This is a genomic window from Burkholderia sp. ZZQ-2 (assembly GCF_050768715.1).
GTDB lineage: Bacteria > Pseudomonadota > Gammaproteobacteria > Burkholderiales > Burkholderiaceae > Burkholderia > Burkholderia cepacia.
The window spans coordinates 1-55,632 of the sequence record NZ_LDVA01000296.1; the positions used below are offsets into that span (position 1 = coordinate 1).

The window sequence follows — 55,632 nt, forward strand, 5'->3', positions numbered from 1 at the left end:
CGAACCGGAGCACTCCATGAGCGTCATCCTCACCTGGGTCATCAACGCGCTCGCGCTGCTGATCATCACGTACCTCGTGCCGTCGATCCACATCAAGAGCTTCGGCACGGCGCTGATCATCGCGGTCGTGCTCGGCCTGATCAACACGGTGATCCGCCCGGTGCTGATCCTGCTGACGCTGCCCGTCACGATCGTCACGCTCGGGGTGTTCATCCTCGTCGTGAACGCGTTGTGCTTCTGGTTCGCGTCGTCGCTGCTGAAGGGCTTCGAGGTGTCGGGGTTCTGGTCCGCGTTCTTCGGTTCGATCCTGTACAGCATCGTGTCGTGGCTGCTGTCCGCACTGATCTTCGGTCAGCGCGACATCGGCTGAGGCCTGAGCCTGTTCCCACCGAATCATGAAACCGATCGAACTCTCGTTTGAATTCTTCCCGCCGAAGACGGCGGAAGGCGTCGAGAAGCTGCGCGCCACGCGTGCGCAACTGATGCCGCTGAAGCCGAAATTCGTCTCCGTGACGTTCGGCGCCGGCGGCTCGACGCAGCAGGGCACGCTCGATACCGTGCTCGACATGCAGAAGGACGGCCTCGAGGCCGCGCCGCACCTGTCGTGCATCGGCTCGTCGCGCGACAGCCTGCGCGCGATCCTCGACCAGTACCGCTCGTACGGCATCCGGCACATCGTCGCGCTGCGCGGCGACCTGCCGTCCGGGATGGGCGCGGTCGGCGAACTGCGTTATGCGTCCGAGCTCGTCAGCTTCATCCGCGCCGAGCATGGCGACTGGTTCCACATCGAGGTCGCCGGCTACCCGGAGTACCACCCGCAATCGCGCTCGCCGAAGGCCGATCTCGAGAATTTCGCGCGCAAGGTGAAAGCCGGCGCGAATTCCGCGATCACGCAGTACTTCTTCAACGCCGACGCGTATTTCCGCTTCGTCGACGATGCGCGCAAGCTGGGCGTGGACGTGCCGATCGTGCCGGGCATCATGCCGATCACGAACTTCTCGCAGCTGATGCGCTTCTCCGAGATGTGCGGTGCCGAAGTGCCGCGCTGGGTGGCGCGCCGGCTCGAGAGCTTCGGCGACGATCGCGAGTCGATCCGCGCGTTCGGCGCGGACGTCGTCACGGGCCTGTGCCAGCGTCTGGTCGACGCGGGCGTGCCCGGGCTGCATTTCTACACGCTGAACACGGCGGCCGCGACGCGGACGATCTGTGAACGGCTCGACGTGTAGGCGCGGTCACGCGACTGCATGCGTGAAAGTGTGCGAAGGCCCCGCCGGTTCTGCCGGCGGGGCTTTTTTTCGAGGGTTGCGGAGCGGGGCCGCGCGCGTCAGCGCTGCGCCTGCATCAGCGGCGGGCGGCGGTCGAACCACGGCCGCGCCTGTTCGAGCTGCCGTGCCAGCCTGAGCAGCAGCGCGTCGTCGGTGTGGCGCGCGGCGAACTGCACGCCGATCGGCAGCCCGCGCGCGTTCCAGTAGAGCGGCACCGACATCGCCGGCTGGCCGGTCAGGTTGAACAGCTCGGTGCAGCCGGCCCACGTGAACGCCTTTTCCGACGACCTCGCGAGCATTTCCTTCAGCAGCGGCTTCACCGGCAGCGCGGCGAGCACCTTCATCTGCGCCGATTCGAACGGCGTCGGCTGCAATTCGCCGATCTTCACCGGCGGCCCGGCGAGCGATGCGCACAGGATCGCGTCGTAGCGCGACACGATGCCGGCGACCTGCACGGTGAGCTGGCGCTGCCATTCGAGCACGTCCGGCAGGCGGGTGCGCGCGAGGCGCCGGCCGACCACGGCCATCGCCCACGTCGCGGCTTCGAATTCGCCGCGCTTCGGCGTGCGGCCGGTCAGCGCGCGTGCGCCGAGCACCATCTCCTCGGCGATCGTCGCCCACAGCGTGAGGAAGGTTTCGGCCGTGCGTGCGTAGTTGACGTTCAGCGTCGCCGGCTCGACGTGGTGGCCGAGCGATTCGAGCAGCGCGGCCGCGTCGTCGAGCGCCGCGCGGGTGTCGTCGGCGAGCGCCGGCGCGAGCATCGGGTCGAGCACGAGGCCGATCCGCAGCGGGCCGGGCGGCGTGTCGAGCTCGCCGAGGAACGTGCCGGGCGCGCCGGCCGGCAAGGTCTGGCCGGTCGTCACGTCGAGCAGCAGCGCGCTGTCGCGCACGCTGCGCGTGACCGCATGCTGGACGACCAGCTCGCCGTTCGACGGCCGGTCGACGAGGACCGGGTTGCGGGTCGGCTTCAGGCCGAACAGCCCGCAGCACGACGCCGGAATGCGGATCGAGCCGCCGCCGTCGGACGCATGCGCGAGCGGCACGATGCCGGCCGCGACGGCCGCGGCCGCGCCGCCGCTCGAGCCGCCGGGCGTGTGGTCGAGATTCCACGGATTGCGGCACGCGCCGAACAGCTCGGGTTCCGTGTACGGCATCTGGCCGATTTCCGACGTGTTGGTCTTGCCGAACACGTTGAGCCCGGCCGCACGGCTTCGCGCGATCACGGGCGAATCGTCGTCAGGCACGAAATACCGGTAGTGCCGGCTGCCCATCGACAGCGGCAGCCCGGCCACCGCCGCGCCGAGATCCTTGACCAGATACGGCACGCCGGCGAACGGCGCGTCGGCGCCGCCGTCCGGCGCGGCGACCGCACGCTGGCGTGCGGCTTCGTAGTCCTGCAGCACGATCGCGTTGATGGCGCTGTTGACCGCTTCGGCCTGGCCGATCGCGGCGTCGAGCAGTTCGCGCGGGCTCGCCTTGCGTTCGCGTACCAGTGCGGCGAGGCCGATCGCGTCGTGCGCGAGATAGTCCGAGTGCATCGCAGTCACCCCCGTTGTGACGCGTGGCGATGTCGGCAGCATAACGCGGGCCCGCTGCAAGGGGCCCGCTGCCGCCCGTTTTTAGAGGTGCTCGGCGAGGAAGGTCAGCGTGCGGCCGTGCGCGAGCGCCGATGCGCGCTGGTTGTACGACGCGCGATCCGTGCAGTTGAAGCCGTGCTCGGCGCCCGGATAGACGTGGAACGACGCATGGCCGTGGCCGGCGAACGCGGCCTTCACCTGGTCGACGGCCGTGAGCGGGATGCCGTGGTCGTTTTCGGCGTAGTGGAACAGGATCGGCTGCGTGACCTTGCCGGCGAGGTCGAGTGCGTTCTGGATGCCGCCGCCGTAGTAGGCCACGGCCGCGTCGATCTTGCCGGTCGCGGCCGCGCGGTACGCGAGCTGGCCGCCGAAGCAGTAGCCGATCGCGGCGATCTTGCCGGCCACTTCGGGGCGCGCGCGCAACGCATCGGCGGCCGCGCCGATGTCCGCGACCGCGAGGCCCACGTCGGTCTTTTTCATCAGCTCGATGCCCTTGTCGCGATCCGCGCCTTCATAGGTCAGCTCGACGCGCGGCTGCGTGCGCCAGAACACGTCCGGCGCGAGCGCGACGAAGCCGTCGGACGCGTACTGGTCGGCGACCGCGCGGATGTGCGAGTTCACGCCGAAGATCTCCTGGATGATGATGACGGCAGGGCCAGTGCCGCGCTTGGGCAGCGCGAGATAGCCGCCGAAGCTGTCGTTACCGGTCGGGATGTCGATCCATTGGGCAGTCACGTTCTGAACTCCTGGCGAACGGGGTGCGCGTGGCGCGCCCCGGGGGTGAGAGAGGCGGCCTAGTGTGCCACCGATCGTGTGACGGTGCAGGACGCGCGCCCCGGGGCGAGGGAGGCGGCCTCATGTGCCGCCGATCGTGTATCGGCGCAGGACACGCGCCTGCTTCTCGCGCAGCGATCGTTTCGATCTCGATTATTCATTTTTCGGCGCGGCGCCGCTTCGATAGAGTCGATGTGCCAGCCTTTACAAAGCGCTTTCGCGCATCGTCATCGAAGGATTCGCCATGTCTGCCCGCCTGTTTTCCACGCCCTTTTCCGAACGCTTCGGCCTGCGCGCGCCGCTCGTGCAGGCGCCGATGGTCGGCGCGACCACGGCCGCGATGGTCGCCGCCGCATCGAATGCCGGCGCGCTCGGCAGTCTCGGCGCCGCCGCGTTCGCGCCCGAGCGCATCGCGGCCGAAGTCGAAGCCATCCGCGCGGCGACCGCCCGCCCGTTCGCGATCAACCTGTTCGTGCTGCCGGACGCGACGCCCGACGCGGTGACCGTCGCGCGCGCGCTGGCCGCGATCGACCCGCTGAACGCGGCGCTCGGATTGCCGCCGGGCACCGCGCCCGCGCCCGCGCGCTACGCGCCGGATTTCCGTGCGCAACTCGATGCGCTGGTGGCGCTGCGCGTGCCCGTTGCAAGCTTCACGTTCGGCGTGCTCGACGCGGCCGACGTCGCACGCCTGAAGGCCGCCGGCACCTATGTGATCGGCACGGCGACGCACGTGGCCGAGGGGCTCGCATGGCAGGCGGCCGGCGCCGACGCGTTGTCCGCGCAGGGCGCCGAGGCGGGCGGCCATCGCGGCACGTTCATCGGTTCCGCCGACGACGCGCTGATCGGCACGTTCGCGCTCGTGCCGCAACTGGTCGACGCGACGGGCCTGCCCGTGCTCGCCGCGGGCGGCATCATGGACGGTCGCGGGATCGCGGCCGCGCTTGCGCTCGGCGCGCAGGGCGCGCAGCTCGGAACCGCGTTCCTCACCTGCACGGAAAGCGCGATCGCGGCGGACTGGAAGGCGCGCCTGCTCGCGAGCACCGATACGTCGACGCAGGTCACGTGCGCGATCACCGGCCGCCACGCGCGCGGGCTGCGCAATACGCTGATGGCGCGGCTCGGCGAACGCGTGGCCGACGTCGCGCCGTATCCGGTGCAGAACGCGCTGACGCAGCCGCTGCGCCAGGCCGCCGCGCGCGCGAACGACGGCGACTATCTGTCGCTGTGGGCCGGGCAGGGCGCGCCGCTCGCGCGGCGGCGCGGCGATGCGCTGACGACGTCGCAGCTCGTCGCCGCGCTCGATGCCGAATGGCGTGCGGCGGCTGCCTGAATCGTTCATGCCGGACGACGAAACGCGCGCTGTCACGCGCGTTTCATTCAATGATCCCGGGCACAAAATACCGAATCGAAATGCCCCGGGAATACTTTGAAGCGACCTTTCGGCGAGACCTCGGGAATTAGCGGAAACCCTTATCCGGCGGGGCTTGCAGCGATATTCGAGTAGTCGTTCCAAAGTGCGCATATCGGTAGTGTTACCACTACCCCAAAAAAGTCCCACAAATTAATTTGATCACCTACACTTGCGCGCAAGTACGGACGGGCGGCCGCTAAAAGCGGCGGTTTTCACGTGCTTGAGGCCAAGTGCATGAACGATGCATCCGGCGAATCGTCCAGTGATTGCAAACACAGGGATGGCAGCGGGGCACCGGGCGATGGCGTTTTTTGGGACCGAACTGGAGACTTACATGAATATCAAGATGCAAAAGCTGTTGCCGATCACCGCCGCAGCGATGCTGTGCGCTGCAGCTGCAAGCAACGCGTCAGCCGATCAAGTCGTCAAGATCGGCCACGTCGCGCCGTTGACGGGCGGCATTGCACACCTGGGCAAGGACAACGAAAACGGCGCGCGTCTCGCCGTCGAGGAAATCAACGCGAAGGGTCTTACGGTCGGCGGCCAGAAGATCACGCTGCAACTCGACCCGCAGGATGACGCGGCCGACCCGCGGCAGGCCACGCAGGTTGCGCAGAAGCTCGTCGACGACAAGGTCGTCGCGGTGGTCGGCCACCTGAACTCGGGCACGTCGATCCCGGCCTCGAAGATCTACAGCGATGCGGGCATCGTGCAGATCTCGCCGTCGGCCACGAACCCGGCCTACACGCAGCAGGGCTTCAAGACCACGTACCGCGTGGTGGCCACCGATGCGCAGCAGGGCCCGGCACTCGCGAACTACGCGCACTCGAAGGGCATCAAGAGCGTGGCGGTAGTCGACGATTCGACCGCCTACGGCCAGGGTCTCGCGAACGAGTTCGAGAAGAAGGCGAAGGCGCTCGGCCTGAAGGTGATGTCGCATGACGCGACGAACGACAAGGCGGTCGACTTCCGCGCGATTCTGACCAAGATCAAGGGCGAGAATCCGGACGCGATCATGTACGGCGGCATGGACGCCACCGGCGGCCCGTTCGCGAAACAGGCGAAGCAGCTCGGCCTGCGCGCGAAGATCTTCGCGGGCGACGGCGTGTGCACGGAAAAGCTGGCCGACCTGGCCGGCGACGCGACCGACAACGTGGTGTGCTCGGAAGCCGGTGCCTCGCTCGAGAAGATGGCGGGCGGCGCGGCGTTCAAGGCGAAGTACGAGAAGCGTTTCGGCCAGCCGATCCAGATCTACGCACCGTTCACGTATGACGCCGTGTACATCATCGTCGACGCGATGAAGCGCGCGAACTCGACCGACCCGGCGAAGATCCTCGCGGCGATGCCGGCGACGAACTACTCGGGCGTGATCGGCACGACGACCTTCGACTCGAAGGGCGACCTGCAACACGGCGTGATCTCGCTGTACAACTACAAGGGCGGCAAGAAGTCGCTGCTCGACGAAGTGAAGATGTAACGCAACAGGCGGTCAACAGAAGGGGTGAAAACGCGCATGCGGCAACGCATGCGCGTTTTCTTTTTGTTTCTCTTTGGCCGTTCGGCCCGGCGAGCGCCGCACCGTCAGATCTTTAGATGTGCGAGCACCTTCGGCGCGACCAGCGCGACGAGCGCCGCGCATAGCGCGACGAGCGCCGCGCATAGCGCGACGACCGACAGGCCGATCGTCAGGTTCGCGGCCTGCGCGACCGCACCGATCACGACCGGGCCGAACAACAGCCCGAAATACGCGAGCCCCGCCACGTGCGCGAGCCCTTCGGCCGCGTGGATGCCCTTCACGCGCGCGGCGGCCGCGAACAGCACGGGCATCATGTTCGCGAGGCCGAGGCCCATCAGTGTGAAGCCGGTCAGCACCGCGGCCGGGTTCGGCAGCAGCAGCGCGCCGATCATCCCCGCGCATGCGAGCGACGCGCTCGCGAATACGAGCTGCGGCGCGCCGAAGCGCGCGCGCACGGCGTCGCCCGCGAAGCGCGCGATGGCCATCCCGCCCGAGAATGCCGCATACGCGGCGCTCGCGAGCGCGGGGCTCGCCGCGACGACGTCGCGCATGTAGACCGTCGCCCAGTCGTACATCGCGCCTTCGGCGACCAGTGCGATCAGTGCGATGCCGCCGAGCATCCACAACGCGGGCGAGCGCCAGCGGTTGCCGCCGCCATGCGCGTGTTCGTGGTGCGGCACGTGCGGCAACACGGCCGGGCTGGCGGCCACGAGCACCGCGGCGCTCACGGCTGCCGCGAGCGCGAGATGCGCGACCGGCGCCATGCCGGCCGACAGCAGCGCGCCGCCGGCGGCCGCGCCTGCCATGCCGCCGATGCTGAACATCCCGTGCAGCGACGACATGATCGGCTTGCCGAGCGCGATCTCGACGGCGCTGGCCTCGGCGTTCATCGCGACGTCGAGCGTGGCCATCGAGAAACCGAACAGCGCGAGCACCGCGAGCAGCATCCAGTAGTCGGGCACGACGAGGATCAGCGCCGCGCACGCGGACATCACGAGCCCGCCGGCGAGGCACGCGGTGCGCGAGCCGACGCGGGTGATCCAGCGCGCGATGGTCAGCATCGCGGCGATCGAGCCGCCGGCGACCGCGAACAGCGCGATCGACAGCAGGCCGGGGCTCAGCGCGAACTTGTCGCGCACGGTCGGCACGTGCACGCCCCAGGACGCGTACATCATGCCGGCGACGAAGAACAGCGCCATCGACGCCGTGCGCGCGCGCTGGCGGGCCGGCAGCGGCAGCACGCGATGCGCGTCGGGCGGCGCGGCGAACGGGGACGATGATTCGGGGGAGGAGGATTCGGACACGGAAAGGCTCGTCAAAGGAAATGCGCGGACGCACGCGGCGCCCGTCGGACCCGTCCGATTCTATCGAACCGCTTACGATCCTGCCGGGCGATGGCCGCTTGGCCGATGATCGGGCGGTCGTGGTGCCCGGTATTCGCCGCATTGGCCGTTCGGCCGATGCGCGGCGTACCGCGCCCGCGGGTAACATCGAAGCGCATGGCGTGCCCGGCGCGCCGCCCTTCGACCGCAGGAGTCCTCTTGAACATCGATCCCGCTCTCGCCCTGCATCTGCTGCACCGCTGCGCGCTCGGCACGCTCGCCACCCATGCGCGCGATCCGCAGGGCTTCCCGTATCCGACGGTCGTTCCGTTTGCACCCGATGCAAGCCATCGTCCGGTGATCCTCGTGAGCGGCCTCGCGGAGCACACGCGCAACCTGGCCGCCGATCCGCGCGCGGGCTTCCTCGTCGTCGACGCGTCCGGCGGCGACGTGCTGAACGCCGAGCGCGCGACGCTGCTCGGCCGGTTCGTGCCGCTCGGCGACGATCCGCACGTCACCGCGCGCTACCTGCGCTACGAGCCGGACGCCGCGCGCTATCTGGCGCTCGGCGATTTCACGTTCTGGGCGCTCGACGTCGAGCGGCTGCGCTATATCGGCGGTTTCGGGCGCATGGGCTGGGTCGACGGCACGCATCTCGATGCGCTGCCGCCGCTCGCCTTCGACGAGGAACAGGCGTTATGGGACGCGTACGACGGCGGCGCGGCGCGCCGCGACGGGCTCGAATTGCTCGGCGTCGATCGTCACGGCGCCGACTGGCGACACGAAGGCCGCCGTGTGCGCACGCCGTTCGATACGCCATTGGCCGACGTGGGCGCGTTGCGCGAGCGGCTGATTGCGTGCGCGCGGGATGTGACGTGACGCCGCGGTGCCGGCTTGTCCGCGGTTTGTCCGTTTAGCGTGCGGCGCCGTCCGATTTTCGTAAAACTGTCGTCCGATGAAAGCTTCTATTTTTCCGAATGCAGGGTAATTGCGTATGTTGATAGACCTAATAGCCAATGGCTAATGTCCTAATCTCTGTGTAGGAACGTAAAAATTTGAGAAAAGGCCGCGGCCGGTCAAAATGACACGAGTGAATTTCAATTGATCTCGGTATTTTCATGAATCTCGCTTCTATCAAATCTTTTTTGTGCTAATCTCTGCCTTCGAAAATCCGAGGCACATATATTTCATGAATGGTGAGCTGGCTGCAGACCGGCGCCATTAGTCAGATAGAAAGGGAAACTATGTCTTCTTACAAGGACCTGCTGGCCCAGCGGGAGAAGCTGGAGAAGCAAATCGAAGAAGCGAAGTCGCGTGAATACGCTGAAGTGCTGAATGACGTGAAGCAGAAAATTGCCGACTACGGCTTTTCGCTCGCCGAACTCGGTCTCAGCCGCGCGAAGGCAGGCAAGGTTGGCCGTCCGCGCGCTGGCGTCGCCGCGAAATACCGCGATCCGGAAACGGGCGCGACGTGGTCGGGCCGCGGCAAGCCGCCGCGCTGGATCGCGGGCAAGAACCGCGAACAGTTTGCGATTTAAACGTCTGTTTAAGTCACCTGCGCTTCAAAAGAGCCGCGTGTCCGTTCAGGAGCGCGGCTTTTTTGTTTTCAGCGGCCGCCACGCGCATGGCGTTGTCATGGAAATGTAATAATCGAGGGTGCGAATGGGAATACGACCTGTTCGCATAAGCGATTGATTTGAATAAGAAATTTACGGATATTGGCGGGATTCGCGGGGCACCCTTGATAGAATTGGGTACCGCACACCGATATCTCATATTTCATGTCCACGTTTTCCGGCGACGCGCAGAGCGCAGATAAGCACGCGGTTGCACGCAAGAGCACGTTCGTCAGTATTGTGCTGAATGTCGTGCTTGCGACATTTCAGATCGTCGTCGGCACGATTGCGCATTCGCAAGCATTGATTGCCGACGGGGTGCATTCGATTTCCGATTTGATCTCGGATTTTGTCGTGCTGGTTGCGAATCGGCATAGCGGCGCATCGCCGGACGCCGACCACAATTACGGGCACAGCCGCTACGAGACCGTCGCGTCGCTGTTTCTCGGCGCAATCCTGATTGCAGTCGGCGTCGGCATGCTGTGGCGGGCCGGCGACCGTCTAGTTAATCTCGAAAACATTCCGGCGGTACATTTTTCCGCGCTGGTCGTCGCGCTGACGGTGCTCGTGTCGAAAGAGGCGCTGTTTCGCTACATGCTGCGCGAAGCGCGGCGCGTGCGCTCGGCGATGCTCGTCGCGAACGCGTGGCATGCGCGTTCGGATGCCGCTTCGTCGCTCGTCGTCGCGATCGGCATCGTCGGCAGCCTGGCCGGCGTGCGGCTGCTCGATCCGATCGCGGCGGCGATCGTCGGCTTCATGGTCGCGCGCATGGGCTGGACGTTCGGCTATGACGCGTTGCAGGACCTCTCCGACCGCGCGCTCGACACCACCGATACGGCCGAGATCCGCGCGCTGCTCGCGGCAACGCCGGGCGTGCGCGACGTGCACGACCTGCGCACGCGCAAGATGGGCGATGCGGCGCTCGTCGACGCGCACATCCTCGTCGATCCGATGATCTCCGTCTCCGAAGGGCATTACATCGCGGAAACCGCACGTGCACGCGTGCTGCGCGACCCGCGCGTGCTCGACGCGCTGATCCACGTCGACCCCGAGAACGACGCGGCGCGCCGTCCGGCGCTCGCGCTGCCGCCGCGCGGCGAGATCGCGGCGCGGCTCGAGGCCGCGCTCGCGCAGCGCGGGCTGCATGCGGCGGCGATCAACCTGCATTACCTGAGCACGGGGCTCGAGATCGACGTGACGCTTGCATGCGATCCGCACGACACCGATGCGGCGCTGGCCGGCCGGCTCGACGCCGACGCGCTGAAGCGCGAGTTCGGCGCGCGCCGGATCGGCTTCACGCGCACGATGCCCGCGCAGGCGTGACCTGCCGCCGGCGGGCCGTGCGCGCGGGCGTGCGCGTGACAGCCGTTACAGCGGCAGCTGCGTGTCGAACTTGATCTCGCGCAGCACGACACTCGTACGCACTTGCGACACGGCGGGGATCTTGAAGATGCGTTCGTGCAGGAATACGTCGTAGGCCTTGATGTCCGGCGCGACGATCTTGAGGATGTAATCGGCTTCGCCGGTCGTGCTGTAGCACTCGGTGACTTCCGGGCAGGTCGCGATCTCGCGCTCGAACTGCTCGACGCCGCCTTCGTTGTGGCGGGTCAGGTGCACGTGCGCGAGCGCGCAGACGTGCAGGCCGAGCTTCTCGCGATCGAGCAGCGCCGTGTAGCGCTGGATCACGCCCGACTGTTCCATGTCCTTGATGCGGCGCCAGCACGGCGTGCTCGACAGGCCGACCTGGTCGGAAATTTCCTGAACGGAACGGCGCGCGTCGAGCTGCAACAGGCGAAGGATTTTTTGCGAAAAGGAATCGAGCGTCACCTGCGCCTCCATGCGGCAGCAACAACATGCTGAATGTTAGAGGGCCGGGAAAGGAAAGGCAATCTGGCGTCGCGTTGCTGAGCGAGATTCGCTAATTTGCTCGCGGATCCGTGGGGTTTTGTCCCGCCCCCGCGTTTTCCGACCGATCGGTGTCCGATACCGCGAGGCCCGCGAGCGCGGCCTGCTGGCGGCGCAGGTCGGCAAGCATGTTGCAGAACAGCGCGCCTTGCTCGATCGCGTCGTCGAGCGCGACGTGCGTGTGCGGATGGTCGTCGAACCAGTGCTTCGGAAAACGCGGCTTGATCGCCTTGCGGTACGGCAGGCCCGTCATCGCGAACGCGAGCGTCTTGATGTCGAGCGCCGACCACGAGAACGGGCAGCGCCCGGCGAAGCGCATCATGTACCAGAACATGAACGTGAAGTCGAAGCCGGCCGGCATCGCGACGAACACCGGCTTGCCGGGCAGCGCCTCGACCCAGTCGACGTACGCGACGAGCGCCGCCTCGGGCGCCTGCAGGTCGCGCCGGCACGCGGCCCATGCCTCGGGCTCGGTCTTCCACCACGCTTCCTGCACCGGATGCGCGTGCGCGCCCGGCAGCGTCTCGAGGTTGGCCGAGAAGGTCGCGATCAGCTGCTTGTCCTCGGTATAGGCGGCCGACGCGAAGCTCAGCATCGAGTGCGGGCCGGGGATCGGGCCGTCGGCCTCGACGTCGGTGCTGACGTAGATTTCCGGGATGGCGGTCTGGTTCATCCGAATGCCTTGTCGGACACGAACGGGTTCGTGCGGCGCTCGTCGCCGAACGTCGACACCGGGCCGTGGCCCGGCACGAACGTCACGTCGTCGCCGAGCGGCCACAGCTTCTCTTTGATCGAGCGGACGAGATCCTCGTGATTGCCGCGCGGGAAATCGGTGCGGCCGATCGAGCCGGCGAACAGCACGTCGCCGACGATCGCGACGCGATGCGCGCGGCTGAAGAACACGACGTGGCCGGGCGTATGGCCCGGGCAGTGATAGACCTCGAGCGTCTCGTCGCCGAACTGCACGGTGTCGCCGTCGTTCAGCCAGTGATCCGGCTCGAAGGTTTCGGCGGCCGGAAAGCCGAAGCGCTCGCTCTGCATCGGCAGCTTCTCGATCCAGAAGCGCTCTTCTTCCTGCGGCCCTTCGATCGGCACGCCGTAGTGCGTCGCGAGCGTCTTCGCGCCCGCGCAGTGATCGATGTGCCCGTGCGTGAGCAGCACCTTCTCGACCTGCACGTTCTGCCGCGCGACTTCCTGCTGGATCCGGTCGAGGTCGCCGCCCGGATCGACGACGGCGGCGCGGCCCGTCTTCTCGCAGACGAGCAGCGAGCAGTTCTGCTGGAACGGCGTGACCGGAATGAGCGTGACTTTCATGGAGGCACCGGCGGCTAAAAGGAGCGATTGTACCGGTCGCGCGTGCCGCTTGCCGGCCGCGCGACGTGCGTCGCGGTGCGCGCCTCCGGGCATTCCCGGAGCATGTCGATTGTTACAGCCATAGTGAGAATCAATGGTCCGCCGGCGGTGCTTTTCAGGACAGCGTTTTGATTTATGTATAATGCGCTCCATTGCGCGTGAGTTTCACGCCATTCGCTGGTGTTTCGGCCCCGTTAAAAAGGGGTGTCGGAAGCACCGTCAAGCATCAGCCGCCGGGGAGTCCGGCGGTGTATCCAGCACCGAGCATTCGGTGCTCACGTCTTGTCCGGCCGGGTGCTGCGCGCCCGCCTGCGGCCCTGCTGCCGCGCCGCCGGATGAGGCCTGTGCCGCCGTTCCTGTGCGTTGGTCGTTTCGACGCGCGCGAACGTGAAAGCCATGTTCGATGGCGGCATGTGGGGTCTGGTCAGGCTGTTGGGGACAGGTTGCGCCAGACGTGAAAGCTAATCAGGACGGTTGCGGCATAGACGAAAGCCGCGCCCATGCTAGCCGCCTGCTCGCATCCGAGCGGGGCGTGCACGCATTTGCCGTCCGGGCCGCGTGTCCGCGCTGTGAAGCGGCGTGACGAAGGAGCGGCCCGAACCAGAAGGCGACACGTCGATGAACGTACGATTTCCGACTCGTTTCGGGACCATTGCATTATTTTTCGCGTTGACGGGCTGTGCGGTGCCACCCAGCCAGACCACCGGAAGCGCGAACCAGAAGAACGCGGTCGACAAGACTGCCGGTGCCGCGAAGGCGGACAACGACAAGCAGCAACTGAATTTCGATTCCGCACTGGCGTCGATGCCGGCTGCCGACGCCAAGGACGCGAAGAAGTCGTCGCTGGCGGACGCCGAGCCGATCGACGGCAAGGATGTGTCCGATTTCCGCCAGACGGGCCGCGCGTCGTGGTACGGGCGAGATTTCCACGGCCGCCGCACTGCGAACGGCGAGCGCTTCAACATGAACGCGCTCACCGCCGCGCACCGCACGCTGCCGCTGTCGTCGTACATCAAGGTGACGAACGCGTCGTCCGGCAAGTGGGTCGTCGTGAAGGTCAACGATCGCGGGCCGTTCAAGCGCGGCCGCGTGCTCGACCTGTCGTATGCCGCCGCGAAGATGATCGGCCTCGTGCACGCCGGCACGGGCCGCGTGAAGATCGAAGGGCTGTCGCCGCAGGAAGCGCGTGAGGCACGCGACGAAATGCTCGCGTCGGTCTCGACGAAGTAACGCGGCGGATCGACCGCTCATGCAAAAGGGCTGCCCGAGGGCAGCCCTTTGTCTTTCCTGCCCGGCGCGATGTCGGCACCGGTTTCCCGGTGCCGGCCGGCTGGCACGTCAGCTTTCATCCTTCAGCGCGAGCGCACGCGCATACAGCGTGTTGCGCGACGCGCCCGTCAGCGCGGCCGCGAGCTTCGCCGCGCTCTTCACCGGCACCTCTTCCAGCAGCAGCCTGAGCAGCGCGTCGTGCGCGGTGTCGTCGGCTTCGCCGCTCGTCGCCGGCGCGCCTTCGACGACCAGCACGAATTCGCCGCGCTGCCGGTTCGCATCGCCGGCGAGCCACGTCTGTCCTTCGGCCAGGGTGCCCTGGAACAGCTGCTCGTGTAGCTTGGTGAGCTCGCGCGCGATCAGCAGCCGGCGCGCGGGGCCGAACGCATCGGCGAGCGCGGCGACGGTTTCGGCGATCCGGTGCGGCGCTTCGTAGAACACCAGCGCATACGGGTGCGATACCAGCGCCTGCAGCGCGGTCGCGCGCTGCCTGGCCTTCGGCGGCAGGAAGCCCGCGAACGTGAACGCGCCGGCCCAGTCGCCGGCCACGCTCAGCGCGGTCACCGCCGCGCTCGCGCCCGGCAGCGGGATCACCGCGAAGCCGGCGGCGCGCACCGCGTCGACGAGCCGCGCGCCGGGGTCCGAGATGCCGGGCGTGCCGGCGTCCGATACGTAGGCCACGCGTTCGCCGCCGCGCAGCAGTTCGATCACGCGCTGCGCGGCTTCGCGTTCGTTGTGCTCGTGCACGGCGAGGAGCGGCTTCGACATCCCGTAGCGGGCGAGCAGCTGGCCCGTGTTGCGGGTGTCTTCGGCCGCGATGCGGTCGGCGAGGCCGAGCACGTGCAGCGCGCGCAGCGTGATGTCGGCGGTGTTGCCGATCGGCGTGGCGACCACATAGAGCGCGGCTTCCGGGTAGTGCTGCGTTTGCGCGAGTTCGAGGAGGGCAGTCATGGCAGGCAATGCGCGCAATCGCGGCGCAAGCGGAACAAGGACGGCATTGTGCCACGCGGCGCCGGCGCGGCCGGGCGACGGGCACGGTTTGCCGCGCGCGGGCGACAACTTTTCCGGCGCGGCGCGATCCAGGCCGGTCGGCGCTGCGTTCGAGCAGCGTGCACGGCAGTTTCTCGAACGCCGCGGCCTCGTGTTCGTCGCGGCGAACGTGACGATGCGCGGCGGCGAGCTCGATCTCGTGATGCGCGAGCCCGACGGCATGCTCGTGTTCGTCGAGGTGCGCGCGCGGCGCAGCGTCCGGCATGGCGGCGCGGCCGCGAGCGTCGGCTGGCGCAAGCGGCGGCGCCTGGTGGCGGCCGCGCTCCAGTTCTGGGCGCGCCACGGCGCCGGTGCCGCGTGCCGCTTCGACGTCGTCGCGTTCGAGGCCGGGCGGCTCGAGTGGCTGCGCGACGCATTTCGTGCCGACGATGCGTAGCCGCGAGCTGTGACGAGATGTAAAGAGTTCTTGCCGGACCCCCGGAGAGCGTGCCGGAGTACGGTAAACTCGCCGCACCCACGATGTCGCGCGATGCGTGCCGCGCGCCCAGTTCACCAGGAATCGATGTCAGTCGAACGTATTCAGCAACATTTCCGCGACAGCGCCGCGCTTCACGCCGAAGCGGCCGATGCACTGTCGCTGCCGATCGCAGCCGCGGTCGATGCGATGTTCGCCGCGCTGGCGAACGGCAACAAGATCGTCGCGTGTGGTGACGGCCCGTCGGCCGCCGCCGCGCACTACCTCGCCGTGTCGCTCGTCGGCGGCTTCGAGCGCGAGCGTCCGGGCCTGCCCGCGATCGCGCTGGCCACCGATGCGTCGCAGGGCGGCCTCGCGGGTGCGGTGTCCGCCGAGCAACTGTTCGCCCAGCAGGTGCGCGTGCTCGGCCAGACCGGCGACATCCTGCTGGTGCTCGATCCGGGCGGCGCGTCGCCGCGCGTGCTGGCGGCGATCGACGAAGCGCACGAGCGCGAGATGACCGTCGTCGCGCTGACGGGCGGCGACGGCCACGCAGTCGCGGCCGCGCTGTCCGACACCGATATTCCGATCAACGTGCCCGCCATTCGTGCGGCGCGCGTCCACGAAGTCCATCTGCTGACCATCCACTGCCTGTGCGACGGCATCGACGCGATGCTGCTGGGTGAGGATTGAACGAAGGAGAGCCGTCGATGAATCAAAGCCGCGTCAAACAGACGCTCGTCAGAACCACGCTGCTCGCCGCGCTGACGGCGGGTCTCGCCGTGTCGCTGCAGGGTTGTGTGCTCGGGATCGTCGGCGCAGCGGCCGGCGGCGGCGCGCTGGTCGCGACCGACCGCCGTACGCTCGGCGCGCAGACGGAGGACCGTGAGATCCAGGTCAAGTCGCTCACGCAGATCAACAACGGGCTGCCCGACCAGTCGCACGTGAACGTCACGGTGTTCAACCGCCGCGTGCTGCTGACGGGCGAGGTGCCGAACGATGCATCGAAGCAGCGCGCCGAGGAAATCGTGCGCGGCATCAACAACGTGAACGGCATCGTCAACGAGCTGTCGGTCGAGCCGGCGTCGTCGCTGTCGTCGCGCGCCAACGACTCGTATCTCGAGGGGCGCGTGAAGTCCGAGCTGATCGCGACGAAGGGCATCTCGGCGAACTACTACAAGGTGGTCAGCGAACGCGGCAACCTTTACCTGATGGGGCTCGTGACGGTCGACGAGGGCAATCGCGGCGCGGAAGCCGCCAGCCAGGTGCCCGGCGTCGAGAAAGTCGTGAAGGTGTTCCAGTACGTGAAGCCGCAGGACGCGCAGGCGCTGCAGGCGGCGTCGCCCGCGAGCGGCGCGTCCGGTGCGCAGGCCGCCGCGCCGGCGGATACCGCGACGGTGGGCGCCGTGCCCGACGCGTCGGTGCAGTCCACGCCGCTGCAGCCGCCCGCGCCGATCTCGAATTCGTCGAGCGTGCACCCGGGCAACCCGAAGGCACCGTCGCAATGAAGAGCACGCAGATGAAGCAATTGAAACAGTGGATGATGCAGGGCGCTGCAGCCGCGGCGCTCGTGGCGGGCACGCTGGGCGCCGCGCACGCGGATGTCGGCGACGGCCTGAAGGTGGCGCGCGGCAATGCGTGCATGGGCTGCCACGCGGTCGATCGCAAGCTCGTCGGCCCGTCGTTCAAGGAAGTCGCCGCCCGCTACAAGGCCGATCCGCAGGCCGTGGCAAAGCTGTCGAAGAAGGTGAAGGAGGGCGGCTCCGGCGTCTGGGGCGCGATTCCGATGCCGGCGCATCCGCGCATGAGCGACGCCGACGCGCGTTCGGTGGTCGAATGGGTACTGGCTGGCGCGCCGTCAAAGTAATGCTTCAGGGGTGACTCAACCCCTATTGCCAAGCGCAGAAATGCGTGTGTATGATGGTCGACTGTTGGGGCGGTAGCTCAGCTGGGAGAGCGTCGCGTTCGCAATGCGAAGGTCGGGAGTTCGATCCTCCTCCGCTCCACCAACGGAATTTGAAAGGCCCGATCGCAAGATCGGGCCTTTTTGTTTTTGGGTTCCGCTGCGACGGTGGGCGTGGGCGGCACCGTCGGGTGCGCCGCTTTCGACGTGATGCGCAAACTCGCCGCGCCTAGGTCGCCAGCTCGTGAATGAACCTGAACGCCGGCACCGACAGCACGGCGAATCCCACCGTGATGGCCGCAAGGATCGCGATCCTCTTGCGCAGCAGCGCGAAGAGGGCGATCGACAGTCCGCAGAACACGCAGGTCAGAATGAGGACCCACCAGAGCGCGGCGTAGCCTGCACCGCCTTCGAAATTCGATACGTTCTGCGTGATCCGGGTCGCGGCATAACCAGCGACGGTCATGCTCGCGGGCAGGCACAGCACCGAATACAGCACGAAGACGATGATCTGCCGCGGTGTCGGGTCGGGAGACGTCATGGCGGGCGCTTCACGTTGGGTGGGAGGGGCGCCGAACCGTCCGCCAAGCGGGCCGGCTCAGGCAGCCGGCAGGATGCGGGCGTTTCCGGTGTTTGGCAACCACCGCCCACCGTCAGGCTCACCCCCGCCCGAAACTCGGCCGCTTCGGATCGTAAGTCCACCCCGGCACGAGATACCGCATCGCGACCGCGTCGTCGCGCGCCGTCCCGCCGACCGCGTTGTACAACGCATGCGCGGCCTCGACCTGCGCCATGTCGAGCTCGATCCCGAGCCCCGGCCGCTCCGGCACGGCCACCTTGCCGCCGACGATCGCGAGCGGCTCGCGCGTGAGCCGCGCGTCGCCTTCCTGCCAGATCCAGTGCGTGTCGATCGCGGTGATCGTGCCGGGCGCGGCCGCCGCCGCATGCGTGAACATCGCGAGCGACACGTCGAAGTGGTTGTTCGAATGCGAGCCCCACGTGAGCCCCCAGTCGCGGCACAGCTGCGCGAGCCGCACCGAGCCCTGCATCGTCCAGAAATGCGGATCGGCGAGCGGGATGTCGACCGCCTGCAGCCGCACCGCGTGATCCATCTGCCGCCAGTCGGTCGCGATCATGTTGGTCGCGGTCGGAATCCCCGTCGCACGGCGGAATTCGGCCATCACCTCGCGGCCCGAATAGCCGCCTTCCGGCCCGCACGGGTCCTCCGCATACGCGAGCAGGTGGCCTTGGCCGCGGCACAGCGCGACGGCCTCGTCGAGCGACCACGCGCCGTTCGGGTCGAGCGTCGCGCGTGCGTCGGGGAAGCGCGCCTTGATCGCGGCGATCGCTTCCATCTCGTCGGCGCCGGCCATCACGCCGCCCTTCAGCTTGAAATCGGCGAAGCCGTAACGCTCGACGGCGGCTTCCGCCTGACGCGCGATCGCGGCCGGCGTGAGCGCTTCCTCGTTGCGCAGCCGGAACCACGGGGCGCGCGCCTGCGCCTCGTCGCGATACGGCAGGTCGGTGCGGCCGCGGTCACCGATGTAGAACAGATAAGCGAGCATCGGCACCGCGTCGCGCTGCTGCCCTTCGCCGAGCAGCGCGGCGACGGGCACGTCGAGAAACTGCCCGAGCAGGTCGAGCAGCGCCGCCTCGATCGCGGTGATCACGTTGTCGAGCCGCAGGTTGATCTCGTGCGGCTGGCGCAGCACGGCCGCCTCGCCGGCCGACGTCACCTCGTGCCGGATCGTGCGGCCCGCGCCCGGGCCCGCGCCGGACAGCGCCGCGCGCACCGCGTTGAGGGTGGCCTGATAGCGTCCGATCGACTGGCCGACCACGAGATCCGTCATGCGCTCGAGCGCTTGCCGGATGCCTTCGCCGCCCGGCACTTCGCCGACGCCCGTGTGCCCGCTGCTGTCGTCGAGGATCACGAGGTTGCGCGTGAAGTACGGCGCGTGCGCGCCGCACAGGTTGAGCAGCATGCTGTCGCGGCCGGCAACGGGAATCACCCGCATGCGCGTGACGCGCGGGGTGCCGGCATGGCGGGATTCGGACATCGGTTCGCTCCTGGTTCCGGTGGTGCACGGGCCGCCGGCTGGGCCGGCGCGGCCCGCGCCGTTCATCGAAGCTCGACGCGGCGGATCTCGCCGACGACGAACACGTAGCAGATCACCGCGACGAGCGCGTGCGCGACCACATAGACGAGCGCGCCGTTGAACGAGCCGCTGCGGTCGACGATGTAGCCGATCGCGATCGGCGTCGTGATGCTGGAGAGGTTGCCGCACGTGTTGAGCAGCGCGCCGCTCAATCCCGCGATCTGGCGCGGCGCGGTGTCGGCGTTGACGGCCCAGCCGAGCGCGCCGAGTCCCTTGCCGAAGAACGACAGCGCCATGAACAGCACGACGAGCACGTGCGAATCGGTGTAGTTGCAGACGATCATCGACATCGACAGCAGCATGCCGAACACGATCGGCACCTTGCGCGCGACCGACAGCGAGCGGCCCTGCCTGAGCAGCGCATCGGACACGATGCCGCCGAGAATCCCGCCGAGGAACCCGCACACGGCCGGGATCGACGCGACGAGCCCCGCGTTGAGGATCGACATCCCGCGCGCCTGCACGAGATAGACGGGAAACCACGTGATGAAGAAATAGGTGAGCGCGTTGATGCAGTACTGCGCGACGTACACGCCGACCAGCATCCTGTTCCTCAGCAGCGCCTTCACGTGACGCATCGACGGGCCGCCGTCGCGGCCGCCCGTCGCCTGGTCGATGTTGACGAGCGCACCGCCTTCGGCGAGGTAGTCGAGTTCCGCGCGGTTGATGGTCGGGTGGTCCTTCGGGTCGTACATCGTGCGGTTCCACACCAGCACGAACGCGAAGCCGAGCATACCCATCACCGCGAACACCGACTGCCAGCCGAACGCGTGCACGAGCCAGCCCATCAGCGGCGCGAACACGACGGTCGCCGCGTACTGCGCGGCATTGAAGATCGCCGACGCGGTGCCGCGTTCGGCGGCCGGGAACCACGCGGACACGATCCGGCTGTTGGCCGGGAAGGACGGCGCTTCGGCCGCGCCGACCAGGAAGCGCAGCCCGAACAGCAGCGCGAACGCGGCCGCGCCGCCGAAAAAGCCGATCGTGCCCTGCAGCAGCGTGAACAGCGACCAGAAGAAGATGCTGAACGCATAGACGATGCGGGATCCATAGCGGTCCAGCAGCCAGCCGCCCGGCAGTTGCGCGACCACGTACGACCAGCCGAATGCGGAGAAGATGAAGCCGATCTGCACGTGGCTCAGGTGCAGCGCGCGGGCGAGGCTTGGGCCGGCGATCGCGATCGCGGCGCGATCCGCGTAGTTGATCGTCGTGACCGCGAACAGGACGGCCAGCACCAGCCAGCGCACGCGGGTGCGCCGGGCCGTTGCCGACGCGGACGCCGGCAGCGCGTGAAGCGGATTCATGACTGTCTCCTCCGAAGGGCGGAAGGTGCCGTCGTGCGGCTGGCGCGTCGAAAGCGCGCGTTTCTGGGTGACGGTGCTGCCGGCCGGAGGCCGGACGCCGAGGCCCGTGCGGGCCGGAGCGGGGCGTCCGGATCATTCTGTCATGTCGATATTTGCGCTTTCATGCCAATTACTGACTTGATCGATTCAGCCTTTGAATCGATCGGCCGCGACGCGTTCCCGCGCATCGCCGCGCTGCGGGCGCGGCTCGCCGACGATGCCGGCGTGCGATTCGCGCACGCCGTCGAGGAAGGCCTGCCGCTGCCGGCTTCGTCGGCGTTCGAGGGCCATGTGTCGCTCGACGACGTGCTCGCGAGCGTGCGCGGCGCGGCGACGCCGGCACCGGCTCTGAGGAACTGACCGCGCCACGCGGTCGCCCGCACGGCGGGATGCTGGCGATATTTTTACCCGGATGATATTGACATTCAATTTATACCCGGATGAAAATAGCGCCACTCCGACTCCTGCCTGCAGGCGACCACGATGACAACCTCCACGCTTCTTCCTTCGTACACGGTGTTCGACGGCCACCGGCGGCTCGCGACGGGTCCGCTCGTGTCGGTCGCGCTCGCGGCCCGGGAGGCCGGCGACGCGAGCACCGGCACGATCCTGATCTTCGACGACGCGACCGGCCGCTCGATCGACCTCGACCTGCGCGGCACGCCGGACGAGATCCGCGCGCGCTTCGCGCCGCCGTCGGGCGACGACGCATCCGCAACCGTCGGCGAGCCGGCCGGCGCGGGCGAACCGCGCGGCCGCGGCCGGCCGAAGCTCGGCGTCGTGTCGCGCGAGGTCACGCTGCTGCCGCGTCACTGGGAATGGCTTGCCGCGCAGCCGGGCGGCGCGTCCGTCGCATTGCGCAAGCTCGTCGAGGACGCACGGCGCACACATGCGGCGGCCGATCGTCTGCGCGACGCGCAGGCGCGCGCCTACCACTTCATGTCGGCGATGGCGGGCGACCTGCCCGGTTTCGAGGAGGCCGCGCGCGCGCTGTATGCGAACGACCTGGCGCGGCTCGCCGGGCTGATCGCCGGCTGGCCGGACGACGTGCGCAACCATGCGCTCGCGCTGGCGCGCGGCGATCTGCCGCCGTCCACCGACGACTGCTGAAAGGAGCTTCCGACGCAATGACCGTATTCGACCTGAACCGTGGCGCGATCGCGCCGGTGGCCGACGAGGCCGATCTCGTCGACCTGCGCGTGACCGGCGCCGTCCCGCACGATCTCGACGGCACGTTGCTGCGCAACGGCCCGAATCCGCCGGGCGGCCGCTTCGAAGGGAACGACATGCTGTCGTGGTGGCCGGAAGCCGCGATGCTGCACGCGATCGCGTTCGAAGGCGGCCGCGCGACCGGCTACCGCAACCGCTGGGCACGCACGCAGCGCTGGGCCGCGGTGCATGCACCCGGGCAGGCGCCGCATCTTCCCGACACCAATCCGAACGTGAACGTGCTGCAGCATGCGGGCGAATTGCTCGCGCTGGCCGAAGGCGGCGCGCCGCTCGCGATCACGGCCGCGCTCGATTCGCTCGGCGCGCCGGCGCGGCACGCGGGCCTTGGCGGCGGGATGACCGCGCATCCGAAGGTCGATCCGGTAACGGGCGAGCTGATTGCCTTTCGCGCGGACTGGCGTGCGCCGTGGCTGCGCTACGGCGTGGCCGACGCGCAGGGCGTGCAGCGCGTCGAGATCGAAATCGACCTGAACGCGCCGTCGATGATGCACGACCTCGCGATCACCGAAACCCGCAGCCTGCTGCTCGACCTGAACGTCGGCTACGACTTCTCGCTGCTGAAGCAGGGCCACCGGATGCCGCTGCGCTGGCACGACGACCGGCCCGCGCGCATCGGCGTGATCCCGCGCCACGGCGGCGCGGTGCGCTGGTTCGGCATCGAGCCGTGCTTCATCCAGCACGTCGTGAACGCGTACGACTGCGACGCGTCGTGCATCGTGCTCGATGCGGTGCGTTATCCGTGGTTCCTGCGGCTCGACGCGCGCACGGGCCGCTTCGCCGACAACCCGGTCGGCGAGCTGTGGCGCTACGTGATCGATACGGCGAACGGGCTGATCGACGAAGGGCCGCTCGCCGACGGCGGCATCGAGATGCCGCGCATCAACGAAAGCCGCACGGGGCGCCGCTACCGCTACCTGTATGCGGTGGAACAGCCGAACCATGCGGAAATGCGCGGCGTGATGCGCTTCGACCACGCGATCGGCACGACGACGCGCTATGCGGTGCCGGCCGGCGACCAGAACAGCGAGCCGGTGTTCGTGCCGCGACCGGGCGGCGTCGACGAGGACGACGGCTGGCTGCTGGTGATGGTCTACCGCGCGGCGACGGATACCAGCGACGTCGTGATCCTCGATGCGCGCGCGATCGACGCGGGGCCGGTCGCGACCGTGCACCTGCCGCGCCGCGTGCCGGCCGGGTTCCACGGCGCGTGGGTGCCGCGCGAGCGTCGAACGTGAGCGGCGGCGCGCGTCACTGCGCGCGCAGCGCGTCGACGATCTTCAGCCGCGCGGCGCGCATCGCCGGCAGGAACCCGCCGACGAGCCCCATCACGAGCGAGAACAGCAGCGTCTTCACGACGATCGCGGGCGTCAGCACGAAGCGGAACGACAGGTCCGCGAAGGTCTGGAAGTTGGTCGTCGAGAACGACGCGAACTGCATCAGCGACGCGCACGCGAGCCCCGCGACGCCGCCGACGAAGCCGAGCAGCAGCGCTTCCAGCAGGAACGCGGCGAGCACGTTCGTGCGCTTGAAGCCGAGCGCGCGCAGCGTGCCGATCTCGGCGACGCGGTTCGCGACCGATGCGTACATCGTGATCATCGCGCCGATCATCGCGGCGATCGAGAAGATCGTCGACAGCGTGATGCCGAGGATGTTGATGAACTTCGACAGCGCCTTCGACTGGTCGCCGTAGAAGGTCTGCTCGCGTTTCGCCTCGTCGGTCAGCCGCGGGTCGACGTCGATGTCGGCCTTGAAGCGCGCGAAGCCGTCGGCGCTCGGTATGCGCAGCACCATCGACGAATAGCTGGTGCGCCGGAACGACTGCATCAGCTGGTCGACGTCGCCCCAGATCTCCGAATCGAAGCCGCTGCCGCCCGCGTCGAAGATGCCGACGATGGTCCAGTCGCGCTGCGCGAAATGCAGGCTGTCGCCGAGCTGCGTGCCGCTGAAGCCTTTCGCGATCGCGCTGCCGACGATGATTTCCGACGAGCCGGGCGCGAACATGCGGCCGGCGGCGAGCGTCACGTGCGGGCGCAGCGCGAGGCCGGCCGGCGACACGCCGCGGATCACGACGTTCGACGGCTTGCCGGTCGACGTCTTCACCAGCGAGATCAGCACGACCGCTTCCTTCGACACGAGCGGCCGGCCGTCGGGGCCGGGCGCGACGGCCGGGTGCATCTCGAGCGCATTGGCCTGCTGATGGTCGATCGAGCTCTGGATCTCGGTTTCGGCGCCCTTGCGGATCACCACCGCGTTGTCGGGTTCGCCGGTCGAGACGAGCGTCTTCGTGAGCCCCGCGTCGAGCATCTGCACCGTCGCGAACACGAAGATCACGAGCGCCATCCCGCCGGCGGTCAGCGCGGTGGTGAGCCGCCGGGTCCACAGGTTGCGCGCGATGTAGTTGAGCGGGATGGCCATGCGTGTCGTTATCCGATCGCCCGCAGGCCTTCGACCACACGCACGCGCGCCGCCTGCCACGCCGGCACGATCGCGGCCGCGAAGCCGACCGCGACCGAGCACGCGGCCTGCAGCGCGACCGTCCCGGTCGACACCTTGAACACCGGGAAGATGCCGCCTGCCGCCTGCTTGAACAGGCTCGCGGCGGGCGGTGTCGCGAGGATTCCGAGCCCGCCGCCGGCCACCGCGATCACGACCGATTCGCCGAACACGATCAGCGCGAGGAACCCGGGGCCGAAGCCGAGCGCCTTCAGCGTCGCGTATTCGGCCGTGCGTTCGCGCGCGCTCATCGCCATCGCGTTCGCCATCACGGCCATGATGATCAGGATCACCACGTACGACACCAGGCGGATCGCCGCGATGATCTGGTTCGACATCGCGACGAAGCCGAGCTGGAACGCCTGCTCGGTTTCGGTCAGCGTCTCGGCGAGCGAGTTCTTGAACACGGCGTCGACGTTGCGTGCGATCGCCGCGCCGTCGTCGGGGTTCGCGACGCCGAGCACGAATACGCCGACCTGGTCGGCCTGCTTCGGCGTGCGCTGCCGCACCGTCTCGTTCAGGTATTCCCAGTGAAACACCAACTGGCGCGTGATCGTCGAATCGTCGCGGCCGTCGAGAATCCCGCGCACGACGAAGTCCCACGTACCCGGATAGATCGTGCCCTTCAGCGGGATCACGTCGCCGACCTTGAAGCCGAACTGATCCGCGAGCTGGCGCCCGACCAGGCAGCCGCGCCGGTCGCGGTTGTAGTCGGCGCGCTGCTGCTCGGGCACGATGAATTCCGGGTACAGGTCGAGGTAGTTGTCCGATACCGCGAAGCTCGCGAAGAAGTTCTTCGGGTCGCGGTAGATGCCGCCGAACCAGTTCGAGCGCACCACGGCCGTCACGCCTTCGACGCCGCGGATCCGGTTCTCGTAGCTCACGGGCAGCGGAAACACGAGCGAGATCGCGTTGCGCGTGACGAGCCGCCCGCTGGACGCGGCGGCCGCGCCCGCGTACCACGCGTCGACCACCGTATGCAGCAGCCCGAACGCGAGCACCGCGATGGTGAGCCCGAGCACGGTCAGCAGCGTGCGCAGCCGGTGCCGCAGCGCGTTGCGCGCGATCAGCTTCAGCACGTACATCGCACGCGCTCCCGCAGCCGGTCAGCCGGCGTGCCCATCGATCAGCTCCCCTTTTTCCAGGTGTACGAGCGAGCGCGCGGCGCCGGCCGCGTGCGCGTCGTGGGTCACCATGATGATCGTCTTGCCGAGCTCGGCGTTCATCCGCTGCAGCATCGCGAGTACGTCGGTGGCCGACGCGCGGTCGAGGTCGCCGGTCGGCTCGTCGGCGACGATCAGCACGGGGTCGGTGATCAGCGCGCGCGCGATCGCGACGCGCTGCTGCTGGCCGCCCGACAGCTCGGACGGGTAGTGGCTCGTGCGGTCGCCGAGGTTCACCATGTCGAGCACGAGCTCGACGCGCTCGCGCCGCTCGCGGCGCGACAGGTGCGTGAGCATCAGCGGCAGCTCGACGTTCTCGAACGCGGTGAGCACCGGCATCAGGTTGTAGAACTGGAAGATGAAACCGACGTTCGCCGCGCGCCATTCGGCCAGTTGCGCTTCCGCGAGCAGCGAGATGTCGAGCCCGCCCACGCGCAGCTCGCCGCTGTCGGGCCGGTCGATGCCGGCCACGAGGTTCAGCAGTGTGCTCTTGCCGGAGCCGGACGGCCCCATCAGCGCGACGAAGTCGCCTTCGCCGATGTCGAGCGTGATGTCGGTCAGCACGGGCACGATCTGGTTGCCGCGCCGGTACGACTTCGCGACGTGGCTGAGCTCGACGAGGGGCGGCGGGGCGTCGTTCACGCGTGCGCTACTTCTTCGCGACGGCCACTTTCGCGCCGTCCTTCAGCTTCGTGCCCGGCGCGAGCACGACCGTGTCGCCGGGCTTCACGCCGCGGATCGCGACGAGCTCGCCGATCCGCATGCCGGCGGTCACGGCCGTTGCATGCACGACGTCGTCCTTCACGACGAACACGACCGGCCGGCCGTCGCGCTCGACCACCGCGCTCGCCTGCACGGCCGTCACCGGCTGCCGGTCCTGCGCCGACACCGGCTTCGACAGGAACGCGATCTTCGCGCTCATGTCGGGCAGCACGCGCTCGTCGCGGTCGACGAAGCGCACCTTCACGAGCACGGTGGCCTTCGAGCGGTCGACGGTCGGCACGATGCGCGACACGCGGCCCGCGAAGCGCATGTCGGGCAGCGCGTCGAGCTGGATCTCGCACGGCTGCTCGGCGCGGATCTTCGCGATATTCGATTCGGCGACGTCGGCCTCGACCTCGAGCGTGTCCATGTCGGCGATCGTCACTACCGCGCCCTTGCTGTCCGACGCGGACGAGAACGGCGTGATGTTGTCGCCGACGTTCGCGTGTTTTGCGAGCACGATGCCGTCGAACGGCGCGCGGATCACCGTCTGGTCGACCGCGACCTGCGCGGCCTGCGCGTTGGCCTCGGCGGACGCGATCGCGGCCTGGTCGCTGCTGAGCGATGCGCGCGCCTTGTTCACGCGGGCGGTATCGATGTCGAGCTGCGCGGCCGGCACGGCGCCTTTCGGCGCGAGCGCCGCGGTGCGGCGGAACGCGATTTCGGCGTCCTTCAGCTCGGCCTGCTGCACGCCGAGGTTCGCGCGGGCGACCTTCACCTGGGCGAGCGCCTGCGAAAGCGATGCCTCGACGTCGCGGCTTTCGAGCCGCGCGATGATTTCGTCCTTCTTCACGCGCGTGCCTTCCAGCACGCCGAGCCATTCGACGCGCCCCTGGCCCTTCGACGCGACTGCGGCCTTGCGCTGCGGCACGACGTAACCGGTCGCATTGAGCTGCGTATCGTTCTGGTACGGGTAGGCGGACGTGACGGTGGTGGTATCGACGGCCGGCCGGCCGGTCAGCGCGAGGCCGGCGGCGATCGCGACGACGACGATCGCGGCGGCGGCCGCATAGCGGGGCCACCGGCGCGGGCGGGGCGCCGATGCGAGCGGACGCCGGTCGATCTTCAGTTTGTCCAGATTGTGATCGGGCAATTTGAGCGCCTCGAGACGGCGGCGGCCCCGTATCGGTATCGGGGCCGGCCGCGATCCGGTTTCCGGGGAAAGGGACGGATGGACGCCAGTATAAGCGTCGCCCCGGCGGCGTGCGAGCGCGTTTGCGGCGCGGCGGCGGCGGCGGCCGAACCGGTCACGGACAGGGAAATACGGGTACGCCTCCGGGGAAACCCGAAGGGTGCAAGCAACGTGTCAACTCGCCGCGAATGCGGTGCGTTATGGAACCAGTGCGTCAGGTTTTGTCGCGACGGAACGGCGGAAGCCGGCCTCGCGGCCTGGGGCTCCGATGCGAATGCCTCGCATCTTTACTTACCGGTACGTTTGATTTTTTCTCCGCTAAAGGAAGAACAATGAAGAAGACGCTCGCTTCGATCATCGCTGCAGCATTCGCGCTCGCATCGGTTTCGGCATTCGCACAGGAAGCAGCATCGGCACCGGCAGGCGACACGTCGGCTGCCGCACCCGCCAAGAAGGATCACAGCAAGCCGAAGCACCAGCTGAAGCACCACGGTTCGAAGAAGGGCCAGGCGAAGGCTGCAGCCGCATCGGCCGCCGGCACGAACGACGCAGGCACGCAGAACTGAGCGGCTTGCCGCCACGGCCGGCGTTGCCGGTCATCGGTCGGCCAACCCCGCATGCTCCGGCATGCGGGGTTTTGTTTTTTCAGGCGCCCGATTCGCCCGGTTCGTCGAGCCGGCCGGGCGGCGGCGCGCGCATCGCGTCGACCACCGTGCGCATGCGCCGCCAGTGCGAGCCTTCCCAGAACACGCGCCGGCACACGTCGCACGCGGCGAAGCGCCGGTGCCGCTGCCGGACGCCGGCCGGCACGCGCGGCGCGGCGGCGGCCGCGTCGAGCGGATGCAGCGGGGCGTTGCAGCGCAGGCATAGCCGGAACGGGCGCATGTGCGGCGCGAGATCGAGCCGCTCGAACAGTTCGCGCAGCTGGTCGGCCGGCTGCAGCGCGTGCAGGTAGCAGCCGCGCTCGACCGCACGCCGCTTGAGCAGTTCCCGGTCGCGGGTCAGCACGATCCGGCCCTCGCGCGCGGCGAGCGCCGCCAGTTCGTCGTCGCGGTAGTGGTTGTCGTAGCAGGTGTCGAAGCCCGCGAGGCGCAGCAGTTGCGCGAGGCCGCCGAGATGCGCGTCGGCGACGAAGCGCCATGGCCCCGGTGGCGGCGCGGCGACTCCGCGGGCTGCCGGTTGCGCGCGCTCCGGAAAGGCTTCGACCCGGTCGCCGTCGTCGAGCGGCCGGTCGAGCGCGGCCGGCGCGTCGTTGATGCACAGCCGGCCGATTTCGGTATGCGGGACGCCGAGCGCCTCGATCGCGTGCTTCACCGTCGCATCGCGCGCGCAGGCGTGCCCGAACGCGCGGTCGCGCTGCGCGCGCGGGAGAAACGCGTTCAGTTCGTCGTGGAAGCGGAAGGTCGCGATCGCCATGCGCGCAGTATGGCACCGCGCATGGCCGGCCGCGTGCCCTGCAGGCACCCCGCATCTGTGTTTAACTCCCCGCTTCACGGAGCGAAGGAGCGGGAAATGGATCTCGGATTTATCGGGCTGGGCGAAATGGGGCAGGCAATCGCGACGAACCTGCTGAAGGCCGGACACACGGTGCGGGTCTGGAACCGGTCGCGCGAGCGCGCCGAGCCGCTGGCCGCGGCCGGCGCGCAGATCGTCGACACGCCGGCCGACGCGTTTCGCGGCGACGCGGTGTTCTCGATGCTGGCCGACGATGCCGCCGCGCGCGAGATCTTCGACGATGCGCTGCTCGCGCAGGCGCCGCGCGGGCTGATCCACGTCAACATGGCGACGGTGTCGGTCGCGCTGGCCGAATCGCTCGCGCACGCGCATGCGTCGCGCGGCATCCATTACGTCGCCGCGCCGGTGATGGGGCGCCCCGATGTCGCGGCCGCCGCGCGCCTGACGATCATGGCGGGCGGCCCGGCCGAGGCGATCGACCGCGTGCAGCCGCTGTTCGACGCGATCGGCCAGAAGACCTGGCGGTTCGGTTCGCTGCCGCAGCACGCGAACGTCGCGAAGATCGCCGCGAACTTCACGCTCGCGTCGGCGATCGAGACGCTCGGCGAGGCGTCCGCGCTGCTGGGCGCGCACGGCGTCGCGATGCGCGACTTCCTCGACGTGATCACCGGCAGCGTGTTTCCGGGGCCCGTCTACGAGGGTTACGGCTCGATGATCGCCGAGCGGCGCTACGAGCCTGCGCGCTTCAAGGCACGCCTCGGGCTGAAGGACGTTCGCCTGGCGCTGGAAGCCGGCGACGCCGTGTCGGTGCCGCTGCCGGTGGCGAGCGTCGTGCGCGACAACCTGCTCGACGCGCTTGCGCACGGCGGCGGCGAACAGGATTTCGCGGTGCTCGGCGAAGTCGCGCTGCGCCGCGCGGGCCGCTGATCCGCCCCGCGACAGAAGTCAGGCGCACCGGCATAATCGACGTTTCGTTTTCCTTGCATTGAGGCAGAGGCAGTCATGAACTTGCATACGTGGTGGCTTTTCGTGGCGACGGTGTTCGTCGTGTCGGCGATTCCGGGCCCGAACATGCTGCTGGTGATGACGCACGGCGCGCGCCACGGGCTGCGGCGTTCGGCATGGACGATGGCGGGCTGCCTCTCCGCGCTGGTGCTGATGCTGTCGGTGTCGGCGGCGGGCCTCGGGGCCGTGCTCGAGGCTTGGCCGGCGATGTTCAACACGTTGCGCTTCGCGGGCGCGGCCTACCTGATCTACCTCGGCGTGAAGGCGTGGCGCGCACGCGTGGACGACGAGCAGCCTGCCGCCGATGTCGAAACCGTGCCGCGCCAGGCCACGCCGGCATCGCGCGGAGTGCTGTTCCGCAACGGTTTCCTGGTCGCGGGCAGCAACCCGAAGGCGATCCTGTTCGCGGCCGCGCTGCTGCCGCAGTTCATCAACGCGGCCGAGCCGACGCTGCCGCAATTCGGCATTCTCGTCGTCACGTTCGCGGTGATCGAGGTGAGCTGGTATCTCGTCTACGCGTCGTTCGGCACGCGCATCGGCGCGACGCTGAAGAGCCAGAGCGTTGCGAAGATCTTCAACCGGCTGACGGGCGGGCTGTTCGTCGGCTTCGGTGCGATGATGGCGCTGGTCCGTCACTGATTTCGAACCGACGCCGGCGCGCCGAACGCCCCGTCCCTCGCGAGAGGGCGGGGCGTTCCGCTTTTTGGGGCTCGCTTCACGCGCGCGGGCGAGTCAATGCCGCTGCGCCGGCGTCGCGTCCGGCCGAGCGCCCGAAGACGGCGGCCGCGCCGGCGAACGCGAACCCGACGCCGCACACCGCGGTCCACCCGCCCCACGCCCACGCGCTGCCTGCGAGCGCCGCGCCGAGCGCGCCGCCGATGAAGAACAGCCCGACGAACAGCCCGTTCAGGCGGCCGCGTGCGGCCGGGTTCAGCAGGTTGATCGCGCGGCGGCCGATCGTCTGGTCGACGATCACGCCCGCGTCGAGCAGCGCCGCGCCGCCGGCCAGCAGCGCGAGCGCGAGGCCGCGATGCGCGTGCGCGTCGAAGCCGAACCAGCCCGCACCCGCGATCCCGAGCAGGGCGAGCGCCACGAGCATCGTGCCGTGCGCGATCCGCTGCGCGGCCGGCCCGTGACCGCGGTCGCCGGCGCGGCCCGCGAGCGGCGTGACGATCGCGCCGCTCGCGCCGGCGAACGCGAACCATGCGATCCCGTGCAGGTCGAGGCCGAACGGCGGCTGCGCGAGCCGCAGCCCGACCGCGGTCCAGAATGCGCTGAACGCGGCCATCGCGAGCGCGGCCGACAGCGCATGCCGGCGCAGCACCGGCTCGTCGGCCAGCAGGCGCCCCATCGACGCGAGCAGCGCGCGGTAGCCGGTCGTGATCGACGGCGTGCGCGACGGCAGGCGCAGGGCCAGCACGACGGCGATTGCAGCGTTCGCAAGCGCGGCCAGCAGATAGAAGCCGCGCCAGCCGGCCGAGCCCGCGATCAGGCTCGCGAGCGGCCGCGACAGCAGGATGCCGAGCATCAGCCCGCTCATCACGTTGCCGACCGCGCGGCCGCGCTGCGCCTCGGGCGCCATCGACGCGGCCATCGGCACGAGCATCTGGATCACGCTCGACGCGCCACCGGCCACGAGGGTGGCGAGCAGGAACACGGTGCCCGACCGCGTGAACGCGGGCAGCACGAGTGCAGCCGCGCATACGGCCAGCGTCGCGACGATCAGGCGGCGGTTCTCGAGCAGGTCGACGAGCGGCACGAGCAGCACGAGCCCGGCCGCGTAGCCGAGCTGCGGCAACATCGCGACGAGGCCGGCAAGGCCGGGCGGCAGGTGGAGATCGGCGCTGATCGGGCCCGTCAGCGGTTGCGCGGCGAACAGGTCCATCACGATCACGCCGACCGTCGCGGCGAAGAACAGCGTCATGCCCGCGCTCAACGCGGGCGGCGTGCCGGCGGGCGTGCTTTCGGGCATGCGGACGGCGGCGGGGCAAGGGTTGGCGGGACAGTTCATCGGAAGCCTGGCGAGTGGGTCGAAGGAGTCCCCATCGTAGGTGCCTGATGTTTATGCGACAATTGAAATATCTCTAACATGATTATGCGAGTTTGTTTTGAATACGCGTGATCTCCAGGCGTTCGTCGCGGTGGTCGACAGCGGGTCGATGGTCGCCGCGGCCGCGAAGCTCCACCTGACGCAGCCGGGCCTGACACGGCGCGTGCAGAATCTCGAAACGCTGCTCGGCATGTCGCTGCTCGAACGGCAAAGCAAGCCGCTGAAGCCGACTGCCGCCGGGCGCGACGTCTACGCGCTCGCGCGCAACGTGCTGGGCGCGGTCGACGAGCTGATGGCGGCGGGCGCGCCGGACAGCGAGCCGTCCGGCGAGCTGCGCATCGGCGTGCCGCCGTTCCTGTCCGAGCTGGCGCTCGAGCAGCCGATCGACCGGCTGCGCGACGCGTTCGGGCGCCTCACGCTGCGCGTGACGGCCGGCTGGTCGCCGGCGCTGATGCAGGGCGTCGAGCGCGGCACGCTCGACGTCGCGGCCGTGATGGTGCCGGCGAGTTCGGTACTGCCCGATACGTTCACGTCGACGCTGCTCGGCACCCAGCCGACGGTGCTCGTCGCCGCGCGCGACTTTCCGCTGCCCGACGGCCCGTTGTCGATCGACATGCTGTCGCGTTTTCCGTGGGTGCTGAGCCAGGACGGCTGCGGGATGCGTTCGGCGCTGAGCCGCACGCTCGGCGCGGCCGGGCTGCCGTTCGACGTCGCGGTCGAGGCATTCGGCTCGGAGCTGCAGCTGTCGCTGGTCGCGCGCGGCGCGGGCATCGGCATCGCCGCGCCGAACGCGCTGGCGCGCAGCGCGCACCGCGACGCGCTGAGGGTGGTGGAAACGGCGGGACTGGAGACGCGGATCAACGTGTGGATCGTGCACGGCGCGCTGCCGGGCCGGCTGGTGCGGCCCGTCGCGCTGCTGCGCGATGCGCTGGGCGAAGTGCTCGACCGGGAAAACAGGGTGGGGTCAGATGCAGTGAAGGCGATCTAGAGTCGGCATTCGAGGGAAAGTCCGTATTTTCTCTACGGAAATGTTGCATTGCGGAAACCGATTCGCTAGAATTGCACCTGTCTCCTCCATGTCTCCTCTGATATGGATTCAGCCCGCCTCTTAGGCGGGCTTTTTTTTGCCTGCGATTTTGCCGCGGCATGCCATGCGTCGTCCGTCGCGGCGCTCAGAACTTGTACGTCATCCCGACGTAGCTGATGATCGGGTCGGCCTTCAGGTCCGATTTGGATTCCGAGAGCACCGTGCCGTCGGCCGCCTTGATCGTCACCGTCGACGTCGTCTTCAGCGGGATGTACGTCACCGACGCGATCAGCCCGAAATGCTCGGTCATGTTGTACTGCAGGCCGGCGTTGAACACCGGCTGCCATGACGACGACGCCTTCGCCTCCACCGATGTCGTACCCGGCTTGCCCGCGCCCGCCGCGAGAATCGCGCCGAGGTTGTCCTGGGTCTGCTTGATGAAGTTCGTGTTGAGCTGAAGGTCGCTGAACCAGTTGTACGACACGCCGAGGCCGAGGAACGGCCGGAACTTCGCGGTGGCCTGCCCGAAGTAGTACTGCAGCAGCACGGCCGGGCTCCACTGCCGCACGCTCTTCACGATCGGGTTGACCGACGCGAGCCCGATGTTCTGCGTGCCCAGCGCGCCGGCCGGGCCGGGCGGCCTGATCGTGCCCTGGCCCGACACCTTGAACACCGGCGGCACGCCGGCCACCGACGTGACCGCGATGTGATCGGTCAGGAAGTGGCTGACCGTGAGGCCGACGGTGTCGGCGCCGCTCGTGTGCAGCCCGGTGCCCGGCGACGTGAACGACGGCGGCAGCCGCAGCGGCGTGTTGATCGGTGTCGGTGCGACGTTGGTCGTCATCGGCGTGCTGCTCTGCTGCGGCATCACGTGGAACCAGCCCAGCGTGACGACGTTGCTGCCGGCGCTCTGCGCGTGCGCCGCGAGCGGCGCCAGCACGGCGGCGCCGGCCGCCGCGCAGCGTAGGGTTCTCTTCATCACGGCATTTCCCTCCGCTTACTGGACGAATGCGCCGATCGTGAAATACGGCGTCGATCCTGCGTTGTCGAGGAAACCGAACACGCCGCCCGAGAAGATGAACTTGCCGGTCGGCGACGTGCTGCCCGAACCCGTGTGGATTGTCGTGACCGTGCCCGGCACCTTCTGCGTGTAGTCCAGGTCGAGCGCGGTCGCGAGCGATGCCTGCGACGGCTGGAACGGATCGAGCAGCGTGGCCTGCTTGTCGATCAGCGCGGTGGTCCGGTAATCGAACTGGCTGTCGACGCCGATGTATTCACCGTTCTGCGAACCGGCCGCGATGGCCGTCTGCGGCGCGAGGATCGAGATGCTCGATTCGTCGTCGGCGGTGAGGCCCGGCACCCCGTTGCTGTCGGGCGTCGGGTTCGGGTTCGCCACCCCGGTGCGCACGAGAATCGGCACGAGCTGGTTGCGCAGCTTGCCGACGATCATGAAGGCCTTGCCCTGCGGCGTCGCCGACAGCGTCGGTTTCAGCTGGCTCGCATAGTTGTTCGACTGGAATGCGCCGCTGCCGTCCGCCGACTGCACGAAGTTCGTGCCGCGCTGCGTGCACGCGCCGCCGGCGAACTGGCCGGTCGAGTCGCACTTGGTCCAGGTGCCGTCGGCGTTGATCGTCACCTTCGCGTCGATCGATGCCGGCGCGAAGTTCTGCGACGGCACTTCACCGAAGCCCGTGTGACTGTACGTGCCCGCCACCTTCGTGATGTCGGTTTCGATCGACGAGAAGCCGATGAACGGGTAGTACGGGAATTTCGTGTCGGGCACCGCGGCCTGGCCGAGCACGCCGTTGAACTGGATCTCCTTGCCGGGAATCGTGCCGCCCGCGACGCCCATGCCGACGAAGATGCGCGCCGGGCGCGACGGATCGAGGCTCGCGCCGTTCAGGCGGAATGCGCACTGGTTCAGCTTGTTGGTCGGCAGCAGCGTTTCCTGCGTGAGCGTGCCGCTGTCGACGGTGCCCGCGCGGGTCGGCACGACGGTGCCGGTCGTTTGCGGAACCGGCGATTCGACATAGGTGACCTGCCAGGTCATCTTGGTCGTGTCGAGCTGGACCTTGGCGAGCTCGCCGCTGCCCGCGCCGCCCGTAAACACGGTGGTGTAGTCGAGCGAGGCAGGGCAGAGCCGGTCTTCGACGAGCGGGGGCGGATTGTCGCCGCCGCTGCCGCCGCAGGCAGAAAGAAGGGGGGCGGCAAGGGCCGCCGCCAGAATGAGGTTGCGCTTCATGTTGCTCCTCCAGATTTGTCTTGTGCGGCGGCCAGCTCCCTGTCGGCCGCTTCTGTTGCTTGTGCTCGTCCTGCCTGCGCCGTGCCGCGCGCTCGTGCGTCACGCGACGGCGGCCAGCCCGCCGTCGCGTCCTCGTCCGCTACTTGCTGATCTGCGCGCCCACGCCGAAGTACGGTGTCGACGAAGTCGTCGAATTCGCCGACGTCGACGTGACGCCGCCGTTCACCGTGCCCTGGATCAGCGCCGCGTACAGCCCGCCCGTCGCGATCACGACGCCAGTTGCGGACGGGTAGTTCGTGCCGGGCGGCGGCTTCGGCGTCGTCGTCGCGTTCAGCAGGCCCGGCGTCGCCTGGCCGTAGTCGAGCGTGAAGCCGTCTTCCTCGACCTGCGTGCTCGGGTTGATGAACGACGCGTTGCTGCCGCGGATCAGGGCCGCCGTGTACTTGAAGTTCGAGTCCGCGCCCGCGTAGCCGCCGTCGATCGCGCCCGACTGGATCGCCGTTGCCGCACCGAGCACCGCGATGCCCGATTCGTCGTCGACCTGCGCGTCGGTATGCAGCGGCGGCGTGCCGAGGTTCACGTTGCCCGTACGCACGATCACCGGCACCGTCGCGCCGTTGAGCTGGCCGATCACCATGTGCGCGGTGGCCGACTTGCCGGTCGCGCCGACGATCGGCAATTGCGTCTGCGGCAGCGTCTGCGGCGCCTTCGTGCTGTCGAAGTAGCCGCCGTTCGCGCTCGTCTTCCACGGGTCGCCGGTCGTCTGGCAGCCGCCCGAGCCGCTCGACGTGCACGCGCCGTTCGCATCGAACGTCTCGCTCGAGTTCGTGCCTTTCGTCGCGTAGTCGCCCGACGGCACCAGGTGGTAGATCAGCGCGTTGTACGTGCCCGGCAGCTTCGACAGGTCGGTCGTCGTGTTAGCGAAGCCGAGGAACGGATAGAAGTCGAAGTGACGGTTCGGCACCTTGCCGACGTCCTTTGCCACCACGATCGGGCCGATGGCGATCGTCAGCCCGTCGTACTGGATCGTCGCGCCGGGAATGCCGCCGCCCGCGACACCCATGCCGACCAGCAGCATCGGCGGGTTCGCCCGGTTGAAGTCGGCGGCCGTCGAGTACGTGGCGCCGCCCGGCGCCTTGCCCGTGCCCGGCGTGAGGATGAACGCGCAGCGCGTCTGCTCGGCGGTCGGCAGCGTGCCGGTCGGCGGGTGCATGACCGCACCGGTGATCGTCGTGCCGGCGCGGCTCGGCGTGACCGTGCCGGTCGCGAGCGGAATCGGCGATTCGAGCCACTTGAGCGTGTAGGTCATCGCCACGGCGTCGATGTTGACGCTGACGATCTCGCCGCTACCGGCGCCGCCGAGGTACGTGCTCTTCACGATGTCCGCGTTGGCCGGGCACAGCGCGCCGTTGACGGGCTGCGAAGGCGGCGGCCCTTGCGTGCCGCAGCTCGATCCGGAACATTGGGGCGCATTGATCGGCGCGGGTGCGCCGCCGTCCCCCCCACCACATGCAACCAGGAAAGGGGCAATGGCAAAGGCCGTTGCCACCCCCTTCGATAAGGCGTGCGACATGCCGCTGTCTCCAATCGTTTAATTGTGCGAGCTAATGTCGCTGCCTGGATTTTTGCTGTCAATTGATGAACCCGTCTAAAAAAGGCGATTGAAACGGGCATCGTGTTTTGAATCCTTGTCTGACACGGTATTCAGTAAGAATTAAAACGTGCGACAGGCTGCCTGAAGCTGCCGGAGTGGGGAATGTGCGACGCCGGACAGGCCGGCGAAGAGCCTTCCTGCGTATAACGGCAGCGTTTAAAGCGGTCGGTATCCGGTTTATCCCTATTCGGGATTGACTGGATAAAGAGGGGGTGGAATTAATTCACTGGTAATCGCGCAATCGAAAGCTTGTAAATATTTGTAAATGCGCGATCGGTAATTTTTTTATATATTGCGTGATACCGGTAAATAAAAAGCCGGCCAGTGGCCGGCTTTGCATTGCATGCGATGTTGAATCAGCGTTTGAGACCCGCATCCTCGGCCGCGCCGATGTTCAGGTTCATGCACTGGATCGCGGCGCCCGATGCGCCCTTGCCGAGGTTGTCGAGGCGCGCGACCGTGACGAAGCGCTCTTCGTTGCCGAACACGAACAGGTCGACACGGTTCGTGTCGTTGTTCGCCTGCACGTCGAAGAAGCCGCCGTCGAGGTTCGCGTCCGCATCGAACGGCGCGACGCGCACGAAGGCTTCGTCCGCGTAGTACTCGGCGAACACGCGCTGCACGTCCTGCGGCGTCGCGCGTTTCGCGAGCTGCCCGGGCGTGAAGTAGGTCGTCACCGCGAGGCCCTTCAGGAACGGGCCGACGATCGGCGTGAAGATCGGCGGGTTCGCGAGGCCCGTGTGCGCGGCCATTTCCGGCAGGTGCTTGTGCGTGAGGCCGAGCGCGTACGGGCGCGGGCTCGCGAGTTTGCTGCCCGGCGCCGCGCTTTCGTAGTCGGCGATCATCGACTTGCCGCCGCCGCTGTAGCCGGTGATCGAGTAGCTGTGCGCGGCGAATGTCGGTGCGACGATGCCCGCATCGACGAGCGGACGCATCGCGAGCACGAAGGCCGATGCATGGCAGCCCGGCACCGCGATGCGCTTCGACGTCCGAATCTTCTCGCGCTGCGCGCGGGTCAGTTCCGGCAGGCCGTAGGCCCAGTCGGCGCTGGTGCGGAACGCGGTGCTCGCGTCGATCAGCGTCGTGTTCGGGTTCTCGACGAGCGACGCCGATTCGCGCGACGCGACATCCGGCAGGCACAGGAACGTGACGTCCGACGCGTTGATCAGGCGGCGGCGCTCTTCGACGTCCTTGCGCTTCGCTTCATCGATGCGCAGGATCTCGATGTCGCTGCGTGCCGACAGGTATTCGAAGATCTTGAGGCCGGTCGTGCCTTCCTGGCCGTCGACAAAAACTTTGGTGCTCATTTCGCTCTCACTGAATGAAACGGGGCCCGCGCCCTGAATCCGCCATTTTAAGACGTCATCCGGCGGGCCTGCATCGCGCGGGTCGAAAAAAAGACGGCCGGCGGGCCGTCTTGTGTCCCTTTGACGCACACCGGCGCGCTCATCGGCGCGCCCACCGGCGCGTGCTCAGCCGCGGCCGGCGACCCAGCGGGCCGTCGCTTCGGCGACCCGCCGGCCGAATGCCTTCCCTGTTTCGAGGTCGCCCGGCAGCGGGCCTTCGTCGGGCGTCGCATCGGCCGGCGACTGCGCGAGCAGGCCCGTCGAGCCGCCCAGGTAGTTGATGTCGTTGCGCGTGGCCGCCTTCGAGTTGGCCGGCATCAGGCTCGTGCCGACCCACACCATCCCATGCTGCATCGACAGCGTGACGAAGTATTGAATCGTCGAGAACTTGTCGCCGTTCATGGTCGCGGAGTTCGTGAAGCCCGCGGCGATCTTGTCCTTCCATTTCTGCGTGAACCACGCTTTCGACGTTGCATCGGCGAATTGCTTGAACTGCGCCGACGGGCCGCCCATGTAGGTCGGTGCCCCGAAGACGATCGCGTCGGCCGCGTCGAGCGCGGCCCAGCCCGCGTCGTCGACGTCGCCGACCGCGAGCAGGCGCACGGTCGCGCCGGCGTCCTGCGCGCCCGCGTGAACGGCCTCGGCCAGTTTCTGCGTGTGACCGTAGCCGCTGTGATAGACGATGACGATGTTCGACATGAGGCGTTCTCCGGAAAGGAACGGGAACGGCGGCCGCAGCGGCACGCCGCGTCACGCGTCGCCGGCCGGCGACGCGACGGATGCGCGGCGTGGCGCCGCGACCGGTGACGACGAGTCTAGCAAGCCGAAATGACGCGAAAACACGCGGGCGCGGAATACGCCCGGAGTACGCCAGTGCGCGGCGGCAGGCAATCGCGGCGGCGCGCGGCAGGGGGCGATGCCCGCCGGGTGCCCGTCACCCGTTATTGCCCGTAGTTGACCGTGAGTTGCGCGGTGCCGATCGCCAGCGTGCCGATCTCGTGCTCGAACATCGGCGCGGGGCGCCCCTGCGCGACGCGCAGGTCGTCACCCTTCAGCGCGTAGACGGTGACCACGTAGCGGTGCGGCTTGCCGGGCGGCGGGCACGGGCCGCCGTAACCGTCGATTCCGAAGTCGTTGCGCGCTTCGCTTGCACCGATGCGCCGCAGGAAGCCGGATGCGCTCGCATCGGCGGGCAGGCTCGTGACCGTCGCGGGAATGCCCGCCACGGCCCAGTGCCACCAGCCGTGCCCCGGCGCGTCGGGATCGAAGATCGTGACCGCGTAGCCGCGCGTGCCGGGCGGCGGGTTGTGCCAGGCGAGCTGCGGCGAGTGGTTGCCGCCCTTGCAGTCGCCGCGGTCGAACACGTTCGCGGCACGGACGCGCCCGCCCGGCGTCAGGTCGTCGCTCGTCACGGTGAACGCGCCTTCTGCATGCGCGGGCACGACAGCGAACGCGGCGGCATAAAGGAGGACGAGGTGGGCGAAGAGAGCGAGGAGGGCGGCAAGGAACGGCGACGGGCGACCCGATGGCGCAGGCGGAGTGATCCGGCGATCCACACGCATATGGCGCTTCTCCCGTCACGTGGGCCGGACCGATGCTTCCGGCGTTGTTGGCGTTGTGCGTTGCCCGCGCAGCTGATGGCGACGATGGATCAAGTCTAGCATTAGGGTTCGATGAGCGATGCACGCCGCGACCCATGGTCGCGATCGTTTGCTGCGCGAATCGGCGGACGAAAAAAAACCGCCCGCGATGAAGCGGGCGGTTCGTTCAGCCAGGACGCCGGCCTGCGGGCCGGCGCGGCGTCATTCCTTCGGGGCCGTCGCGCCGCCGTGCGCCGCCGACCACTCGGCCGGTGCGTGCAGGAATTTCTCGACTTCGTCGAGCGTCTTCGTCTCGAAGTAGCCCGAAGCCTTCGCGACGCGCAGCACGTCCCACCACGTGGCGAGCGCGTGCAGGTCGACGTCGATGTCCTTCAGGACCGACACGCTTTCCTTGAAGATGTCGTAGTGGAACAGCACGAAGCAGTGGTTCACGGTCGCGCCCGCGGTGCGCAGCGCGTTGACGAAGTTGATCTTGCTGCGGCTGTCGGTCGTCAGGTCTTCCACGAGCAGCACGCGCGAGCCTTCTTCCAGATGGCCTTCGATCTGCGCGTTGCGGCCGAAACCCTTCGGCTTCTTGCGCACGTACTGCATCGGCACCATCATCCGGTCCGCGATCCATGCCGCGAACGGGATGCCGGCCGTCTCGCCGCCCGCCACCGCGTCGATCTGCTCGAAGCCGATGTCGCGCGTGATCGTCGTTTCAGCCATTTCCATCAGCGCGCGGCGCACGCGCGGATACGAAATCAGCTTGCGGCAGTCGATATAGACGGGGCTTGCCCAGCCGGACGTGAAGATGAACGGTTTTTCTGCGTTGAAGTGCACTGCCTGCACTTCGAGCAGGATTTTGGCGGTCGTATCCGAGATCGACTGACGATCGTAGCCTGTCATGGGCATTCCTTGGGTGATGAGCGAAGAGCGGGCGCGGGCCCGGTGGCGCAGCAAGGGGAACCTGCCCTGGGGGCCGGGGCGCGATCGGAGGGCCAATCGCATCGCTGCGCGCGTAGCCCGCTATTTTACCCGATTCAGGCCGGTTTTCGGCGGAATTCACGCGGGTTCGCCGCTCGGCTCACCACCGGCGAAACAAACGGGGCGGGACCGCTCGCGCTGATGCGGAGGATGCGGCGCTGCACCAACGGAGGTCATTTAGGGGGTGTACACTAGGCGACCCTTAGAAATCGTTCAGTACTTTGTACTTTCCTCTTGCCATCCGCCAAGGTTCGATGGCGTGCCGACCCGGCGCGCTGCGTGCCGTCTCGCAGTCGACCATCCCCTCGATTCAAGCAGACGCGGCCCAAGGTGCTGTGTACTGAACCGTCAATATTTCGCATGTCTCTCGCAGGTCAATCATGGACGAACAACTGAAGCAGGCGGCACTCGCCTATCACCAGAATCCGAAACCCGGCAAGATTTCGGTCACCCCGACCAAGCCGCTGTCGAACCAGCTCGATCTGTCGCTCGCGTATTCGCCGGGCGTCGCCGCTGCGTGCGAAGCGATCCACGCCGATCCGCTCGATGCGCAGAAGTACACGTCGCGCGGCAACCTCGTCGGCGTCATCACGAACGGTACGGCCGTGCTGGGCCTCGGCAACATCGGCCCGCTGGCCGCGAAGCCGGTGATGGAAGGCAAGGGCTGCCTCTTCAAGAAATTCGCGGGCATCGACGTGTTCGACATCGAACTGTCGGAATCCGACCCCGACAAGCTCGTCGAGGCGATCGCGATGCTCGAGCCGACGCTCGGCGGCATCAACCTCGAGGACATCAAGGCGCCGGAATGCTTCTACATCGAGCAGAAGCTGCGCGAGCGCATGAAGATCCCCGTCTTCCACGACGATCAGCACGGCACCGCGATCATCGCGTCGGCCGCGATCCTGAACGGCCTGAAGGTCGTCGGCAAGAAGCTCGCCGAAGTGAAGCTCGTGTGCTCGGGCGCGGGCGCCGCAGCGATCGCGTGTCTGGACCTGCTGGTGAACCTGGGTCTCACGAAGTCGAACATCCTCGTCGCCGATTCGAAGGGCGTGATCTACGAAGGGCGCGGCAATCTCGATCCGTCGAAGCAGCGCTATGCGGCGACCACCGACGCACGCACGCTCGCCGACGCAATCGTCGGCGCGGACGTGTTCCTCGGCTGCTCGAGCGCGGGCGTGCTGAAGCAGGACATGGTCAAGACGATGGGCGACAAGCCGCTGATCCTGGCGCTCGCGAACCCTGAACCGGAAATCCGCCCGGAAGACGCGAAGGCCGTGCGCCCGGACGCGATCGTCGCGACCGGCCGTTCGGACTACCCGAACCAGGTCAACAACGTGCTGTGCTTCCCGTTCATCTTCCGCGGCGCGCTCGACGTCGGCGCGACGACGATCACGGAAGAAATGAAGCTCGCGTGCGTGCGCGCGATCGCCGAACTGGCGGAAGAAACCGACCAGAGCGAGGAAGTCGCGAAGGCATATGAAGGCCACTCGCTCGAATTCGGGCCGGACTACCTGATTCCGAAGCCGTTCGATCCGCGCCTGATCATCAAGATCGCGCCGGCCGTCGCGCAAGCCGCGATGGATTCGGGCGTCGCCACGCGTCCGATCCAGGACATGGATGCCTACCGCGAGCAGCTCGGCGCGACCGTCTACCGCACCGGCATGGTGATGCGCCCGGTGTTCGCGACCGCGAAGCAGAAGCAGGCGCGCATCGTGTTCGCCGAAGGCGAGGACGAGCGCGTGCTGCGCGCCGCGCAGTTCGTGCTGCAGGAAAAGATCGCGAAGCCGATCATCATCGGCCGTCCGTCGGTCGTCGACATGCGCCTGCAGAAGATCGGCTCGAAGCTCAAGGCCGGCACCGATTTCGAAATCGTCGATCCGGAAGACGATGCGCGCTACCACCGCTACTGGCAGGCGTATCAGGAGATCGGCGCGCGCGACGGCGTGACGCCGGAAGTCGCGAAGGCCGCGATGCGCAAGTTCAACACGCTGATCGGCACGATGCTCGTGCACCTGGGCGATGCGGACGGGATGATCTGCGGGATGATCGACACGTTCCACAGCCACCTGAAGTTCATCGAGCAGGTGCTGGGCCGCGCGAAGGGCGCCGAGCACTTCGCCGCGATGAACCTACTGATGCTGCCGGGCCGCAACCTGTTCGTATGCGACACGTACGTGAACGAGCTGCCGAGCGCCGAACAGCTCGCCGACATGACGATCCAGGCCGCGGCCGAGATCGAGCGCTTCGGCATCGCGCCGAAGGCCGCGCTGCTGTCGAACTCGAACTTCGGCAGCGCGCCGTCGGCGTCGTCGCGCCGGATGGGCGAGGCCCGCAAGCTGATCGTCGAACGTGCGCCGAACCTGGAAGTCGACGGCGAAATGCACGGCGACGCGGCGCTGTCGGAAATGATCCGCAAGCAGGCGTTCCCCGGCACGACGCTGTCGGGCGAAGCGAACCTGCTGATCATGCCGAACGTCGAAGCGGCGAACATCGCGTACAACCTGCTGAAGATGGTCGGCGGCGAAGGCGTGACGGTCGGTCCGTTCCTGCTCGGCGCGGCGAAGCCGGTCCACATCCTGACGCCGGCTGCGACCGTGCGCCGGATCATCAACATGACGGCCGTTGCCGCCGCGAACGTGAACACGAAGTAAGTCCACGCCCGCGTGTGTCGCGCTTCAGGCGCGGCGCAAGGAAAAACGCCACGGAACCTGCGTTCCGTGGCGTTTTTTTTATTGCGAATCGCCGGCCGGGGCGGGCGTTCGAACCGCGAATGCCCGCGCCCGTCGGTTGGCCGTCACGCGACCTGCTGGTGCGACTGGCCGCCTGCCGGCGCCCGCCACTTCGCGAGCAGCGTGCTCCACTTCTGGCGTACCGCGCGCAGGTTGTTCTCCTTCACGTGGCCGTAGCCGCGAATGCCGTCCGGCAGCGCCGCGAGCTCGAGGGCGAGCGGGCGGTTGGCCGCGTTCAGCCTGGCCAGCACTTCGTCGATCAGCGCTTCGTACTCGCCGATCAGCGCGCGCTCGGAGCGGCGTTCCTCGGTGCGGCCGAACGGGTCGAGCGCCGTGCCGCGCAGGAACTTCGCCTTCGCGAGCCAGCGGAAGGCCGTCATCATCCACGGGCCGTACGCCTTCTTCACCAGATGGCCGTGTGAGTCCGTCTTCGCGAACAGCGGCGGCGCGAGGTGGAATTTCAGCTTCCAGTCGCCTTCGAACTGCGCGGACAGGCGTGCGAGGAACGCGGGATCGGACTGCAGCCGCGCGACCTCGTATTCGTCCTTGTACGCCATCAGCTTGAACAGGTTGCGGGCGACTGCTTCAGTCAGCTGCTCCTGCACCGTGTCGCCGTCCGCCAGTGCACGCTCGGCGGCGCGCACCTTGTCGACGAACGCCGCGTAGCGCGCCGCATACGCGGCGTTCTGGTACGCGGTGAGGAATTCCACGCGCTTCGCGATCAGTGCGTCGACCGCCTTCTTCGTGTGCAGCGCGATCACCGTGGCGCCTTGCGCGGGGCGCGCATCGCCGGCCGCGGCCTGCTTCACGCTCGCCAGGTCGTACGCGGCGCGGCGGCCCCAGTCGAATGCCGCACGGTTCTTCTCGACCGATACCGCATTCAGCTCGATCGCGCGGACGAGCGACACGAGCGTGAGCGGCAGCCAGCCTTTCTGCCATGCGTAGCCGAGCACGAACGGGTTCGTGTAGATCGCGTCGCCGAGCAGCGCGACCGCGAAGCGGTTCGCGTCGATGAAGTCGACCGCTTCGCCGGCCGCCGCGCGGATGTCGTTCTCGGCGGACAGGCCCGGGAATGCCCAGTTCGGGTTCTTGATGAACTCGGCGGTCGGCGTCTGCGCGCTGTTGACGACCACGCGCGTCGCGTCGTGCCGCATCCGCGACGTGCACTCGTCGCCGGCCGTGACGATCGCGTCGCAGCCGATCACGAGGTCGGCTTCGCCCATCGCGATCCGCGTCGCGTGGATGTCGGTCGGCGCGTGCGAGATCTGCACGTGGCTCATCACGGCGCCGCCCTTCTGCGCGAGGCCGGTGACGTCGAGCACGGTCACGCCCTTGTTCTCCAGGTGCGCGGCCATCCCGAGCAGCGCGCCGATCGTGACGACGCCCGTGCCGCCGACGCCCGTGACGAGCACGCCGTATGCGCGGTCGATGTCCGGCAGCGTCGGTTCGGGAATGGGCGGCAGTGCGTTGCCGTCGACCGACACGGCTTTCGGCTTCTTCAACTGGCCGCCCTCGACCGTGACGAAGCTCGGGCAGAAGCCCTTCACGCACGAGAAATCCTTGTTGCAGCTCGACTGGTTGATCTGGCGCTTCGTGCCGAATTCGGTTTCCAGCGGCTCGACCGACAGGCAGTTCGACTGCACCGAACAGTCGCCGCAGCCTTCGCACACCGCGTCGTTGATCACGACGCGCTTCGCCGGGTCCGGATAGGTGCCGCGCTTGCGGCGGCGGCGCTTCTCGGTCGCGCAGGTCTGGTCGTAGATCAGGATCGTCGTGCCTTCGATCTCGCGCAGCTCGCGCTGCACGTCGTCGAGCTGGTCGCGATGATGGATCGGCACGCCCGGCGCGAGCAGCGCCTTCTGGCTGTCGTACTTCTCCGGCTCGTCGGTGACGATCACGATCTTCTTCGCGCCTTCCGACGCGAGCTGGTGCGTGATCTGCGGCACCGTCAGCACGCCGTCGACCGGCTGGCCGCCCGTCATCGCGACGGCGTCGTTGTAGAGGATCTTGTAGGTGATGTTCGCTTTCGACGAGATCGCCGCGCGCACCGCCAGCAGGCCCGAGTGGAAATAGGTGCCGTCGCCGAGGTTCGCGAACACGTGCTTCTCGTCCGTGAACGGCGCCTGGCCGATCCACGGCACGCCTTCGCCGCCCATCTGGCTGAAGGTGCTCGTGTTGCGGTCCATCCATACGGTCATGTAGTGGCAGCCGATGCCGGCGATCGCACGCGAGCCTTCCGGCACGTTGGTCGACGTGTTGTGCGGGCAGCCCGAGCAGAACCACGGCTTGCGCTCGGTCTGCACGTGCGGCTTCGCGAGCGCCATTTCCTTCGCGTTGATCACCGCGAGCCGCGCGGCGATGCGCGCGCGCACGTCGGACGGCAGCTCGAACTTCTCGAGGCGCGTCGCGATCGCCTTCGCGATGATCGCGGGCGACAGCTCGTAGTGCGCGGGCAGCAGCCAGTTGCCCATCGGCACCGACCATTCGCCGCCGGCGCCGTCTTTTTCGTCGAACTTGCCGAACACGCGCGGCCGCTGGCCGTCGGGCCAGTTGTACAGCTCTTCCTTGATCGCGTATTCGAGGATCTGGCGCTTTTCCTCGACGACGAGGATTTCGTCGAGGCCGCGCGCGAATGCCTGGGCGCCCTGCGCTTCGAGCGGCCACACGCAGCCGACCTTGTAGAGCCGGATGCCGATCCGCGCGCAGGTTTCGTCGTCGAGGCCGAGGTCGGTCAGCGCCTGGCGCACGTCGAGGTAGGCCTTGCCGCCGGTCATGATCCCGAAGCGCGCGTTCGGAGAATCGATTTCGATGCGGTCGAGCTTGTTCGCGCGCACATAGGCGAGCGCCGCGTACCACTTGTAGTCGAGCAGCCGCGCTTCCTGCACGAGCGGCGGGTCGGGCCAGCGGATGTTCAGGCCGCCTTCCGGCAGGATGAAGTCGGTCGGCAGCACGATCTCGGTGCGATGCGGGTCGATGTCGACCGATGCCGACGATTCGACGACGTCCGTCACGCACTTGAGCGCGACCCACAGGCCCGAGTAGCGGCTCATCGCCCAGCCGTGCAGACCGAAATCGAGATATTCCTGCACGTTGGACGGGAACAGCACGGGCAGCCCGCAGGCCTTGAAGATGTGTTCGGACTGGTGTGCGAGCGTCGACGATTTTGCCGCGTGGTCGTCGCCGGCGAGCACCAGCACGCCGCCGTGCTGCGACGAGCCGGCCGAGTTCGCGTGCTTGAAGACGTCGCCGGTGCGGTCGACGCCCGGGCCCTTGCCGTACCACATGCCGAACACGCCGTCGTGCTTCGCGCCGGGGTACAGGTTCACCTGCTGCGAGCCCCACACGGCGGTGGCGGCGAGATCTTCGTTGAGGCCGGGCTGGAAGACGATCTGGTGGGCTGCCAGGTGCTGCTTGGCTTTCCAGAGCGACAGATCGAGGCCGCCGAGCGGCGAGCCGCGGTAGCCGGAGATGAAGCCGGCCGTATTGAGACCGGCGGCGCGGTCGCGTTCCTGCTGGAGCATCGGCAGGCGTACGAGGGCCTGGATGCCGCTCATGTACGCGCGACCGCGCTCAAGTGTGTATTTGTCGTCAAGCGTGACGGACTTCAGCGCGGCTTCTAGCGACGCGCGTTGGTCTGCGTCTAGCGGGGCATTCATTAACTGTCTCCTCCACCCGGTCTGGGATCACCAAAACTTCGGTTGCGTCGGCATCTTTTGGATGCGTCGGCAGTGGCCGGCATGTTCGCCGGTTTTAAGCGATGGTAGCACTGGGGCAAACCCGCCGCCCATCGGTTGGAATGCCGGGAGAGCCGCGGCGGCGCACCGTAAAAAAGGGGCTGAATCATGCGTTACATCATGTAAAAGCATGTAAGGCCGCGTTCATCTGCGCGCAAATGCCGTTAATCTTGTCGGCCTGCCGGAGGTGCCCGGTCGCGTCGGGCTGTTTCGACGCATCGGGGAGGCGCCGGCAGTTTTACAGGAGGTGCAATGAACACACGTCATATCCAGAGTTTCCTGATCGTGTCCGCCGCGTTTTTCTCGATGACCGGCCCGGTGCACGCGCGAGGCGCGAGCGCACTGGCGGCAGCCGGCGCGCAGATGCAGCAGATCGCGCCGGCCCAGGACGCCGTCGCGCAGCCGTCGGCCGAGCGCGCCGTCGCGTCGAAGGCGAACGCGCGTTGATCCGTTCGCGCGGCCGGCGGGCCGCGCCGGAATGAAAAAAGGGCGGGAATCCTCGGATTCCCGCCCTTTTTCTTTGTGCCGCCGGATCGGGCGGGTTGCCGGGTTGCCCCGGGCAGCCGCCCGCCGGATGCGTCAGGCCTTGTCCTGCACGACGCCGCGACGGATCTGGTCGAGCTCGATCGATTCGAACAGTGCCTTGAAGTTGCCTTCGCCGAAGCCCTGGTTGCCCTTGCGCTGGATGATCTCGAAGAAGATCGGTCCGATCTGGTTCTCGGTGAAGATCTGCAGCAGCAGGTCGTCGCGCGCGCCGTCGATCAGGATCTTGCGCTTTTTCAGTTCGTCCAGCGATTCGCCGTGGTTCGGCACGCGGCGGTCGACCAGTTCGTAATACGTGTCGATCGTGTCGAGCAGCTTCACTTCCTTGCTGCGCAGGCCGTCGACCGCCCGGTAGATGTCGCTGGCGCCGAGCGCGATGTGCTGGATGCCTTCGCCGTGGTATGCGTCGAGGTATTCCTGGATCTGGCCGGCCGTATCCGAGCCTTCCTCGTTGATCGGGATGCGGATCTTGCCGCACGGCGACGTCATCGCCTTCGACTTCACGCCCGTCACCTTGCCTTCGATGTCGAAGTAGCGCACTTCGCGGAAGTTGAACAGGCGCTCGTAGAACTCGGCCCATTCCTGCATGCGGCCGCGATGCACGTTGTGCGTCAGGTGGTCGATATAGGTGAGGCCGTGGCCGACCGGGTTCGGGTTCGCGCCGGCGATCGGCTCGAAGTCGACGTCGTAGATGCTGATGTCGCCGATTGCGCCCGGCTGCGCGCCGTTCTTGCCGCGCCAGCGGTCGACGAAGTAGATCAGCGAATCGCCGATGCCCTTGATCGCCGGGATGTTCAGCTCCATCGGGCCCGTCTTGTTGTCGAAGCCCCATGCGCCGAGTTCGAGCGCGCGCTTGTACGCCTTCGCGGCGTCCTGCACGCGGAACGCGATCGCGCAGATCGACGGGCCGTGCAGGCGCGCGAAGCGTTGGGCGAACGAATCGGGTTCGGCGTTGATGATGAAGTTGATGTCGCCCTGGCGGTACAGCGTCACGTCCTTGTGGCGGTGGCGCGCGATCGCGGTGAAACCCATCCGTTCGAACAGCTGTCCGAGCGCTTTCGGGTCCGGCGCCGTGTATTCGATGAATTCGAAGCCGTCGGTGCCGACGGGGTTGTCCCAGTTCGGGATCTGCATGGCGTGTCTCCTGTGGGGGCGATCGGCCGCGGCGACGTGCGCCTGTCCGGCCTGGTTCGATGTCGAACGTGGCACACGCGGCAGCGTGCGCGACGAATCGGTACGTGCGACAGAGTGTAGCGGGCAGTCGCGAGCGTAAACTTGCGAACTTGATCGCCCGAACCTACGATGGCGCAATTTCCAGTCTTGAAATAATCATTGGGGGGCAGAAGATGGCGCACGCCGAATTGGATGCCATCGACCGGCGGATTCTCGCAATTCTCCAGGAGAACGGGCGCCTGTCGAACCAGGAGATCGCCGAGCGCGTGAACCTGTCGCCGAGCCCGTGCCTGCGGCGGATCAGGCGGCTCGAGGAGATCGGCGTGATCACCGGTTATGTCGCGCTGCTGAATCCGCAGAAGCTCGGGCTCGACCTGCTCGCGTACGTGAGCGTGCGGCTCGAGAAACGCGGCGGCCTGGCGCCGGTGCGGGTCGACGAAACGTCGGCGCGCGCGGGCGCGACCCATGCGGAGCTGTTTCGTGCGGCCGTGCAGACCTGGCCGGAAGTGGTCGCGTGCCACGCGATGACGGGGGACATGGATTACCTGCTGCGCGTGCAGGTCGAGGACATGGCGCATTTCTCCCGCTTCGTGCAGGAGCATTTGCTGCATCACCCGTCGGTGATCGACGTGAAGACGAGCTTTTCGCTCGAATGCTTCAAGGAGACGACGGCGTTGCCGATTCGGTCGGTGCGCTAGTTGCGCGGCGGGGGAGGGAGGGGGCCGGGCGCGCGGAAGGCGCGGCCCGGCTGGCTGACGTTACGCCGTCAGGGCGGCGGGCATCAGCGATTCGATGAACTTCGTGGTGCGGCGCGCCTGGCGCTTCATCGCGTAGTCGAACACCGCGGCCTGCTCTTGCAGCATCTCGGCGATGATCGTCGAGTGGTCGGCCGGCGGCAGCGACAGGTACGCATCGGCCTCGCCGTACGCATACTCGATCCGCATCCCGGATTTCTTCGCGATGTGCATCATCGTCGCGTTACGCGACAGGCAGTGCATGTACAGCGTCGTCACGTGCGTGTTGCGGCTGCGGATCGCCGCGCGTTCGAACAGCTTCGAGCCGACACCGCGGCCGCGTGCGCTTTCGAGCACCGACACGCCGAATTCGGCCGTGCGCTTGTCGCCCTCGGCCGGCAGGTAGGCCAGGTGGCCGACGCCGATCAGTTCGAGGTCGTGGTCGAACACGCCGAACACGGTGTCGCGACCGAAGTCGATCGTGCGGACATAGTTCTCGAGCACGTGGTCGGGCACCATCTGGCCGAAGCGCAGCAGGCGGTCCTCTTCGTCGAGCGAGAGAAAGTGGGTGAGCATCTGCTCACGGTCTTTGGAAGCCAGTTCCCTGACGAGAACCGGCGCAGTACCGGCGGTGCCGACGACATCGGCAGAGCCGTTGAATCGCGTGTTCATCGTGGGTTCCTCAATGTGTGACCGTACAGCGGGTTGTGCAATGCAGCAGCATTTTACCCGACCGTCAGCCCTCGGATTGGGGAAAACCCGTATTTAACGATGTTTGAGCTGGAGGATGAATTCTAAATCCGCTTAGTTAATCCGCTATCTATTTGATTTTAAACGGATTTAAAATTCATCATATGAAACGCGCGGCGGGCGGTCGCAGTGTGCCCGTCGCGCAACGCTTGCTGCTGCGCGGCAATCAGGCGGCCGTCGACAGCCCGCGTTCGATCAGGTCGATCACCTGCTCGGCGAAGTCGCGGTAGCCGAGGCGGCCGCCGGGCTTCAGCCACGTGAACGTCCAGTTGATCATCCCGAACACCATCATCGTCACGGAAGTCTGGTTTTCCTTCGAGATGCGGTCCGGGTACGCGCGCGCCAGCTGTCGCGTGAATGCCGCGACGATGTCGCGCTGGCGGTCGAGCACGATTTCGCGCTGCGCGTCCTCGAGATACTTCACGTCGTTGAGCAGCGCGACGTGGCGGCTGTGCGATGTTTCGTATTCGGCGAGGAACGCGCGCACAAGCTCCGCGAACGCGTCGCGCTCGCTGAGGCCGCGCCGCTGGCTCGCCCCTTCGACCTCGGCGATGATCAGCATCAGCCGTTTCGTGTAGCGGTCGAGCAGGTCGAACAGGATCGCTTCCTTGCTCTCGTAATAGTGATAGAGGCGTGCTTTCGACGTGCCGCTCGCGGTCGCGAGATCGGACATCGACGTGCTCGGATAGCTCGTCTGCGCGAATTTGTCGGCGGCCAGATCGAGGATCTGCTCGCGCTGGGATTCGTGGTCGGGCGCTCGGGTACGGGCCATGGTCGAATGCGGAAGATTAGCGGTGCGTGGCGGCCGCGCGGGCCGCGCGCACCTGCGTGGAGGAGAGGGCGTCGGGCGTGTCGTCCTGCAGCTCGAGCCGGCCGGCCGCCGCGAGTTCGCGGCAGCGCCACCAGGCGATCGAGTCGCTGACGAACAGCCCGCCGCGATCGGCGTCGGCCATGATGCTGCCGACGAGGCGCCGCGCGGGCAGCCAGTCGGTTTCCGCGCGCGCGAGGATCAGCGCGTCGAGTTCTTCATAGTGGCCGCTCTTGATCGTGTTGCTGACCCAGTAGCGCAGTTCGGCGTTCTGGTGCTTCGCCTCCTGCCATTCGAGCGCGAGGCGGCCGATGCGCAGCACCGAGATCGGCGCGGCCACCGGACGCTTGCGCGCCAGTTCGGCGGGCGAGAACATGCCGGTCGCGCATGCCTGGTCGGTGCGCGACAGCGACGCGCGCTGCGCCGGGTCGAGGTCGGCGGCCGACAGCCGCACTTCGTTCAGGCGTTGCGGGACATTGCGCAGGTGATAGGCGACGCGCCGCAGCAGCAGCTTGTCGCCGACGCTCGGTGCATGCCACACGACCACCTGGCCCGTCTCCGTCGCCAGCTGGTCGAGGCGTGCGAACTCGGCTTCGATCTCTGCGTTCCAGTCGGGAATCTGGTCGCCGAGCACGCGCTGCCAGAAGGCTGCACGCGTGTCGGGCGTCTCGTCGGCGCCCTTGAGCGGCCCGACGCCGAGATCGTCGAGCAATCCGACGACATGCTCGTCGCGCCCGGCTTGCGCGAGTGCCTCGCGCAGCGACGCGGCGGCGGTGCCGCCCTGAATCACATGAATGGTACTCATCGGCCTGTCGTCAACAAAAGAAAACCGCCGGCCGGGCGGACGTTGCGATGTCCAGCCGGCCGGCGGCCCCTAGTGTAAGCGAGATGTGTGACGGCGAGAAACCGTCCGGCGCCGCGACGCGACGTCGCTCAACGCTCGTCGAAGCTCACGACGACCTTGTCGCTGACCGGGTGGCACTGGCACGTGAGCACGAAGCCGTCCTTCACTTCATGCTCTTCGAGCGTGTAGTTCTTCTCCATCCGCACTTCGCCCTCGAGCACCTTCGCGCGGCACGTGCAGCACACGCCGCCCTTGCACGCGTAGGGCAGCGCGAGGCCCGCCCGCAGGCCGATATCGAGCAGGCTCACGCCTTCGTACGGCAGCCGCAGCTTGCGCTTCTTGCCGTCGAGCACGATTTCGAGGTCGGCGGCCGGCGTCTGGTCGGTGATTTCGACGACCGGCGCACCGGCTTGCGGCAGCGGCGTGCCGAAGCGCTCGACGTGCACCTTCGCCTGCGGCACGCCGGCTGCCTTCAGCGCGGCTTCCGCCGCGTCCATCATCGGCGCCGGGCCGCAGATGAACGCTTCGTCGATCGCGTCGGCCGGCGTCAGCGTGCCGAGGAATTCCGCGCATTTCGCCTGGTCGAGCACGCCGTTGAACAGTTCGACGTCCTGCTGGTCGTCCGACAGCACGTGATAGAGGACGAAGCGGTTCATGTAGCGGTTCTTCAGGTCCTCGAGCTCCTCCGCGAACATGATCGCGTCGACGCTGCGGTTGCCGTAGATCAGCGTGAACGTGCTGCGGGGCTCCAGTTCGAGCGTCGTCTTCACGATCGCGAGCACCGGCGTGATCCCGGAGCCGCCGGAGAACGCGACGTACTGCTTGCCGTGGTCGGCGTTCAGGTGCGTGAAGAAACGGCCGTCCGGCGTCATCACGTCGATCGTGTGGCCGGGCTTCAGCGTATCGAAGGCGAAGTTCGAGAAGCGGCCGCCGCGTACGCGCTTGATGCCGATGCGCAGTTCGCCGTCACGGTCGTAGTCCGTCGTGCCGACGCAGATCGAATACGAGCGGCGCGTTTCCTCGCCGTCGATGTGGGTCTTCAGCGTGACGAACTGGCCCTGCGTGAAGCGGTACGCGTCGCGCAGCTCGGGCGGCACGTCGAAGGAGACGGTCACGGCGTCGGCGGTCTCGGGCCGCACGTCGCGGATACGCAGCGGATGAAATTGCGGGGTCGCCATATCGATTAGTAGGGTTTGAAGTAGTCGAAGGGTTCGCGGCAGTCGACGCAGCGATACAGCGCCTTGCAGGCCGTGGACGCGAATTGCGCGAGACGCTCGGTGCGTGCCGAGCCGCAGCGCGGGCACGCGGGCGCCGCGACGGGCCGCGGCACGAAGCGCACGACGTTTTCCCGTGGCGCGGCGGTGCCGCATTGGCCGACCGGCGGCGCGATGCCGTACGCACGCAGCTTGTCGCGCGCTTCCTGCGTGATCCAGTCGGTCGTCCACGCGGGCGCGAGCACCGTCTCGATCCGGTGCGGCGGCAGGTCGGCGGCCTGCAGCGCGGCGGCGATGTCTTCGGCGATCTGCGACATGGCCGGGCAGCCCGAGTAGGTCGGCGTGATCACGACCTCGAGCTGGCCGTCGTCCGCGCGGCGGACGTCGCGCAGGATGCCGAGCTCGCGGATCGACACGACCGGGATCTCGGGATCGGGCACGGCTTCGAGCACGTCCCATGCGCGGGCGAGCAGCGGATCGTCGCGGCGCGCGGCAGGCACGGCGTTGGCGTTGGCGGGGGCGGTCTGGACGGACATCGTCGGGCTCCGTGGCGTCGGGGTTACCAGGTCGCGCCGGGGTGCTGGCGTGCGAGGCTTTGCAGTTCGGCGAGCAGGTAGCCCATGTGTTCCGAATGCTCGCCCTGCTTGCCGGTCGTCACGTGCTGCACGGGGGCCGGCAGCGTGAGCGTCGCCTCCGCGAGCGCGTCGTCCACGTCCGCGCGCCACGCCGCTTCGAGCGTGGCCGGTGCCGGGGCGATGCCCGCGGCCGCGACTGCGTCGTCGATCGCATCGGCGGCGAAGAATTCGCGCGTATACGGCGTCAGGTAGTCGAGCGCGTCCTGCGCGCGACGGTGCGATTCGTCGGTGCCGTCGCCGAGGCGTACGAGCCACTCGCGTGCGTGCTGCACGTGATAGCGGGTTTCCTTCACCGATTTCGCGGCGATCGCGGCGAGCTGCGTGTCGGTCGACGTTTCCAGCGCGCTCCACACGTGCAGCATCAGCGCCGAGTACAGGAAGTTGCGCACGATCGTCACCGCGTAGTCCTTGTCGGCGTGCGCGGTGCCGGCGAGCGGGCCGTAATGCGGCAGTTCGGCGAGCGTGAAGTTCGCGAACTCGCGCTCGGTGCGGAAGTACGCGTAGTCGTCCTCGGTCTTCGTCGCGCCGGTGAGCTGGCGCTCGAGTTCGGCCGCATGCGTATACAGCATGCGTGCCTGGCCGATGAGGTCGAGGCTCATGTTGGTGAGCGCGATGTCTTCCTCGAGGATCGGGCCATGGCCGCACCATTCGGCATTGCGCTGACCGAGGATCAGCGTGTTGTCCGCGAGGCGCAGCACGTAGGAGAGGTGTTCGGGCGTGATCGTCATGGCGCGGGCGTTACATGTGGTTGACTTCGTCGGGCAGCGTGTAGAACGTCGGGTGACGGTAGATCTTGTCGCCCGCCGGTTCGAACAGCTCGGCCTTCTCGCTCGGATCCGACGCGGTAATCGCCGACGACGGCACCACCCAGATGCTCACGCCTTCCTGGCGGCGCGTGTAGACGTCGCGCGCCATGCGCAGCGCCATCGACGCGTCGGCGGCATGCAGGCTGCCGCAATGCTTGTGGTCGAGCCCCTGCTTGCTGCGCACGAACACTTCCCAGATCGGCCATTCCTTGTTCATCACTTTCTCCTGAATCCTGAATTCGATGGTGTGCCGCTCAGGCGGCGTGCTGTTCGGCGCGCGCGCGGCGCTTTGCTTCGTGGGCGAGGGCGGCTTCGCGCACCCATGCGCCGTCCTCGTGCGCTTTCACGCGGGTCGCGAGGCGTTCCTTGTTGCACGGGCCGTCGCCGTTGACCACGCGCCAGAATTCGTCCCAGTCGATCGTGCCGTAGTCGTGGTGGCCACGTGCTTCGTTCCACTTCAGGTCAGGATCGGGCAGCGTCACGCCGAGCACCTTCGCCTGGTCGACCGTCGCGTCGACGAATTTTTGCCGGAGGTCGTCGTTCGTGATCCGCTTGATGCCCCATTTCGCGGACTGGTTGCTGTGGACCGAATCGGCGTCGCTCGGGCCGAACATCATCAGCACCGGCCACCACCAGCGGTTCACGGCCTGCTGGACCATCGCGCGTTGCGCGTCGCTGCCCT

Annotated in this window: 55 protein-coding genes and 1 tRNA gene (1 of these 56 only partly in view); 23 read left to right on the top strand and 33 right to left on the bottom strand. The window is 67.8% G+C overall.

Translation table 11 applies throughout. The features are described 5' to 3' along the window. Positions 1-16 precede the first annotated feature (16 nt). Both ABY44_RS25640 and metF read left to right on the top strand, forming a co-directional pair. Positions 17-370: a phage holin family protein gene (locus ABY44_RS25640; RefSeq protein ID WP_006477367.1), complete on the top strand. Its 354-nt coding sequence runs from the start codon at positions 17-19 to the stop codon at positions 368-370. A gap of 25 nt (positions 371-395) precedes the next feature. Then, positions 396-1,226: a methylenetetrahydrofolate reductase [NAD(P)H] gene (gene metF / locus ABY44_RS25645; RefSeq protein WP_021164275.1), complete on the top strand. Its 831-nt coding sequence runs from the start codon at positions 396-398 to the stop codon at positions 1,224-1,226. A 98-nt stretch (positions 1,227-1,324) separates the two neighbouring features. On the opposite strand, the gene ABY44_RS25650 is transcribed toward metF, so the two are convergent. Together ABY44_RS25650 and ABY44_RS25655 are read right to left on the bottom strand one after the other, a co-directional pair. Then, positions 1,325-2,803, bottom strand: a complete 1,479-nt coding sequence (locus ABY44_RS25650) for an amidase (RefSeq protein ID WP_060174992.1) — start codon at positions 2,801-2,803, stop codon at positions 1,325-1,327. An 81-nt stretch (positions 2,804-2,884) separates the two neighbouring features. Further along, on the bottom strand, positions 2,885-3,577 hold the full coding sequence (locus tag ABY44_RS25655) for a dienelactone hydrolase family protein (protein ID WP_027788631.1): 693 nt from the start codon (positions 3,575-3,577) through the stop codon (positions 2,885-2,887). Positions 3,578-3,860: 283 nt separating this feature from the next. Here ABY44_RS25655 and ABY44_RS25660 point away from each other — a divergent pair, with 283 nt between their 5' ends. Together ABY44_RS25660 and ABY44_RS25665 are read left to right on the top strand one after the other, a co-directional pair. Then, the gene (locus ABY44_RS25660; protein ID WP_431642589.1) at positions 3,861-4,946 is read left to right on the top strand and encodes an NAD(P)H-dependent flavin oxidoreductase; all 1,086 of its coding nucleotides are present in this window, start codon (positions 3,861-3,863) and stop codon (positions 4,944-4,946) included. 415 nt (positions 4,947-5,361) lie between these two features. Then, entirely contained in the window at positions 5,362-6,504 is a 1,143-nt protein-coding gene (locus tag ABY44_RS25665; protein WP_027788629.1) for a branched-chain amino acid ABC transporter substrate-binding protein, read from the top strand. Between the two features lie 104 nt (positions 6,505-6,608). Here the strand turns inward: ABY44_RS25665 and ABY44_RS25670 are convergent, their stop codons facing one another. Beyond that, positions 6,609-7,847, bottom strand: coding sequence for an MFS transporter (locus ABY44_RS25670; protein ID WP_431642592.1), 1,239 nt, complete (start codon positions 7,845-7,847; stop codon positions 6,609-6,611). 237 nt (positions 7,848-8,084) lie between these two features. On the opposite strand from ABY44_RS25670, the gene ABY44_RS25675 reads away from it, so the two are divergent. From ABY44_RS25675 to ABY44_RS25685, 3 genes are all read left to right on the top strand, one after another. Further along, entirely contained in the window at positions 8,085-8,744 is a 660-nt protein-coding gene (locus tag ABY44_RS25675; RefSeq protein WP_060174995.1) for a HugZ family protein, read from the top strand. Positions 8,745-9,109: 365 nt separating this feature from the next. Continuing rightward, positions 9,110-9,403, top strand: a complete 294-nt coding sequence (locus tag ABY44_RS25680; protein ID WP_006491875.1) for an H-NS family nucleoid-associated regulatory protein — start codon at positions 9,110-9,112, stop codon at positions 9,401-9,403. 243 nt (positions 9,404-9,646) lie between these two features. Beyond that, the gene (locus ABY44_RS25685) at positions 9,647-10,804 is read left to right on the top strand and encodes a cation diffusion facilitator family transporter (protein WP_027788626.1); all 1,158 of its coding nucleotides are present in this window, start codon (positions 9,647-9,649) and stop codon (positions 10,802-10,804) included. A gap of 45 nt (positions 10,805-10,849) precedes the next feature. Here ABY44_RS25685 and ABY44_RS25690 read toward each other — a convergent pair whose 3' ends face one another. From ABY44_RS25690 to ABY44_RS25700, 3 genes are all read right to left on the bottom strand, one after another. Continuing rightward, positions 10,850-11,320, bottom strand: coding sequence for an Lrp/AsnC family transcriptional regulator (locus ABY44_RS25690; protein ID WP_006477376.1), 471 nt, complete (start codon positions 11,318-11,320; stop codon positions 10,850-10,852). Positions 11,321-11,399: 79 nt separating this feature from the next. Then, complete coding sequence (locus ABY44_RS25695; protein ID WP_059528234.1) at positions 11,400-12,059, bottom strand: hypothetical protein; 660 nt, start codon at positions 12,057-12,059, stop codon at positions 11,400-11,402. Next, complete coding sequence (locus ABY44_RS25700) at positions 12,056-12,700, bottom strand: MBL fold metallo-hydrolase (protein ID WP_027788624.1); 645 nt, start codon at positions 12,698-12,700, stop codon at positions 12,056-12,058. Before ABY44_RS25700 ends, ABY44_RS25695 begins: the two co-directional genes overlap by 4 nt. A gap of 657 nt (positions 12,701-13,357) precedes the next feature. Between ABY44_RS25700 and ABY44_RS25705 the strand changes: the two genes are divergently transcribed. Beyond that, on the top strand, positions 13,358-13,969 hold the full coding sequence (locus ABY44_RS25705; RefSeq protein ID WP_027788623.1) for a septal ring lytic transglycosylase RlpA family protein: 612 nt from the start codon (positions 13,358-13,360) through the stop codon (positions 13,967-13,969). A 108-nt stretch (positions 13,970-14,077) separates the two neighbouring features. Here ABY44_RS25705 and rsmI read toward each other — a convergent pair whose 3' ends face one another. Then, the gene (gene rsmI, locus ABY44_RS25710; protein WP_027788622.1) at positions 14,078-14,959 is read right to left on the bottom strand and encodes a 16S rRNA (cytidine(1402)-2'-O)-methyltransferase; all 882 of its coding nucleotides are present in this window, start codon (positions 14,957-14,959) and stop codon (positions 14,078-14,080) included. 46 nt (positions 14,960-15,005) lie between these two features. On the opposite strand from rsmI, the gene ABY44_RS25715 reads away from it, so the two are divergent. The 5 genes from ABY44_RS25715 to ABY44_RS25735 all read left to right on the top strand — a co-directional run bounded on the left by ABY44_RS25715 (position 15,006) and on the right by ABY44_RS25735 (position 17,461). Beyond that, complete coding sequence (locus tag ABY44_RS25715; protein ID WP_185625681.1) at positions 15,006-15,434, top strand: YraN family protein; 429 nt, start codon at positions 15,006-15,008, stop codon at positions 15,432-15,434. A gap of 126 nt (positions 15,435-15,560) precedes the next feature. Continuing rightward, the gene (locus ABY44_RS25720; RefSeq protein WP_060175016.1) at positions 15,561-16,145 is read left to right on the top strand and encodes an SIS domain-containing protein; all 585 of its coding nucleotides are present in this window, start codon (positions 15,561-15,563) and stop codon (positions 16,143-16,145) included. A gap of 17 nt (positions 16,146-16,162) precedes the next feature. Continuing rightward, positions 16,163-16,960: a BON domain-containing protein gene (locus ABY44_RS25725; protein WP_027788619.1), complete on the top strand. Its 798-nt coding sequence runs from the start codon at positions 16,163-16,165 to the stop codon at positions 16,958-16,960. After that, positions 16,957-17,319, top strand: coding sequence for a c-type cytochrome (locus ABY44_RS25730; protein WP_060174996.1), 363 nt, complete (start codon positions 16,957-16,959; stop codon positions 17,317-17,319). The genes ABY44_RS25725 and ABY44_RS25730 overlap by 4 nt, the downstream gene beginning before the upstream one ends. Positions 17,320-17,385: 66 nt before the next feature. After that, positions 17,386-17,461: transfer RNA gene (locus ABY44_RS25735), tRNA-Ala, on the top strand. Between the two features lie 123 nt (positions 17,462-17,584). Here the strand turns inward: ABY44_RS25735 and ABY44_RS25740 are convergent. From ABY44_RS25740 to ABY44_RS25750, 3 genes are all read right to left on the bottom strand, one after another. Continuing rightward, the gene (locus ABY44_RS25740; RefSeq protein WP_060174997.1) at positions 17,585-17,896 is read right to left on the bottom strand and encodes a hypothetical protein; all 312 of its coding nucleotides are present in this window, start codon (positions 17,894-17,896) and stop codon (positions 17,585-17,587) included. Positions 17,897-18,014: 118 nt separating this feature from the next. Continuing rightward, positions 18,015-19,412, bottom strand: a complete 1,398-nt coding sequence (locus ABY44_RS25745) for an enolase C-terminal domain-like protein (RefSeq protein WP_060174998.1) — start codon at positions 19,410-19,412, stop codon at positions 18,015-18,017. Between the two features lie 62 nt (positions 19,413-19,474). Next, a complete protein-coding gene (locus tag ABY44_RS25750; RefSeq protein ID WP_060174999.1) occupies positions 19,475-20,815 on the bottom strand; it encodes an MFS transporter in 1,341 nt (446 codons plus the stop codon). Between the two features lie 162 nt (positions 20,816-20,977). On the opposite strand from ABY44_RS25750, the gene ABY44_RS25755 reads away from it, so the two are divergent. The 3 genes from ABY44_RS25755 (at position 20,978) to ABY44_RS25765 (ending at position 23,319) form a co-directional block, all read left to right on the top strand. Continuing rightward, positions 20,978-21,214: a hypothetical protein gene (locus ABY44_RS25755; RefSeq protein ID WP_431642596.1), complete on the top strand. Its 237-nt coding sequence runs from the start codon at positions 20,978-20,980 to the stop codon at positions 21,212-21,214. Between the two features lie 123 nt (positions 21,215-21,337). After that, complete coding sequence (locus tag ABY44_RS25760; RefSeq protein WP_060175001.1) at positions 21,338-21,964, top strand: DUF2239 family protein; 627 nt, start codon at positions 21,338-21,340, stop codon at positions 21,962-21,964. A 17-nt stretch (positions 21,965-21,981) separates the two neighbouring features. Next, positions 21,982-23,319 (top strand): carotenoid oxygenase family protein, encoded by a 1,338-nt coding sequence (locus ABY44_RS25765; protein WP_060175002.1) that lies wholly within the window; start codon positions 21,982-21,984, stop codon positions 23,317-23,319. Between the two features lie 13 nt (positions 23,320-23,332). Here the strand turns inward: ABY44_RS25765 and ABY44_RS25770 are convergent, their stop codons facing one another. The 4 genes from ABY44_RS25770 to ABY44_RS25785 are packed head-to-tail and all read right to left on the bottom strand — an operon-like array spanning position 23,333 to position 27,595. Further along, the gene (locus tag ABY44_RS25770; protein WP_060062363.1) at positions 23,333-24,499 is read right to left on the bottom strand and encodes an ABC transporter permease; all 1,167 of its coding nucleotides are present in this window, start codon (positions 24,497-24,499) and stop codon (positions 23,333-23,335) included. Between the two features lie 8 nt (positions 24,500-24,507). Further along, the gene (locus tag ABY44_RS25775) at positions 24,508-25,662 is read right to left on the bottom strand and encodes an ABC transporter permease (RefSeq protein ID WP_060175003.1); all 1,155 of its coding nucleotides are present in this window, start codon (positions 25,660-25,662) and stop codon (positions 24,508-24,510) included. Positions 25,663-25,683: 21 nt separating this feature from the next. After that, positions 25,684-26,382, bottom strand: a complete 699-nt coding sequence (locus ABY44_RS25780; RefSeq protein WP_027788609.1) for an ABC transporter ATP-binding protein — start codon at positions 26,380-26,382, stop codon at positions 25,684-25,686. Positions 26,383-26,389: 7 nt separating this feature from the next. Further along, positions 26,390-27,595: an efflux RND transporter periplasmic adaptor subunit gene (locus ABY44_RS25785; RefSeq protein ID WP_060084489.1), complete on the bottom strand. Its 1,206-nt coding sequence runs from the start codon at positions 27,593-27,595 to the stop codon at positions 26,390-26,392. Positions 27,596-27,966: 371 nt separating this feature from the next. On the opposite strand from ABY44_RS25785, the gene ABY44_RS25790 reads away from it, so the two are divergent. Beyond that, a complete protein-coding gene (locus ABY44_RS25790) occupies positions 27,967-28,200 on the top strand; it encodes a hypothetical protein (protein ID WP_027788607.1) in 234 nt (77 codons plus the stop codon). Positions 28,201-28,279: 79 nt separating this feature from the next. On the opposite strand, the gene ABY44_RS25795 is transcribed toward ABY44_RS25790, so the two are convergent. Further along, entirely contained in the window at positions 28,280-29,050 is a 771-nt protein-coding gene (locus ABY44_RS25795) for a Mut7-C RNAse domain-containing protein (RefSeq protein WP_060175004.1), read from the bottom strand. Between the two features lie 21 nt (positions 29,051-29,071). Between ABY44_RS25795 and ABY44_RS25800 the strand changes: the two genes are divergently transcribed. Together ABY44_RS25800 and ABY44_RS25805 are read left to right on the top strand one after the other, a co-directional pair. Beyond that, positions 29,072-30,016, top strand: a complete 945-nt coding sequence (locus ABY44_RS25800; RefSeq protein WP_258959227.1) for an NAD(P)-dependent oxidoreductase — start codon at positions 29,072-29,074, stop codon at positions 30,014-30,016. A 75-nt stretch (positions 30,017-30,091) separates the two neighbouring features. Next, the gene (locus tag ABY44_RS25805) at positions 30,092-30,733 is read left to right on the top strand and encodes a LysE family translocator (protein ID WP_059694362.1); all 642 of its coding nucleotides are present in this window, start codon (positions 30,092-30,094) and stop codon (positions 30,731-30,733) included. A 76-nt stretch (positions 30,734-30,809) separates the two neighbouring features. On the opposite strand, the gene ABY44_RS25810 is transcribed toward ABY44_RS25805, so the two are convergent. After that, on the bottom strand, positions 30,810-32,105 hold the full coding sequence (locus ABY44_RS25810; RefSeq protein WP_431642599.1) for an MFS transporter: 1,296 nt from the start codon (positions 32,103-32,105) through the stop codon (positions 30,810-30,812). Between the two features lie 97 nt (positions 32,106-32,202). Between ABY44_RS25810 and ABY44_RS25815 the strand changes: the two genes are divergently transcribed. After that, a complete protein-coding gene (locus ABY44_RS25815; protein WP_060175006.1) occupies positions 32,203-33,132 on the top strand; it encodes a LysR family transcriptional regulator in 930 nt (309 codons plus the stop codon). 184 nt (positions 33,133-33,316) lie between these two features. Here ABY44_RS25815 and ABY44_RS25820 read toward each other — a convergent pair whose 3' ends face one another. From ABY44_RS25820 to ABY44_RS25850, 7 genes are all read right to left on the bottom strand, one after another. Further along, positions 33,317-34,150: an OmpW/AlkL family protein gene (locus tag ABY44_RS25820; RefSeq protein WP_060175007.1), complete on the bottom strand. Its 834-nt coding sequence runs from the start codon at positions 34,148-34,150 to the stop codon at positions 33,317-33,319. Between the two features lie 18 nt (positions 34,151-34,168). Next, positions 34,169-35,413 (bottom strand): DUF2957 domain-containing protein, encoded by a 1,245-nt coding sequence (locus ABY44_RS25825; protein WP_060175008.1) that lies wholly within the window; start codon positions 35,411-35,413, stop codon positions 34,169-34,171. 139 nt (positions 35,414-35,552) lie between these two features. After that, positions 35,553-36,986, bottom strand: a complete 1,434-nt coding sequence (locus tag ABY44_RS25830) for a DUF2957 domain-containing protein (protein ID WP_060084493.1) — start codon at positions 36,984-36,986, stop codon at positions 35,553-35,555. A gap of 437 nt (positions 36,987-37,423) precedes the next feature. Then, positions 37,424-38,374, bottom strand: a complete 951-nt coding sequence (argC, locus tag ABY44_RS25835; RefSeq protein ID WP_060175009.1) for an N-acetyl-gamma-glutamyl-phosphate reductase — start codon at positions 38,372-38,374, stop codon at positions 37,424-37,426. A gap of 165 nt (positions 38,375-38,539) precedes the next feature. Continuing rightward, a complete protein-coding gene (locus tag ABY44_RS25840; RefSeq protein ID WP_021158582.1) occupies positions 38,540-39,112 on the bottom strand; it encodes a flavodoxin family protein in 573 nt (190 codons plus the stop codon). A 242-nt stretch (positions 39,113-39,354) separates the two neighbouring features. After that, complete coding sequence (locus ABY44_RS25845; protein WP_060175010.1) at positions 39,355-39,975, bottom strand: YbhB/YbcL family Raf kinase inhibitor-like protein; 621 nt, start codon at positions 39,973-39,975, stop codon at positions 39,355-39,357. A gap of 240 nt (positions 39,976-40,215) precedes the next feature. Then, the gene (locus ABY44_RS25850) at positions 40,216-40,902 is read right to left on the bottom strand and encodes an orotate phosphoribosyltransferase (protein WP_011546659.1); all 687 of its coding nucleotides are present in this window, start codon (positions 40,900-40,902) and stop codon (positions 40,216-40,218) included. Between the two features lie 458 nt (positions 40,903-41,360). Between ABY44_RS25850 and ABY44_RS25855 the strand changes: the two genes are divergently transcribed. Continuing rightward, positions 41,361-43,631, top strand: coding sequence for an NADP-dependent malic enzyme (locus ABY44_RS25855; RefSeq protein WP_027788595.1), 2,271 nt, complete (start codon positions 41,361-41,363; stop codon positions 43,629-43,631). A gap of 143 nt (positions 43,632-43,774) precedes the next feature. On the opposite strand, the gene ABY44_RS25860 is transcribed toward ABY44_RS25855, so the two are convergent. Next, the gene (locus ABY44_RS25860) at positions 43,775-47,365 is read right to left on the bottom strand and encodes an indolepyruvate ferredoxin oxidoreductase family protein (RefSeq protein ID WP_060175011.1); all 3,591 of its coding nucleotides are present in this window, start codon (positions 47,363-47,365) and stop codon (positions 43,775-43,777) included. 330 nt (positions 47,366-47,695) lie between these two features. Between ABY44_RS25860 and ABY44_RS25865 the strand changes: the two genes are divergently transcribed. Further along, the gene (locus ABY44_RS25865) at positions 47,696-47,890 is read left to right on the top strand and encodes a hypothetical protein (protein ID WP_027788593.1); all 195 of its coding nucleotides are present in this window, start codon (positions 47,696-47,698) and stop codon (positions 47,888-47,890) included. A 132-nt stretch (positions 47,891-48,022) separates the two neighbouring features. On the opposite strand, the gene hppD is transcribed toward ABY44_RS25865, so the two are convergent. Then, entirely contained in the window at positions 48,023-49,120 is a 1,098-nt protein-coding gene (gene hppD / locus ABY44_RS25870) for a 4-hydroxyphenylpyruvate dioxygenase (protein ID WP_060175012.1), read from the bottom strand. A gap of 212 nt (positions 49,121-49,332) precedes the next feature. On the opposite strand from hppD, the gene ABY44_RS25875 reads away from it, so the two are divergent. Next, positions 49,333-49,857: an Lrp/AsnC family transcriptional regulator gene (locus ABY44_RS25875; RefSeq protein ID WP_021158575.1), complete on the top strand. Its 525-nt coding sequence runs from the start codon at positions 49,333-49,335 to the stop codon at positions 49,855-49,857. 60 nt (positions 49,858-49,917) lie between these two features. Here ABY44_RS25875 and ABY44_RS25880 read toward each other — a convergent pair whose 3' ends face one another. From ABY44_RS25880 to paaA, 8 genes are all read right to left on the bottom strand, one after another. Then, positions 49,918-50,565: a GNAT family N-acetyltransferase gene (locus ABY44_RS25880; protein WP_027788590.1), complete on the bottom strand. Its 648-nt coding sequence runs from the start codon at positions 50,563-50,565 to the stop codon at positions 49,918-49,920. Between the two features lie 244 nt (positions 50,566-50,809). Further along, positions 50,810-51,415, bottom strand: coding sequence for a TetR/AcrR family transcriptional regulator (locus tag ABY44_RS25885; RefSeq protein WP_011350658.1), 606 nt, complete (start codon positions 51,413-51,415; stop codon positions 50,810-50,812). A 16-nt stretch (positions 51,416-51,431) separates the two neighbouring features. Further along, positions 51,432-52,256 carry a DUF1835 domain-containing protein gene (locus tag ABY44_RS25890; RefSeq protein WP_059490190.1) on the bottom strand — a complete coding sequence of 275 codons (825 nt, stop codon included), beginning with the start codon at positions 52,254-52,256 and terminating at the stop codon, positions 51,432-51,434. Positions 52,257-52,384: 128 nt separating this feature from the next. Beyond that, a complete protein-coding gene (gene paaE / locus ABY44_RS25895; RefSeq protein ID WP_027788588.1) occupies positions 52,385-53,473 on the bottom strand; it encodes a 1,2-phenylacetyl-CoA epoxidase subunit PaaE in 1,089 nt (362 codons plus the stop codon). A 5-nt stretch (positions 53,474-53,478) separates the two neighbouring features. Then, positions 53,479-54,045 carry a 1,2-phenylacetyl-CoA epoxidase subunit PaaD gene (paaD, locus tag ABY44_RS25900; protein ID WP_027788587.1) on the bottom strand — a complete coding sequence of 189 codons (567 nt, stop codon included), beginning with the start codon at positions 54,043-54,045 and terminating at the stop codon, positions 53,479-53,481. 23 nt (positions 54,046-54,068) lie between these two features. Further along, positions 54,069-54,872 carry a 1,2-phenylacetyl-CoA epoxidase subunit PaaC gene (paaC, locus tag ABY44_RS25905; protein WP_027788586.1) on the bottom strand — a complete coding sequence of 268 codons (804 nt, stop codon included), beginning with the start codon at positions 54,870-54,872 and terminating at the stop codon, positions 54,069-54,071. 10 nt (positions 54,873-54,882) lie between these two features. After that, the gene (paaB, locus tag ABY44_RS25910; protein WP_027788585.1) at positions 54,883-55,167 is read right to left on the bottom strand and encodes a 1,2-phenylacetyl-CoA epoxidase subunit PaaB; all 285 of its coding nucleotides are present in this window, start codon (positions 55,165-55,167) and stop codon (positions 54,883-54,885) included. Positions 55,168-55,204: 37 nt separating this feature from the next. Next, positions 55,205-55,632: the 3' end of a 1,2-phenylacetyl-CoA epoxidase subunit PaaA gene (gene paaA, locus ABY44_RS25915; RefSeq protein WP_027788584.1), read on the bottom strand. It continues 571 nt past the right edge of the window; 428 of the gene's 999 nt are visible here — the last part of the coding sequence; its start codon lies beyond the right edge, outside the window; it ends in the stop codon at positions 55,205-55,207.

Coding starts and splice junctions, on each gene's coding strand:
- ABY44_RS25640 (WP_006477367.1), top strand. CDS start 17: ATGAGCGTCATCCTCACCTGGGTCATCAACGCGCTCGCGCTGCTGATC.
- metF (WP_021164275.1), top strand. CDS start 396: ATGAAACCGATCGAACTCTCGTTTGAATTCTTCCCGCCGAAGACGGCG.
- ABY44_RS25650 (WP_060174992.1), bottom strand. CDS start 2,803: ATGCACTCGGACTATCTCGCGCACGACGCGATCGGCCTCGCCGCACTG.
- ABY44_RS25660 (WP_431642589.1), top strand. CDS start 3,861: ATGTCTGCCCGCCTGTTTTCCACGCCCTTTTCCGAACGCTTCGGCCTG.
- ABY44_RS25665 (WP_027788629.1), top strand. CDS start 5,362: ATGAATATCAAGATGCAAAAGCTGTTGCCGATCACCGCCGCAGCGATG.
- ABY44_RS25680 (WP_006491875.1), top strand. CDS start 9,110: ATGTCTTCTTACAAGGACCTGCTGGCCCAGCGGGAGAAGCTGGAGAAG.
- ABY44_RS25685 (WP_027788626.1), top strand. CDS start 9,647: ATGTCCACGTTTTCCGGCGACGCGCAGAGCGCAGATAAGCACGCGGTT.
- ABY44_RS25690 (WP_006477376.1), bottom strand. CDS start 11,320: ATGGAGGCGCAGGTGACGCTCGATTCCTTTTCGCAAAAAATCCTTCGC.
- ABY44_RS25695 (WP_059528234.1), bottom strand. CDS start 12,059: ATGAACCAGACCGCCATCCCGGAAATCTACGTCAGCACCGACGTCGAG.
- ABY44_RS25700 (WP_027788624.1), bottom strand. CDS start 12,700: ATGAAAGTCACGCTCATTCCGGTCACGCCGTTCCAGCAGAACTGCTCG.
- ABY44_RS25705 (WP_027788623.1), top strand. CDS start 13,358: ATGAACGTACGATTTCCGACTCGTTTCGGGACCATTGCATTATTTTTC.
- rsmI (WP_027788622.1), bottom strand. CDS start 14,959: ATGACTGCCCTCCTCGAACTCGCGCAAACGCAGCACTACCCGGAAGCC.
- ABY44_RS25720 (WP_060175016.1), top strand. CDS start 15,561: ATGTCAGTCGAACGTATTCAGCAACATTTCCGCGACAGCGCCGCGCTT.
- ABY44_RS25725 (WP_027788619.1), top strand. CDS start 16,163: ATGAATCAAAGCCGCGTCAAACAGACGCTCGTCAGAACCACGCTGCTC.
- ABY44_RS25730 (WP_060174996.1), top strand. CDS start 16,957: ATGAAGAGCACGCAGATGAAGCAATTGAAACAGTGGATGATGCAGGGC.
- ABY44_RS25740 (WP_060174997.1), bottom strand. CDS start 17,896: ATGACGTCTCCCGACCCGACACCGCGGCAGATCATCGTCTTCGTGCTG.
- ABY44_RS25745 (WP_060174998.1), bottom strand. CDS start 19,412: ATGTCCGAATCCCGCCATGCCGGCACCCCGCGCGTCACGCGCATGCGG.
- ABY44_RS25750 (WP_060174999.1), bottom strand. CDS start 20,815: ATGAATCCGCTTCACGCGCTGCCGGCGTCCGCGTCGGCAACGGCCCGG.
- ABY44_RS25755 (WP_431642596.1), top strand. CDS start 20,978: ATGCCAATTACTGACTTGATCGATTCAGCCTTTGAATCGATCGGCCGC.
- ABY44_RS25760 (WP_060175001.1), top strand. CDS start 21,338: ATGACAACCTCCACGCTTCTTCCTTCGTACACGGTGTTCGACGGCCAC.
- ABY44_RS25765 (WP_060175002.1), top strand. CDS start 21,982: ATGACCGTATTCGACCTGAACCGTGGCGCGATCGCGCCGGTGGCCGAC.
- ABY44_RS25770 (WP_060062363.1), bottom strand. CDS start 24,499: ATGGCCATCCCGCTCAACTACATCGCGCGCAACCTGTGGACCCGGCGG.
- ABY44_RS25775 (WP_060175003.1), bottom strand. CDS start 25,662: ATGTACGTGCTGAAGCTGATCGCGCGCAACGCGCTGCGGCACCGGCTG.
- ABY44_RS25790 (WP_027788607.1), top strand. CDS start 27,967: ATGAAGAAGACGCTCGCTTCGATCATCGCTGCAGCATTCGCGCTCGCA.
- ABY44_RS25795 (WP_060175004.1), bottom strand. CDS start 29,050: ATGGCGATCGCGACCTTCCGCTTCCACGACGAACTGAACGCGTTTCTC.
- ABY44_RS25800 (WP_258959227.1), top strand. CDS start 29,072: ATGGCCGGCCGCGTGCCCTGCAGGCACCCCGCATCTGTGTTTAACTCC.
- ABY44_RS25805 (WP_059694362.1), top strand. CDS start 30,092: ATGAACTTGCATACGTGGTGGCTTTTCGTGGCGACGGTGTTCGTCGTG.
- ABY44_RS25810 (WP_431642599.1), bottom strand. CDS start 32,105: ATGAACTGTCCCGCCAACCCTTGCCCCGCCGCCGTCCGCATGCCCGAA.
- ABY44_RS25820 (WP_060175007.1), bottom strand. CDS start 34,150: ATGAAGAGAACCCTACGCTGCGCGGCGGCCGGCGCCGCCGTGCTGGCG.
- ABY44_RS25825 (WP_060175008.1), bottom strand. CDS start 35,413: ATGAAGCGCAACCTCATTCTGGCGGCGGCCCTTGCCGCCCCCCTTCTT.
- ABY44_RS25830 (WP_060084493.1), bottom strand. CDS start 36,986: ATGTCGCACGCCTTATCGAAGGGGGTGGCAACGGCCTTTGCCATTGCC.
- argC (WP_060175009.1), bottom strand. CDS start 38,374: ATGAGCACCAAAGTTTTTGTCGACGGCCAGGAAGGCACGACCGGCCTC.
- ABY44_RS25840 (WP_021158582.1), bottom strand. CDS start 39,112: ATGTCGAACATCGTCATCGTCTATCACAGCGGCTACGGTCACACGCAG.
- ABY44_RS25845 (WP_060175010.1), bottom strand. CDS start 39,975: ATGCGTGTGGATCGCCGGATCACTCCGCCTGCGCCATCGGGTCGCCCG.
- ABY44_RS25850 (WP_011546659.1), bottom strand. CDS start 40,902: ATGACAGGCTACGATCGTCAGTCGATCTCGGATACGACCGCCAAAATC.
- ABY44_RS25855 (WP_027788595.1), top strand. CDS start 41,361: ATGGACGAACAACTGAAGCAGGCGGCACTCGCCTATCACCAGAATCCG.
- ABY44_RS25860 (WP_060175011.1), bottom strand. CDS start 47,365: ATGAATGCCCCGCTAGACGCAGACCAACGCGCGTCGCTAGAAGCCGCG.
- ABY44_RS25865 (WP_027788593.1), top strand. CDS start 47,696: ATGAACACACGTCATATCCAGAGTTTCCTGATCGTGTCCGCCGCGTTT.
- hppD (WP_060175012.1), bottom strand. CDS start 49,120: ATGCAGATCCCGAACTGGGACAACCCCGTCGGCACCGACGGCTTCGAA.
- ABY44_RS25875 (WP_021158575.1), top strand. CDS start 49,333: ATGGCGCACGCCGAATTGGATGCCATCGACCGGCGGATTCTCGCAATT.
- ABY44_RS25880 (WP_027788590.1), bottom strand. CDS start 50,565: ATGAACACGCGATTCAACGGCTCTGCCGATGTCGTCGGCACCGCCGGT.
- ABY44_RS25885 (WP_011350658.1), bottom strand. CDS start 51,415: ATGGCCCGTACCCGAGCGCCCGACCACGAATCCCAGCGCGAGCAGATC.
- ABY44_RS25890 (WP_059490190.1), bottom strand. CDS start 52,256: ATGAGTACCATTCATGTGATTCAGGGCGGCACCGCCGCCGCGTCGCTG.
- paaE (WP_027788588.1), bottom strand. CDS start 53,473: ATGGCGACCCCGCAATTTCATCCGCTGCGTATCCGCGACGTGCGGCCC.
- paaD (WP_027788587.1), bottom strand. CDS start 54,045: ATGTCCGTCCAGACCGCCCCCGCCAACGCCAACGCCGTGCCTGCCGCG.
- paaC (WP_027788586.1), bottom strand. CDS start 54,872: ATGACGATCACGCCCGAACACCTCTCCTACGTGCTGCGCCTCGCGGAC.
- paaB (WP_027788585.1), bottom strand. CDS start 55,167: ATGAACAAGGAATGGCCGATCTGGGAAGTGTTCGTGCGCAGCAAGCAG.